Annotated in this window: 53 protein-coding genes and 1 other annotated feature (1 of these 54 cut by a window edge); of the genes, 37 read left to right on the top strand and 16 right to left on the bottom strand. The window is 53.6% G+C overall.

Translation table 11 applies throughout. From position 1 onward, the window contains the following. A partial coding sequence (locus ACMV5H_RS15580) for a helix-turn-helix domain-containing protein (protein ID WP_414822067.1) occupies window positions 1–124 on the bottom strand: 124 nt, incomplete at its 3' end. Between the two features lie 252 nt (window positions 125–376). On the opposite strand from ACMV5H_RS15580, the gene ACMV5H_RS15575 reads away from it, so the two are divergent. From ACMV5H_RS15575 to ACMV5H_RS15550, 6 genes are all read left to right on the top strand, one after another. Further along, window positions 377–1039, top strand: a complete 663-nt coding sequence (locus ACMV5H_RS15575) for a transglycosylase SLT domain-containing protein (RefSeq protein WP_094981807.1) — start codon at window positions 377–379, stop codon at window positions 1037–1039. 307 nt (window positions 1040–1346) lie between these two features. Beyond that, entirely contained in the window at window positions 1347–2072 is a 726-nt protein-coding gene (locus ACMV5H_RS15570) for a gluconate 2-dehydrogenase subunit 3 family protein (protein WP_021804604.1), read from the top strand. A 2-nt stretch (window positions 2073–2074) separates the two neighbouring features. Further along, window positions 2075–3859: a GMC family oxidoreductase gene (locus tag ACMV5H_RS15565; RefSeq protein ID WP_115158416.1), complete on the top strand. Its 1785-nt coding sequence runs from the start codon at window positions 2075–2077 to the stop codon at window positions 3857–3859. An 11-nt stretch (window positions 3860–3870) separates the two neighbouring features. Then, entirely contained in the window at window positions 3871–5211 is a 1341-nt protein-coding gene (locus ACMV5H_RS15560) for a c-type cytochrome (RefSeq protein WP_181817496.1), read from the top strand. Between the two features lie 753 nt (window positions 5212–5964). Then, a complete protein-coding gene (locus ACMV5H_RS15555; protein ID WP_115158418.1) occupies window positions 5965–6849 on the top strand; it encodes a PHP domain-containing protein in 885 nt (294 codons plus the stop codon). A 230-nt stretch (window positions 6850–7079) separates the two neighbouring features. Beyond that, window positions 7080–8363, top strand: a complete 1284-nt coding sequence (locus tag ACMV5H_RS15550) for a serine transporter (RefSeq protein WP_021804601.1) — start codon at window positions 7080–7082, stop codon at window positions 8361–8363. A 37-nt stretch (window positions 8364–8400) separates the two neighbouring features. Here the strand turns inward: ACMV5H_RS15550 and ACMV5H_RS15545 are convergent, their stop codons facing one another. The 3 genes from ACMV5H_RS15545 to ACMV5H_RS15535 form a co-directional block, all read right to left on the bottom strand. Next, entirely contained in the window at window positions 8401–9087 is a 687-nt protein-coding gene (locus tag ACMV5H_RS15545; RefSeq protein WP_414822066.1) for a MarC family NAAT transporter, read from the bottom strand. Between the two features lie 73 nt (window positions 9088–9160). Then, on the bottom strand, window positions 9161–10525 hold the full coding sequence (locus ACMV5H_RS15540) for an MATE family efflux transporter (protein WP_414822065.1): 1365 nt from the start codon (window positions 10523–10525) through the stop codon (window positions 9161–9163). Window positions 10526–10622: 97 nt separating this feature from the next. Then, window positions 10623–11201, bottom strand: coding sequence for a DUF2239 family protein (locus tag ACMV5H_RS15535; RefSeq protein ID WP_414822064.1), 579 nt, complete (start codon window positions 11199–11201; stop codon window positions 10623–10625). Between the two features lie 303 nt (window positions 11202–11504). Here ACMV5H_RS15535 and thrS point away from each other — a divergent pair, with 303 nt between their 5' ends. From thrS to ACMV5H_RS15425, 22 genes are all read left to right on the top strand, one after another. Further along, the gene (gene thrS / locus ACMV5H_RS15530) at window positions 11505–13433 is read left to right on the top strand and encodes a threonine--tRNA ligase (protein WP_218519414.1); all 1929 of its coding nucleotides are present in this window, start codon (window positions 11505–11507) and stop codon (window positions 13431–13433) included. Window positions 13434–13436: 3 nt separating this feature from the next. Further along, window positions 13437–13988 (top strand): translation initiation factor IF-3, encoded by a 552-nt coding sequence (gene infC / locus ACMV5H_RS15525; RefSeq protein ID WP_071683678.1) that lies wholly within the window; start codon window positions 13437–13439, stop codon window positions 13986–13988. Between the two features lie 97 nt (window positions 13989–14085). Further along, a complete protein-coding gene (rpmI, locus tag ACMV5H_RS15520) occupies window positions 14086–14283 on the top strand; it encodes a 50S ribosomal protein L35 (RefSeq protein ID WP_004931418.1) in 198 nt (65 codons plus the stop codon). 43 nt (window positions 14284–14326) lie between these two features. Beyond that, complete coding sequence (rplT, locus tag ACMV5H_RS15515) at window positions 14327–14683, top strand: 50S ribosomal protein L20 (protein WP_004963673.1); 357 nt, start codon at window positions 14327–14329, stop codon at window positions 14681–14683. Window positions 14684–14796: 113 nt separating this feature from the next. Then, window positions 14797–14921, top strand: a sequence feature (Phe leader region). Beyond that, window positions 14803–14847, top strand: coding sequence for a pheST operon leader peptide PheM (gene pheM, locus ACMV5H_RS15510; RefSeq protein ID WP_121608962.1), 45 nt, complete (start codon window positions 14803–14805; stop codon window positions 14845–14847). (Overlaps the previous feature by 45 nt.) A gap of 139 nt (window positions 14922–15060) precedes the next feature. Next, the gene (gene pheS, locus ACMV5H_RS15505) at window positions 15061–16044 is read left to right on the top strand and encodes a phenylalanine--tRNA ligase subunit alpha (protein ID WP_021804595.1); all 984 of its coding nucleotides are present in this window, start codon (window positions 15061–15063) and stop codon (window positions 16042–16044) included. A gap of 14 nt (window positions 16045–16058) precedes the next feature. Continuing rightward, complete coding sequence (gene pheT / locus ACMV5H_RS15500; protein ID WP_179251478.1) at window positions 16059–18446, top strand: phenylalanine--tRNA ligase subunit beta; 2388 nt, start codon at window positions 16059–16061, stop codon at window positions 18444–18446. Between the two features lie 4 nt (window positions 18447–18450). Next, the gene (gene ihfA, locus ACMV5H_RS15495; protein ID WP_004943604.1) at window positions 18451–18747 is read left to right on the top strand and encodes an integration host factor subunit alpha; all 297 of its coding nucleotides are present in this window, start codon (window positions 18451–18453) and stop codon (window positions 18745–18747) included. Window positions 18748–18992: 245 nt separating this feature from the next. Further along, on the top strand, window positions 18993–20000 hold the full coding sequence (btuC, locus tag ACMV5H_RS15490) for a vitamin B12 ABC transporter permease BtuC (RefSeq protein WP_021804592.1): 1008 nt from the start codon (window positions 18993–18995) through the stop codon (window positions 19998–20000). A gap of 70 nt (window positions 20001–20070) precedes the next feature. Beyond that, window positions 20071–20622 carry a glutathione peroxidase gene (locus tag ACMV5H_RS15485; RefSeq protein ID WP_021804591.1) on the top strand — a complete coding sequence of 184 codons (552 nt, stop codon included), beginning with the start codon at window positions 20071–20073 and terminating at the stop codon, window positions 20620–20622. Window positions 20623–20638: 16 nt separating this feature from the next. After that, window positions 20639–21394: a vitamin B12 ABC transporter ATP-binding protein BtuD gene (gene btuD / locus ACMV5H_RS15480; protein WP_059200702.1), complete on the top strand. Its 756-nt coding sequence runs from the start codon at window positions 20639–20641 to the stop codon at window positions 21392–21394. A 397-nt stretch (window positions 21395–21791) separates the two neighbouring features. Further along, the gene (gene arnB, locus ACMV5H_RS15475; RefSeq protein WP_021804589.1) at window positions 21792–22946 is read left to right on the top strand and encodes a UDP-4-amino-4-deoxy-L-arabinose aminotransferase; all 1155 of its coding nucleotides are present in this window, start codon (window positions 21792–21794) and stop codon (window positions 22944–22946) included. Further along, window positions 22933–23913, top strand: coding sequence for an undecaprenyl-phosphate 4-deoxy-4-formamido-L-arabinose transferase (gene arnC / locus ACMV5H_RS15470; RefSeq protein WP_021804588.1), 981 nt, complete (start codon window positions 22933–22935; stop codon window positions 23911–23913). The genes arnB and arnC overlap by 14 nt, the downstream gene beginning before the upstream one ends. Next, the gene (gene arnA, locus ACMV5H_RS15465) at window positions 23913–25895 is read left to right on the top strand and encodes a bifunctional UDP-4-amino-4-deoxy-L-arabinose formyltransferase/UDP-glucuronic acid oxidase ArnA (protein WP_059202021.1); all 1983 of its coding nucleotides are present in this window, start codon (window positions 23913–23915) and stop codon (window positions 25893–25895) included. The genes arnC and arnA overlap by 1 nt, the downstream gene beginning before the upstream one ends. Then, the gene (gene arnD, locus ACMV5H_RS15460; RefSeq protein WP_414822063.1) at window positions 25892–26803 is read left to right on the top strand and encodes a 4-deoxy-4-formamido-L-arabinose-phosphoundecaprenol deformylase; all 912 of its coding nucleotides are present in this window, start codon (window positions 25892–25894) and stop codon (window positions 26801–26803) included. The genes arnA and arnD overlap by 4 nt, the downstream gene beginning before the upstream one ends. Continuing rightward, window positions 26800–28464: a lipid IV(A) 4-amino-4-deoxy-L-arabinosyltransferase gene (arnT, locus tag ACMV5H_RS15455; RefSeq protein ID WP_021804585.1), complete on the top strand. Its 1665-nt coding sequence runs from the start codon at window positions 26800–26802 to the stop codon at window positions 28462–28464. The genes arnD and arnT overlap by 4 nt, the downstream gene beginning before the upstream one ends. Further along, window positions 28461–28805 carry a 4-amino-4-deoxy-L-arabinose-phosphoundecaprenol flippase subunit ArnE gene (arnE, locus tag ACMV5H_RS15450; RefSeq protein WP_414822062.1) on the top strand — a complete coding sequence of 115 codons (345 nt, stop codon included), beginning with the start codon at window positions 28461–28463 and terminating at the stop codon, window positions 28803–28805. Before arnT ends, arnE begins: the two co-directional genes overlap by 4 nt. Continuing rightward, entirely contained in the window at window positions 28802–29191 is a 390-nt protein-coding gene (gene arnF / locus ACMV5H_RS15445) for a 4-amino-4-deoxy-L-arabinose-phosphoundecaprenol flippase subunit ArnF (RefSeq protein WP_059200705.1), read from the top strand. The genes arnE and arnF overlap by 4 nt, the downstream gene beginning before the upstream one ends. 167 nt (window positions 29192–29358) lie before the next feature. After that, window positions 29359–29817: an NlpC/P60 family protein gene (locus ACMV5H_RS15440; protein WP_021178133.1), complete on the top strand. Its 459-nt coding sequence runs from the start codon at window positions 29359–29361 to the stop codon at window positions 29815–29817. A gap of 57 nt (window positions 29818–29874) precedes the next feature. Further along, the gene (locus ACMV5H_RS15435) at window positions 29875–30888 is read left to right on the top strand and encodes a lipoate--protein ligase A (RefSeq protein WP_059202022.1); all 1014 of its coding nucleotides are present in this window, start codon (window positions 29875–29877) and stop codon (window positions 30886–30888) included. Between the two features lie 301 nt (window positions 30889–31189). Continuing rightward, entirely contained in the window at window positions 31190–31927 is a 738-nt protein-coding gene (locus ACMV5H_RS15430) for an EAL domain-containing protein (RefSeq protein WP_021804581.1), read from the top strand. Between the two features lie 284 nt (window positions 31928–32211). After that, window positions 32212–33654 carry a protein adenylyltransferase SelO gene (locus ACMV5H_RS15425; protein WP_021804580.1) on the top strand — a complete coding sequence of 481 codons (1443 nt, stop codon included), beginning with the start codon at window positions 32212–32214 and terminating at the stop codon, window positions 33652–33654. A gap of 27 nt (window positions 33655–33681) precedes the next feature. Here ACMV5H_RS15425 and ACMV5H_RS15420 read toward each other — a convergent pair whose 3' ends face one another. The 7 genes from ACMV5H_RS15420 to ACMV5H_RS15390 all read right to left on the bottom strand — a co-directional run bounded on the left by ACMV5H_RS15420 (window position 33682) and on the right by ACMV5H_RS15390 (window position 40395). Further along, entirely contained in the window at window positions 33682–34467 is a 786-nt protein-coding gene (locus ACMV5H_RS15420) for a heme ABC transporter ATP-binding protein (protein WP_021804579.1), read from the bottom strand. Beyond that, on the bottom strand, window positions 34460–35464 hold the full coding sequence (locus ACMV5H_RS15415) for a FecCD family ABC transporter permease (protein ID WP_021804578.1): 1005 nt from the start codon (window positions 35462–35464) through the stop codon (window positions 34460–34462). The genes ACMV5H_RS15420 and ACMV5H_RS15415 overlap by 8 nt, the downstream gene beginning before the upstream one ends. Beyond that, window positions 35464–36294, bottom strand: coding sequence for a heme/hemin ABC transporter substrate-binding protein (locus ACMV5H_RS15410; RefSeq protein WP_209523576.1), 831 nt, complete (start codon window positions 36292–36294; stop codon window positions 35464–35466). Before ACMV5H_RS15410 ends, ACMV5H_RS15415 begins: the two co-directional genes overlap by 1 nt. Further along, window positions 36291–37325 carry a hemin-degrading factor gene (locus ACMV5H_RS15405; RefSeq protein WP_414822061.1) on the bottom strand — a complete coding sequence of 345 codons (1035 nt, stop codon included), beginning with the start codon at window positions 37323–37325 and terminating at the stop codon, window positions 36291–36293. The genes ACMV5H_RS15410 and ACMV5H_RS15405 overlap by 4 nt, the downstream gene beginning before the upstream one ends. A gap of 67 nt (window positions 37326–37392) precedes the next feature. Continuing rightward, window positions 37393–39465 (bottom strand): TonB-dependent hemoglobin/transferrin/lactoferrin family receptor, encoded by a 2073-nt coding sequence (locus ACMV5H_RS15400; RefSeq protein ID WP_414822060.1) that lies wholly within the window; start codon window positions 39463–39465, stop codon window positions 37393–37395. 94 nt (window positions 39466–39559) lie between these two features. After that, complete coding sequence (hemP, locus tag ACMV5H_RS15395) at window positions 39560–39754, bottom strand: hemin uptake protein HemP (protein ID WP_115158427.1); 195 nt, start codon at window positions 39752–39754, stop codon at window positions 39560–39562. Window positions 39755–39909: 155 nt separating this feature from the next. Next, window positions 39910–40395, bottom strand: a complete 486-nt coding sequence (locus tag ACMV5H_RS15390; RefSeq protein ID WP_021804573.1) for a glutathione peroxidase — start codon at window positions 40393–40395, stop codon at window positions 39910–39912. Window positions 40396–40715: 320 nt separating this feature from the next. Here ACMV5H_RS15390 and ACMV5H_RS15385 point away from each other — a divergent pair, with 320 nt between their 5' ends. From ACMV5H_RS15385 to ACMV5H_RS15370, 4 genes are all read left to right on the top strand, one after another. Beyond that, the gene (locus tag ACMV5H_RS15385; protein ID WP_414822059.1) at window positions 40716–41636 is read left to right on the top strand and encodes a hypothetical protein; all 921 of its coding nucleotides are present in this window, start codon (window positions 40716–40718) and stop codon (window positions 41634–41636) included. A gap of 90 nt (window positions 41637–41726) precedes the next feature. Then, window positions 41727–42197, top strand: a complete 471-nt coding sequence (locus ACMV5H_RS15380; RefSeq protein WP_223499435.1) for a hypothetical protein — start codon at window positions 41727–41729, stop codon at window positions 42195–42197. Window position 42198: 1 nt separating this feature from the next. Further along, entirely contained in the window at window positions 42199–42510 is a 312-nt protein-coding gene (locus ACMV5H_RS15375) for a hypothetical protein (RefSeq protein WP_166734850.1), read from the top strand. 173 nt (window positions 42511–42683) lie between these two features. Further along, a complete protein-coding gene (locus ACMV5H_RS15370) occupies window positions 42684–43130 on the top strand; it encodes a C39 family peptidase (protein WP_261454680.1) in 447 nt (148 codons plus the stop codon). A gap of 98 nt (window positions 43131–43228) precedes the next feature. Here ACMV5H_RS15370 and ACMV5H_RS15365 read toward each other — a convergent pair whose 3' ends face one another. Next, window positions 43229–44275 (bottom strand): 3-deoxy-7-phosphoheptulonate synthase, encoded by a 1047-nt coding sequence (locus tag ACMV5H_RS15365; protein ID WP_021178121.1) that lies wholly within the window; start codon window positions 44273–44275, stop codon window positions 43229–43231. Window positions 44276–44445: 170 nt separating this feature from the next. Further along, window positions 44446–45267, bottom strand: coding sequence for a pyruvate, water dikinase regulatory protein (locus ACMV5H_RS15360; protein WP_021804571.1), 822 nt, complete (start codon window positions 45265–45267; stop codon window positions 44446–44448). 472 nt (window positions 45268–45739) lie between these two features. Here ACMV5H_RS15360 and ppsA point away from each other — a divergent pair, with 472 nt between their 5' ends. Continuing rightward, on the top strand, window positions 45740–48118 hold the full coding sequence (gene ppsA, locus ACMV5H_RS15355) for a phosphoenolpyruvate synthase (protein ID WP_414822058.1): 2379 nt from the start codon (window positions 45740–45742) through the stop codon (window positions 48116–48118). A 418-nt stretch (window positions 48119–48536) separates the two neighbouring features. Here the strand turns inward: ppsA and ydiK are convergent, their stop codons facing one another. After that, complete coding sequence (gene ydiK / locus ACMV5H_RS15350) at window positions 48537–49637, bottom strand: AI-2E family transporter YdiK (protein ID WP_021804569.1); 1101 nt, start codon at window positions 49635–49637, stop codon at window positions 48537–48539. A 45-nt stretch (window positions 49638–49682) separates the two neighbouring features. Beyond that, window positions 49683–49829 carry a hypothetical protein gene (locus ACMV5H_RS15345; protein WP_155621742.1) on the bottom strand — a complete coding sequence of 49 codons (147 nt, stop codon included), beginning with the start codon at window positions 49827–49829 and terminating at the stop codon, window positions 49683–49685. Window positions 49830–50013: 184 nt separating this feature from the next. On the opposite strand from ACMV5H_RS15345, the gene ACMV5H_RS15340 reads away from it, so the two are divergent. Both ACMV5H_RS15340 and menI read left to right on the top strand, forming a co-directional pair. Further along, complete coding sequence (locus ACMV5H_RS15340) at window positions 50014–53070, top strand: FAD-binding and (Fe-S)-binding domain-containing protein (protein ID WP_179251488.1); 3057 nt, start codon at window positions 50014–50016, stop codon at window positions 53068–53070. Then, the gene (gene menI / locus ACMV5H_RS15335; protein WP_414822057.1) at window positions 53067–53483 is read left to right on the top strand and encodes a 1,4-dihydroxy-2-naphthoyl-CoA hydrolase; all 417 of its coding nucleotides are present in this window, start codon (window positions 53067–53069) and stop codon (window positions 53481–53483) included. The genes ACMV5H_RS15340 and menI overlap by 4 nt, the downstream gene beginning before the upstream one ends. Before the next feature lie 36 nt (window positions 53484–53519). Here menI and ACMV5H_RS15330 read toward each other — a convergent pair whose 3' ends face one another. Further along, on the bottom strand, window positions 53520–53924 hold the full coding sequence (locus ACMV5H_RS15330) for a hypothetical protein (RefSeq protein ID WP_179251489.1): 405 nt from the start codon (window positions 53922–53924) through the stop codon (window positions 53520–53522). Between the two features lie 474 nt (window positions 53925–54398). Here ACMV5H_RS15330 and sufA point away from each other — a divergent pair, with 474 nt between their 5' ends. Both sufA and sufB read left to right on the top strand, forming a co-directional pair. Then, window positions 54399–54770, top strand: a complete 372-nt coding sequence (sufA, locus tag ACMV5H_RS15325) for a Fe-S cluster assembly scaffold SufA (RefSeq protein WP_021178114.1) — start codon at window positions 54399–54401, stop codon at window positions 54768–54770. Between the two features lie 14 nt (window positions 54771–54784). Next, a protein-coding gene (gene sufB, locus ACMV5H_RS15320; RefSeq protein WP_414822056.1) for a Fe-S cluster assembly protein SufB crosses the window boundary here: on the top strand, window positions 54785–55804 show its 5' portion. The gene runs 480 nt beyond the window's last position; the window shows 1020 of its 1500 coding nt (coding positions 1–1020); it begins with the start codon at window positions 54785–54787; the stop codon falls past the right edge of the window.

Genomic DNA, 55804 nt, shown 5'->3' with positions numbered 1-55804 from the left:
CCCCCATGCGTATATAGCGCCGGATAGTCTGGCGGGAACACCCCAAATGACGGGCAATAGCACGGATGGACATGCCTTGCCGACGAAGAACAGCAATCTCCACTCTTAACTCCAATGTTAGCATCGGCAGCTCGCTTAAAACTGCCAGTTTTACCCATGGTGGGTCCATTTTACATTGGCATGTGGGTCATTTTTACATCGGCGCTAACAGCTCTGTTCCGGATAGGTGAAAGTCACCACAAATCCTATGGACGAAGATTGACTCATAAATCACCTCTTGGTATATGGATAGCCTGAGAATAGACCAAAAAAGTTATGCAGGTATCCTTACCAGTTGTATATGCTACGCAACTCATTGAAAGGAGTGAGGGATTCTGTGAAAACAAAAATAGGTTGCCTGATGGCAATCGTACTATTAGCCGGTTGTGCGAAAGATCCGCAAACAACCGGCAACCAGGCAGGCAGTGGCACTTCGGGCGGTTGGCTCAAAACCCCACCGCAAACACCAAGCAACCGTACCGGGACACCGGTCGCTTATAACGATTATATCCGTCAGGCTGCCAGCAACTATGGCGTCGACGAAACGCTGATTAAGGCGATCATTCAGGTGGAGTCCGGGTTTAACCCGAACGTGGTCAGCACCTCGAATGCCGTGGGGCTCATGCAGCTGAAAGCCTCAACCGCTGGACGCGATGCTTACCGTATGAAGGGAAAGAACGGGCAGCCAAGTTCACGTGAGTTGAAGGATCCGGCGGTCAATATTGATCTGGGAACAGCCTATATCAATATTCTTCAAAGCCAGCAGCTAGCCGGGATCACCAATCCACAAACGTTACGCTATGCCACCATCGTTTCCTATGTGAACGGGGCAGGCGCGATGTTACGGACCTTCTCATCGGATAAACGTGTGGCGGTAAACCGCATCAATCAGATGAGCCCGGACGAGTTTTATCAGCATATCCAGAAGAAACACCCGGCACCGCAAGCGCCGCGTTACTTGTGGAAGGTTACCAATGCTTATCAAGCGATGGCTGACTAGCCTCAGATTGCCTACAGCCGGCCCCAATAAAGGGCCGGTTTTGCTATTTCTTGCCGGTAAAAATGTGCTCTGCATCCCATTTCCGTTGTTCTCCCGCCTTTTGAACTAAAAAACCGCACAAATTGTTAATTTTACATTAACAAAGAAAACTTTACGCTCAATCAAATAGTTACCGGTAACATTGCTGCCAAAGCTCACATTCTGACCTTCAAAAAATAAACAATTACGTAACAATATATGTTTAAACTCCGTATGGAACGCGAGGTTGAGGTTAAATAGTTGTGATTTTTTTTGGAAGGAATGTGCTATGTCGAACGATAAAACCAACAACTCCCGGCGTGATTTCTTGCTGAAGTCGATGACGCTGATCCCTGCAGCCGTTATCGGTGGCAGCGGTGTGAGTGCCCTGACGGCGCCCACACCCGTGCTTGCCGCTAGCGACACCCCCAAGCAGGCTGACTATCAACCAACCTTCTTTACCCCCGAAGAGTGGGCCTTTGTCCAGGCGGCGGTCGCGCGTTTGATCCCTGCGGACGAGCGCGGCCCGGGCGCTTTGGAAGCAGGCGTGCCGGAGTTTATCGATCGACAGATGAATACGCCTTATGCCACGGGTTCAATCTGGTACATGCAAGGGCCGTTCAATCCCGATGTTGCACCGGAAATGGGTTATCAACTGCCGTTGGTGCCGAAACAGATTTATAACCTGGGTATCAGCGACGCGGATGCCTACAGCAAGAAAACGGCAGGTAAAGTATTCGCCGAGCTGGATGGCGCACAACAGGATGCGCTGTTGCAGAAGTTTGAATCCGGTGAGGCCGAGTTTGCGCAACTGCCTGCCAAGCTGTTCTTCTCTTACCTATTGCAAAACACCCGTGAAGGGTTTTTCAGCGATCCAATCCATGGCGGTAACAAAGAAATGGTGGGATGGAAGCTGATTAATTTTCCGGGTGCGCGCGCCGACTTTATGGACTGGGTTGAGCGAGGGGAACGTTATCCCTTCCCACCGGTATCGATTCGTGGGGAGAGAGGGTAATTATGGCAACGGTAATGAAGAAGCAGGATGTGGTGATCGTCGGTTTTGGTTGGGTTGGTGCCATTATGGCCAAGGAGTTGACTGAGGCCGGGCTGAACGTGGTGGCGCTTGAGCGTGGTCCGATGCGCGATACCTACCCAGACGGTTCCTACCCGCAGGTGATCGATGAACTAACCTATAATATCCGCCGCAAGTTGTTCCAGGACCTTTCTAAAAGTACGGTGACCATCCGTCACAACACCAGCCAAACCGCAGTGCCTTATCGCCAGTTGGCGGCTTTCCTGCCGGGCACTGGCGTTGGCGGAGCTGGGCTACACTGGTCTGGCGTGCATTTCCGTATCGATCCTATCGAGCTGCGTATGCGCAGCCATTATGAAGAGCGCTACGGTAAAAGCTTTATTCCAAAAGACATGACGATCCAGGATTTTGGGGTGAGCTACGACGAGCTGGAGCCGTTCTTTGATAAGGCCGAGAAGGTATTCGGTACCTCCGGTACTGCCTGGTCGGTGAAGGGGCAGTTGGTGGGTAAAGACAAAGGCGGAAACCCCTTTGCACCAGACCGTTCTGACCATTTCCCACTGCCAGCGCAGAAGAACACCTTCTCCGCGCAGCTGTTTGAAAAGGCGGCGCGTGAGGTGGGTTATCACCCTTACAATCTGCCCTCTGCCAATACCTCAGATTCCTATACCAACCCCTATGGCGCGCAGATGGGTCCTTGCAACTTCTGCGGTTACTGCAGCGGTTATGCCTGCTACATGTATTCCAAGGCCTCGCCAAACGTCAATATCTTGCCAGCACTGCGCATGGAGAAGCGCTTTGAGCTGCGCACTAACGCCAACGTGCTGAAGGTTAACCTGACCGCCGACAAAAGCCGGGCGACCGGGGTGAACTATATCGATGCCCAGGGGCGCGAGATTGAACAACCTGCCGATCTGGTGATCCTCGGGGCCTTCCAGTTCCACAATGTGCACCTGATGCTGCTCTCCGGCATTGGCAAACCTTACGATCCACAGACCGGTGAAGGGGTGGTTGGGCGTAATTTTGCCTACCAGAACATGACTACTATCAAGGCGTTCTTTGATAAGGACGTCCATACCAACCCGTTTATTGGCGCGGGCGGTAACGGCGTCGGCGTGGATGATTTCAACGCGGATAACTTTGACCACGGCAAAGAGGGCTTTGTCGGTGGCTCACCGTTCTGGGTCAACCAGGCGGGTACCAAACCGATCTCCGGCCTGCCAACGCCTCCTGGTACTCCAGCCTGGGGCAGCAAGTGGAAAGCCGCGGTGGCGGATGCCTATACGCACCATGTCTCTATGGATGCGCATGGCGCGCACCAGTCCTATCGTAGCAACTACCTCGATCTCGATCCGACCTACAAGAACGTCTTTGGCCAACCGCTGCTACGCATGACCTTCGACTGGCAGGAAAACGACATCAAGATGGCGCAGTTTATGTTCAACAAGATGGCCCCGATCGCCAAGGCGATGAACCCGAAACTGATTTCCGGCAGCCCGAAAAACGCCAACAGCCATTTCGATACCACCAGCTACCAAACTACGCACATGAACGGCGGAGCGGTGATGGGAGAAGATCCCGAGACCAGCGCGGTAAACCGTTATCTGCAAAGCTGGGACGTGCATAACGTGTTCTCGATAGGCGCATCGGCCTTCCCGCAGGGGCTGGGCTACAACCCGACCGGCACCGTTGCCGCGTTGGCCTATTGGTCTGCCCGCGCCATTCGCGAGCAGTATCTGAAAAACCCAGGCCCATTGGTGCAGGCATGAGGATGCAAGTGATGAAAGCTTTGGTTCCCGCACTGGTACTCAGTGCACTGAGTTTTTCCGTTTTGGCGCAGGACGCGGCGGTCAGCAGCGAATTGCTCAAACGTGGTGAATATCTAGCACGTGCCGGTGACTGTGTGGCCTGCCACACCAATGGTAAAAACGGTGTGCCCTTTGCTGGTGGTTTGGCGATGGAAACGCCGATTGGCACTATCTATTCCACCAACATCACCCCGGACAAAACCACCGGCATTGGCGATTACAGTTTTGCAGATTTCGACAATGCGGTACGCAAAGGCGTCGCCAAGAGCGGCAGCACCCTGTACCCGGCGATGCCTTATCCTTCGTTTGCGCTGGTGAAAGAGGAGGATATGCGTGCCATGTATGCCTATTTCATGCACGGCGTGCAACCAGTCGAACAAGCGAACCAAGACTCCGATATTCCCTGGCCGCTGTCCATGCGTTGGCCACTGCACATCTGGCGTTCGATGTTTGCACCAACACCGGCTGATTTTGCGGCCAACGCCAACGCCGATCCGGTTATCGAACGTGGCCGCTATCTGGTCGAAGGGCTTGGGCACTGCGGGGCATGCCATACGCCGCGCAGCCTGACCATGCAAGAGAAGGCGTTGAGCAACACGGAAGGGGATGACTACCTGTCTGGCAGTAACGCGCCGATCGACGGTTGGGTAGCATCCAGCCTGCGTGGCGATAATAAAGATGGCTTAGGCACCTGGAGCGAGAGCGAACTGACCGAGTTCCTGAAAACCGGCCGCAACGATAAGTCGGTGGTATTTGGGGGCATGAGCGACGTGGTCGAACATAGCCTGCAATATCTCAGCGATGAGGATTTGACCGCGATCGCCCGCTATCTGAAAACCTTGCCGCCGAAAGACGGTAAACAGCAGGCCGCTCCGGTTGAAGACAGCGTCGCCAAAGATTTGTGGCGTGGTAACGACAGCAAGCCCGGAGCCGCGCTGTACGTCGATAACTGTGCCGCTTGCCACCGTACCGATGGTGTTGGTTACAAGCGTGCCTTCCCGGCGCTGAAGGGCAACCCGGTGGTGCAGACCGAAGACGGGACCTCGCTGATCCACATTGTGCTGGTCGGCAATACCACGCCAGCAGTGAAGGGGGCGGTTTCCAACCTCACCATGCCACCGTTTGGCTGGCGGTTGAACGACCAGCAGGTAGCGGACGTGGTGAACTTTATCCGCTCCAGCTGGGGTAATAACGCCAAAGCCATCAGTGCTTCCGATGTAGCTGACGTGCGTAAGGATCGTTCAATTATCCGCGATGAGAAGGCGATGGGCAGTTCTACTGTCCCAGAGCCAGCGCCTGTGGGTGTCAAGTAATCCTCACAAGGGCCTCGTTCGAGGCCCTTTATTTATCTCAACTATCCTTAAATAAGTTAGAGTTGCTAATCATTTCATGGTGTGTGATTTTTAATCACTTTTAACAGCCCATTCCTGGGTCTTTAGACTATTTGACCTGAGATTTTTACCTTTCTGCGAGATATTGCACTTCATATTTGTTCTATGTCACTGTTATTGGTTGAGTTGTTCTAATTTTATTTATTGGTGAATAAAAATTTCATTAATGTTATTAATGTTAATCGCAAGGGAGCGTTGAAACCAAAGGGAGGCTATGGGCGTGATGGTAATAGTTTTATTAATTGTGGTGTACGTTTCCATCGCTTTTGAGGTTGATAGACGTAAGCGTATCTGTATTAGTCTTGGTCGAAAATATACCTACAGAAAGCGCATCAAGTTCAAAAGGAAATGTGCGAGGTTAATCGATACGCTGCTTTTCCGAACATGATGCGTTGCGGTTTGCCATCTTTGGCAAAAAAGCAGATTTCATCAGGTGAGATGCCCTGGAAAAGTGGGGCATTTTAGATAGATGACCAAGTAGCCACAGCTATTTGGCACCGTCAATGCCTGTTAACAGTCTGCACCGTTATCCATCTCGTCAACATGTCGATCTACATCCCGTGAGCAGACCCACGCTTTTGTGATCCTGACGATACAAAGTGTCAAATCCACTGTATGCATTCAAGGGCGGCTTTAGTATGGTCTTGGTTTGAGCATTAGCCAAAGGACATTGCCATGGAAAAAATCGACCTGCATATGCATTCCAACTACAGCGATGATGCAGACTTCCCGGTTGAGACGCTGATTGCACGCTGCCTGGCCAACGGCATCAGTACGTTGGCGGTGACCGACCATAATAATGCCAATTCGGTGCCGGAAGCCAAGGCGCTGGCATCGTCCAGCCTCAATGTCCTGTCTGGTATCGAGATCGACTGCACCTTCGCTGGGCGCAACTTCCACCTGTTGGGCTACGGGTTTACCCCCAGCAATGACTTTGTTGAAATCTATAACAATTTCAGCAGCATTCAACGGGAACTGACGCCGCAGAAGTTTGCCAAGCTGCGTGGGTTGAAATTCCATCTGGATGAGCAACGCCTAGAGCAGGTATGCGGTGGCGCTATCCCGCAGGAAGAGCAGATGGGCGAGGTGATACTCGACGATCCACGTAATGATGGGCATCCATTGCTGATGCCTTATCGACCCGGGGGGGAAAGGGCCGATATGCCACTAATCAACTTCTACTGGGACTTCTTTGGACCAGGGAAGGTGTGCTATATGCCAGTCACCTATCCCGCCATGAACCGCATGGTGGAGGTGATCCGCCATAATGGGGGAATACCGATCCTGGCGCATATCGGTGCCAACGTTAAGCAGGACCATACTCAAGTCATCGATGACATGCTGAAGATTGGTGTGATGGGGGTCGAGGTGTTCTCAAGCTATCATTCACCGGAGTTGGCCAGCCAGCTGTATGAGTTTGCCCTGAGCCGCTCGGCGTTTGTTACCTGTGGGAGCGACTTCCATGGGCGTAACAAGCCAAAAATAGAAGTAGGGCAATGTAGTTACGGCCCGCAGCATATTGGCGAAATACGCCGGTTTGTCGCCGCCGCCAGCGCCTAAGCTTTGTTTCATTCCCTATGGCTCGTGGGCGGCATAGGCTGCTCACGAAGCGCGCAGTTAACCGCCGAAATATAGACCATTCCAGAGATTTTCTTTATCCTTTGCCGTCCTTTTATCAGGTAGGTGAATTTCTCTCGCCATTAATATCCTGTTTTATATAAACATTCTACGGAGAAGGGAGTTTCCGTCGGGCGCAATCGTTGGCGCTGTAGATTAAGGTAAGCTGTCTCATGAGTACGATTTCTCCAGATCATGGCAGGTTGGCCATTGCTCAACCTGCCAAATGGAACAAGACCGACACCGTCTGGATGTTCGGGCTTTATGCCACGGCTGTGGGTGCCGGCACCCTGTTTCTGCCGATCAATGCCGGTCTGAATGGCCCATTGGTGCTGCTATTGATGGCACTGTTCGCTTTCCCTCTGACTTATTTACCCCATTTGGCACTAACCCGTTTTGTCCTTTCCGGCTCGAGCCGCGATGGCAACATTCAGGACGTGGTGGTCGAACATTTCGGCGTGTTAGCCGGCAAGATCATTATGGTGCTGTACCTGATGGCGTTTTTCCCCATCGTGCTGGTCTACAGTATTTCCATCACCAACGCGTTGGACAGCTTTCTGACCCATCAATTTCACTTTGCCCCGGTACCCCGCATCTGGCTGAGTTTGGCGGTGGTGGTGGTGCTCAATTTGGTACTGCTGCGTGGAAAGGATACGATCGTGGCCGCGATGGGCGTTCTGGTATTCCCATTGCTGGTGTTTCTGATGGGGATTTCGCTGTATCTGGTACCCACCTGGCAGACCGAGAACTTTGTCAGTGGTTTGGCCAACACCCAATTTGACAGCCCCGACCTCTGGCATTCGTTGTGGTTGGCGGTCCCGGTGATGGTATTTTCCTTTAGCCATGCGCCTATCATTTCGTCGTTCGCTTCCACCCAGAAAAGCTTATATGGTGACAACGCTGAGCGCCGTTGTGCGCGGATTATGCGTTACAGCTACCTGCTGATTTGCGTCACCGTGCTGTTCTTCGTGTTCAGCTGCGTGCTGAGTCTTTCGCACCAGGAGATGGAGCAGGCGAAAGCACAGAACATCACGGTGTTGACCACCCTGGCCAACAAATTTTCCAACCCGCTGATTGCCTATCTTGGGCCGGTGATGGCGATGTTGGCGATGGCAAAATCCTATCTTGGCACTTCATTAGGCGTTACCGAAGGGGCAACCAGTCTGATCGATGGGCTAACACGCGCCGTTGGCAAGCCACTCACTGCAGTCACAACCCATCGTATTTCCGGTGTGGTGCTGTTCTTGCTGACCTGGGCGGCCACTGTTTGGAATCCGAGCGCCTTGCATATCATTGAAACCATCAGCGGTCCGCTGATTGCGGTGATCCTGTTTATTCTGCCGATGTATGCGGTGCGCGCGGTTCCGGCTATGCGCCGTTATCGAGCATTGAGCAATGTCTTTGTGCTGGTGATGGGGCTGATTGCGCTTTCCGCTTTGGTTTACGGTTTGGCATAGGGAGCAAGTTGGCCCCGCAACAGCGGGGCCGGTAGGGTTAGGTCATTGGTACGTAGGTAGAAATCAGCTCCAACACGCCGTTGATAATAAACTGCACGCCCATACACACCAGCAGGAAGCCCATCAGGCGGGAAATGGCCTCAATACCGCTTTCACCAACCAGTTTCATGATCGCCGTGGAACTGCGTAAACAGACCCACAAAATGATTGCTATCGACAGGAAAATGGCCACCGGTGCGGCCAGCAGCACCCAGTGGGCAAAGCCCAGGGTATTTTCGTGGACGCTGGATGAGGTACTGATGATCATGGCGATAGTACCCGGCCCGGCGGTGCTTGGCATGGCCAGCGGGACAAATGCGATATTGGCCGAGGTTTTCTTGTGCAGCTCTCTGCTTTTGGTTTCTACCTCCGGTGCTTCATCGGCACTTTGCTGTGGGAACAGCATGCGAAAACCGATAAAGGCGACAATCAACCCTCCGGCGATCCGCAACCCGGGGATGGAAATTCCAAAAGTGCTCATCACTAGCTGACCGGCATAGAACGCCACCGTCATGATGCAGAACACGTAGACCGAAGCCATCAGCGACTGATGGTTGCGTTCTTCGTTGGTCATATTTCCCGACAGACCGAGCAGCAACGCCACGGTGGTTAGCGGGTTGGCCAGTGGCAACAGTAGGGCCAGCCCAACCCCGATGGCCTGAAACAACTGCAGAATACTCGACATATAACAAACCCCAGCAAAAGAATGAAATGGGGGCGCAGTCACTACGCCCAAATAAGTACTGTGGCTATCCGTGTCAGACTAGACGCTCAATTTTTCTGTTCCTCCATACCAACCTATAAAACGTTGTTTGCAATGCCAGCATTGTCAAATAGGCGATAGGGAATGCCATCCATACCCCCTCCAAGCCAAAGTGATTGCTGAGCAGGTAGGCCGCTGGCAACTGTACGGCCACGATGCAGAGAATGGATATTGTCACCGGTACCAACACCACGCCACTGGCGCGCATGATGCCGCCGACAATCGCCTGGAAACCAAATACCAGCATGCTCCACAGCATGATATGCAATAAATGCTCCGCTTCTGCCAATACTACCTGGCTGGTCAGGAACAGACCCAACAGCCAATGTGACAGCAGGTAGACCAGAATAATCAACGAACCGGTCAACCAGAGGTTGATATACAACCCGGTACGCAAGATGGGGGCAATGCGTTCGGTTTTGCCAGCGCCGATGGCCTGAGCACCCAAAATAGAGGCGGTGATGGCAATCGACAGGGCCGGGAATTGCACATAGTTAACGATCTGTGTCACGGCGCCGTAGGCTGCCGTGGCATCCGAACCGTGGCGGTTGACCAGCGTCAGGATGATCAATTCAGAGATAGAAATTACCACCATTTGTAAACCGGTGGGCAGGCCAATACGTAACACTTTGCGTAGCACCACCGTATCCAGCTTGAGCGCGGCCAGCATGGCCCGATCGGGGGCCAGCACGTGTTTTTTGCGGCGCAGGCGCAATGTCAGATACACCATCGCCACTGCGTTACCGACCATACCCGCCAGAGCCGCGCTCTGTATGCCCATGGGGGCAAAACCCAGCCAGCCACGGATCATGGCCGGGGTGAGCAGCAAGCCGACGATGGTAGATAGCAGTAGGGCCAAGAGTGGGGAGATCGTGTCACTGACGCCGCGCAGCAACTGGGTGAACAACACAAATACCAGCAGCAAGGGCATAATCAGCATCATGATGCGGGCGTAAGAAACCGCCTCTTCCAGCACGTCCGCTGGCGTGCCTAGGGCTTGTAGCGCCTGCCGGGCGAACAGACTGCCAAATACTGCCGCCAGTAAGCCAAGCGTCACGCCCAGCATCAAGGCCGTACCGGCAATGGTTTTGACTTTTTCTGGTTCATTCGCGCCCCATGCCTGCCCAATCAGCACCGAGGCACCGGCACCAACGCCAATCACCAGTGAGATAAAGAAGAACACCACCGGGAACATGCCAGAGATGGCGGCCAGCGCAGGGGTGCCGAGCATCTGGCCGATATAGATGCCGTTCAGCGTGCCTGAAAATCCTTGCAGGAAGTTGGACAGCACCATGGGCACCAAAAAGATCAGATAGATGCGCCAAAGCGGTGGCTGCTTGTGCTGCGGACGGGTTTGCATTTAATCGTTTTTCCTGCGCCTAAAGGGCGTGTCGAGAGCTCTAGTGATACTGAAACTCATATGTAGTGGCGCTGCATGCTGCGCCCGCCGGGTTATCTCACCGGGGGAACGCATCGCGAGTCATCCAGGCCAGATGTGCCTGGATATCGGCAGGCCAGTGCGTAATTCGCTCGGCAAACAGCTTGCCGTCGTGGCCAAACAGTGCGCGCGTGGCTTCTTCATAGCCTGGTAAAGAACCGGCGATGGCGCTCATAAATCGATAGCTGTTCTCTTTGATACGGCGTTCATTATCCTGTTCGACCGAGGTGCGCCGGGCTTCATCAACCAGACGACGTAGTGCCGCAGAGGCTCCACCACGCTGTTGTGCCAGCCATTCCCAGTGACGGGGAAGAAGCGTCACTTCGCGGGCTACCACGCCGAGCTTGGGCCTCCCAACCGAGGGCTGAGCTGCCGGTTCGCCATCAAGCTCAGTGACATCGCCATCAGGCTGGGGCCAAACGTAGCCTGCTGGCCAAGGGTAATCCACTTGGGAGCCGGTAGCATCATCAAACACTAACAGCCCCCCGGCAGTGAGATCCAGCGCAGCCAGTGCTTGTGCAACTTCGGCATAAGACCCGGTGGCTACCCGTTGATGCTGCAAAAATGCGGTGCAGCTTGGCGTATTGATGGTTTTCATGTTTTATATCCGGGTTAAATTATTTTACCCGGGTAATTTGACCGAGTCATCGTGGTAAGTCAAGCCCAGATCGATTCTGCTGCAGAGTAAACTGCGCTTTATTTATCCTCTACAGTTTTAATGTTACTATTCGCAAGGCTGTGAACAGCCACTGGAGGTTCGCGTGTGACTAACGGACCAAGTTGTGCGTCAATCTGGCAATTGTGGGCGAGATATGACGCATAACTGACTCAACACTAACCAAAATATCTGTACTGCATGTGATCTGTCGTGTGGGTCACCACTGTAGATAAGGAATTATGAATGCCTGTTATTACTCTTCCTGACGGAAGTCAGCGTCAATACGACCATGCCGTTTCCCCGATGGATGTTGCCCGTGATATTGGCCCTGGCCTTGCCAAAGCCTGTATTGCTGGCCGCGTTAACGGTGAACTGGTCGATGCCAACGATGTCATCGAAGCCGATGCACAACTGGCTATCATCACTATCAAAGATGCCGAAGGCCTGGAAATCATGCGCCACTCCTGTGCGCACCTGCTGGGTCATGCGATCAAACAGCTCTGGCCCGATACCAAAATGGCCATTGGCCCGGTGATCGACAACGGTTTCTACTATGACGTTGACCTCGACCATACCCTGACGCAGGAAGATCTGGATCTGCTGGAGAAGCGGATGCATGAATTGGCCGACAAAGATTATGACGTCATCAAGAAAACAGTGAGCTGGCAGGAGGCCCGCGACACCTTCGCAGCCCGTGGCGAAAGCTACAAGGTGGCGATTCTGGATGAAAATATCAGCCATGACGATCGCCCAGGCCTGTATCATCACGAAGAATACGTGGATATGTGCCGTGGCCCGCACGTGCCGAATATGCGTTTCTGCCACCATTTCAAACTGCAGAAAACCTCCGGTGCCTACTGGCGTGGCGACAGCAAAAACAAAATGCTGCAACGTATCTACGGCACTGCCTGGGCAGACAAGAAGCAGCTGAATGCCTACCTGCAACGCCTGGAAGAAGCGGCCAAGCGTGACCACCGCAAGATCGGCAAGCAGCTCGACCTGTATCATATGCAGGAAGAAGCCCCTGGCATGGTGTTCTGGCATAACGACGGCTGGACCATCTTCCGCGAACTGGAAGCCTTTGTGCGCATGAAGCTCAAAGAGCACCAGTATCAGGAAGTGAAAGGGCCGTTCATGATGGACCGCGTGCTGTGGGAAAAAACTGGCCACTGGGAAAACTACAAAGACGCCATGTTCACCACGTCTTCAGAGAACCGTGAATATTGCATCAAGCCGATGAACTGCCCGGGCCACGTGCAGATCTTCAACCAGGGCCTGAAGTCTTACCGTGACCTGCCGCTGCGTATGGGCGAGTTCGGTAGCTGCCACCGTAACGAGCCATCAGGTTCGCTGCATGGCCTGATGCGTGTGCGTGGCTTCACCCAGGACGATGCCCATATCTTCTGTACCGAAGATCAGGTGCGTTCCGAAGTGAACGACTGCATCAAAATGGTCTACGATATGTACGGTGTCTTTGGCTTCGAAAAGATTGTGGTGAAACTGTCCACCCGTCCAGAGAAGCGCATTGGGACTGACGAAATGTGGACTCGAGCCGAAAACGATCTGGCCGCTGCGCTGACTGAAAACGGGATTCCGTTTGAATATCAGCCGGGTGAGGGCGCTTTCTACGGACCAAAAATTGAATTTACCTTGCATGATTGTTTGGATCGCGCATGGCAATGTGGTACCGTGCAACTCGATTTCTTCTTACCGGGCCGTTTAGGCGCGTCGTATGTTGGCGAAAACAACGAACGCGTGGTCCCGGTAATGATACACCGTGCTATTCTTGGCTCCATGGAGCGCTTCATCGGTATCCTTACCGAAGAATATGCCGGTTTCTACCCGACCTGGATTGCTCCAGTGCAGGTAGTGGTGATGAATATCACCGACAGCCAGTCTGATTACGTCCAGCAATTGACCAAAAAACTGCAAGATGCAGGCATTCGGGCAAAAGCGGACTTGAGAAACGAGAAGATTGGCTTTAAAATTCGCGAACATACTTTACGACGGGTTCCATACATGTTGGTGTGCGGTGATAAAGAGGTCGAATCAGGCAAAGTTGCCGTTCGTACCCGCCGTGGCAAAGACCTGGGGAGCCTGGACGTACAAGAAGTCGTAGACAAGCTGCTACATGAGATACGCAGCCGAAGTCTTCATCAACTGGAGGAATAAAGTATTAAAGGCGGAAAACGAGTTCAACCGGCGCGTCCAAATCGCATTAACAAAGAAATTCGCGCGCAAGAAGTTCGCCTAACCGGCGTCGATGGCGAGCAGATTGGTATTGTCAGTCTGAATGAAGCTCTTGAAAAAGCTGAGGAAGCGGGTGTTGATTTAGTAGAGATCAGCCCAAATGCCGAACCGCCAGTTTGCCGGATCATGGATTACGGCAAATTCCTCTACGAGAAGAGCAAGTCGACCAAAGAACAGAAGAAGAAGCAAAAAGTTATCCAGGTTAAGGAAATCAAATTCCGTCCTGGCACCGATGATGGCGACTATCAGGTCAAACTACGCAACCTGATTCGCTTTCTGGAAGACGGCGATAAAGCCAAGATCACCCTGCGTTTCCGTGGGCGTGAAATGGCGCACCAGCAGATCGGTATGGAAGTGCTTAACCGCGTCCGTAAAGACCTGTGTGAAGATATTGATCTGGCAGTGGTCGAATCCTTCCCAACAAGGATCGAAGGCCGTCAGATGATTATGGTGCTCGCACCCAAGAAGAAACAGTAAGGCTTCCAAGTAATCGAACCCACGCCGTGCAAGCGTGCGTGGGTTTTATTCGCCTCACTGATTCGTTGTTTAACAATGCGAAGTGGATTTAATTAACATGCCAAAGATTAAAACTGTACGTGGTGCAGCCAAGCGCTTCAAAAAGACCGGCAGCGGTGGTTTTAAGCGCAAACATGCTAACCTGCGTCATATTCTGACCAAAAAAGCAACCAAGCGTAAACGTCATCTGCGTCCGAAAGGCATGGTGTCTAAAAACGATCTGGTCCTGGTTACTGCGTGCCTGCCGTACGCATAAGCCATATTTTTTGAATCTAGAATAAGACTTTAGGAGAGAGCATATGGCTCGCGTAAAACGTGGTGTAATTGCACGCGCACGTCACAAGAAAATACTGAAACAAGCGAAAGGTTACTACGGTGCCCGTTCGCGCGTTTATCGTGTTGCCTTCCAGGCAGTAATCAAAGCAGGTCAGTATGCTTACCGTGACCGTCGTCAACGTAAGCGTCAGTTCCGTCAGCTGTGGATTGCACGTATCAACGCAGCTGCTCGTCAGAACGGCTTGTCTTACAGCAAATTCATTAACGGCTTGAAAAAAGCTTCTATTGAAATTGACCGTAAGATCCTGGCTGACATCGCAGTATTCGACAAAGTGGCCTTTGGCGCACTGGTTGAAAAAGCGAAAGCAGCACTGGCGTAAGCTGGTTGAAAAGAGGGAGCTTGCTCCCTCTTTTACTGTTTGTTCCCAATACGGATATTGACTTTTATCGGCTGGCGCTATCACACTGGTTGCCAATCCATCGACAAGGTACTACCAACATGCACGCTGTTATTTTTCGCTTCTTTTTTTACTTTAGCGCCTGACTTCAGGAGGCTTTGCGCGTAAGAAAAGAAACGGAAAGTAGCGCCCAAGCCTCCCAAGTGGAGGCTTTTTTGTTTTTGGCCACCTTCAGCGCCTTTCAGGCCCACGGCACTTGCCTGGCTACGGCTTGAAATTCTTTGAAGATCAACCAAAGGCGTGTTGGAATAATAGATAACAATTACTTAGGGCCACAAGGCCAGAGGAAGAGGAAAGCAATGTCACATCTCGCAGAGCTGGTTGCCAACGCCAAGGCAGCCGTAGAAGATGCCCAAGATGTTGCCGCGTTGGATTTGGTACGCGTCGAATATTTTGGCAAGAAAGGTCATTTTACCTTACAGATGCAGTCCCTGCGTGAAGTGCCAGCGGAAGATCGCCCGGCAGCCGGGGCGGTGATCAACCAGGCAAAACAGGAAGTTCAGGATGCGCTGAACGCGCGTAAGAACGCATTGGAGTCTGCGGTGCTGAACGCTCGCCTGGCGGCGGAGACCATCGACGTCTCGCTGCCGGGGCGTCGCCTGGAGAACGGTGGCCTGCACCCGGTTACTCGCACCATCGATCGTATCGAAACCTTCTTTGGCGAACTGGGCTTCTCGGTAGAGACCGGCCCGGAAATCGAAGACGATTATCATAACTTCGACGCGCTGAATATCCCAGGGCATCACCCAGCCCGTGCCGATCACGATACCTTCTGGTTTGACGCGACGCGCCTGCTGCGTACCCAAACCTCTGGCGTGCAGATCCGCACCATGAAGAACCAGCAGCCACCGATCCGTATCATCGCGCCGGGCCGTGTGTATCGTAACGACTACGATCAGACGCATACCCCGATGTTCCACCAGATGGAAGGGCTGATCGTCGACAAGGACATCAGCTTCACCAACCTGAAAGGGACGCTGCACGATTTCCTGAACAACTTCTTTGAAGAAGACCTGCAGGTTCGTTTCCGTCCTTCCTATTTCCCGTTCACCGAACCTTCTGCCGAAGTGGATGTCATGGGCAAAAACGGCAAGTGGCTGGAAGTGTTGGGTTGCGGCATGGTGCACCCGAACGTACTGCGCAACGTGGGCATCGATCCGGAAATCTATTCCGGTTTTGCCTTCGGTATGGGTATGGAGCGTCTGACGATGCTGCGTTACGGCGTCACCGACCTGCGTGCGTTCTTCGAAAACGATCTGCGTTTCCTCAAACAGTTTAAGTAAGGCGGGAATATCACATGAAATTCAGTGAACTCTGGTTGCGCGAGTGGGTAAACCCGGCCATCAGCAGCGAAGCATTATCCGATCAAATCACCATGGCCGGCCTGGAAGTAGACGGCGTTGAGCCGGTGGCTGGCGTGTTCAACGGCGTGGTCGTGGGCCATGTGGTGGAGTGCGGTCAACACCCGAACGCCGACAAACTGCGCGTAACCAAAGTCGACGTGGGCGGTGAGCGCCTGTTAGACATCGTTTGTGGTGCGCCAAACTGCCGTGCTGGCCTGAAAGTAGCCGTTGCTACCGTCGGTGCCGTGTTGCCTGGTGACTTTAAAATCAAGGCTGCCAAGCTGCGTGGCGAGCCTTCTGAAGGCATGCTGTGTTCGTTCTCCGAACTGGCGATTTCAGACGATCATGACGGCATCATTGAGCTGCCGGCAGATGCGCCGATCGGCACCGATATCCGTGACTATCTGCAACTGAACGATAGCGCGATCGAAATCAGCGTCACGCCGAACCGTGCCGATTGCCTGGGCATCATTGGCGTCGCGCGCGACGTTGCCGTGCTGAACCAACTGCCGCTGAGCGAGCCGGATATGAGCCCGGTAGCTGCCACTATCACCGATACTCTGCCAATCCGTGTAGAAGCCCCTCAGGCGTGCCCACGTTACCTTGGCCGCGTAGTGAAAGGCATCAACGTGAAGGCACCTTCACCGCTGTGGATGCGCGAGAAGCTGCGCCGCGCCGGTATTCGCTCGATTGATGCCGTGGTTGATGTGACCAACTACGTGCTGATGGAGCTGGGCCAGCCAATGCACGCCTTTGACCTCAATCGCATTGAGGGCGGTATCGTGGTGCGTATGGCTCGCGAAGGTGAAACCCTGCGTCTGCTGGATGGCAACGAAGCCAAACTGCAGGCAGACACCCTGGTGATTGCCGATCAGCAAAAAGCGCTGGCCATGGGCGGCATCTTTGGCGGTGAACACTCTGGCGTGAATGATGAAACCCAGGATGTGCTGCTGGAGTGTGCTTTCTTCAGCCCACTGTCGATTACTGGCCGTGCTCGCCGTCATGGCCTGCATACCGATGCTTCACATCGTTACGAGCGTGGCGTAGACCCGGCACTGCAACATAAAGCGATGGAGCGTGCCACACGCCTGCTGATCGACATCTGTGGTGGGCAGGCTGGCCCAATCATTGACGTTAGCGATGAGAGCACCTTACCGAAGCGTGCCACCATTGCGCTGCGCCGTGAAAAGCTGGACCGTCTGATTGGCCACGTGGTGCCAAGCGAGCAGGTGAGCGATATTCTGCGTCGCCTGGGGTGCCAGGTTACCGAGCAGGGCGACAACTGGCTCGCGGTGGCACCAAGCTGGCGTTTCGATATGGAGATCGAAGAAGATTTGGTGGAAGAGGTGGCCCGTGTCTATGGCTACAACAACATCCCGGATGTGCCAGTGCGCGCCGATCTGGTGATGACCAAACACCGCGAATCCGATCTGCCCCTCAAGCGCGTGAAGACCATGTTGGTCGATCATGGCTATCAGGAAGCAATTACTTACAGTTTTGTCGACCCGAAAGTGCAAGCGTTGCTGCACCCAGGTGAAGAAGCCCTGATCCTGCCAAGCCCTATCTCGGTAGAGATGTCTGCAATGCGTCTGTCACTGTGGACTGGCCTGCTTTCGGCGGTGGTATACAACCAGAATCGCCAGCAAACTCGGGTGCGCCTGTTTGAGAGCGGGCTACGCTTTGTGCCTGATACTGCGGCAAATCTGGGTATCCGTCAGGATGTCATGCTGGCTGGCGTGATTGCCGGGCATACCCATGATGAGCATTGGGATCTGGCAAGAAAGCCGGTGGACTTCTATGATTTGAAAGGGGATCTGGAATCGGTATTGGAGCTGACCGGTAAATTATCCGAAATTCAGTTCAAGGCAGAGTCCAATCCCGCCCTGCATCCTGGGCAAAGTGCGGCCATTTATTTACACGGCGAACGTGTCGGTTTCATCGGTGTGGTTCACCCAGAACTTGAACGTAAACTGGATCTTAACGGCCGTACTGTGGTATTTGAATTGGAGTGGAACAAGCTCGCAAGCCGCGCCGTGCCTCAGGCCCGAGAGGTTTCTCGCTTCCCTGCAAACCGCCGCGATATCGCCGTTGTAGTGGCTGAAAACGTCGCCGCAGAAGATATTTTGGCAGAGTGTAAGAAAGTTGGCGCAAATCAGGTAGTTGGCGTAAACTTGTTTGATGTGTACCGTGGCAAGGGCGTAGCTGAGGGTTATAAGAGCCTGGCTATCAGTCTGGTGTTGCAGGATACCGCCCGTACACTGGAAGAAGAGGAGATTGCCGCTACCGTTGCAAAATGTGTAGAGGCTCTAAAACAGCGATTCCAAGCATCCTTGAGGGATTGAACCTATGGCGCTTACTAAAGCTGAAATGTCAGAACACCTGTTTGAGAAGCTAGGGCTTAGCAAACGGGATGCCAAAGATCTGGTTGAACTGTTCTTTGAAGAGGTCCGTCGAGCTCTGGAGAACGGAGAACAGGTCAAGCTGTCTGGTTTTGGCAATTTTGATTTGCGAGACAAGAACCAACGTCCGGGACGCAACCCGAAAACCGGTGAGGACATTCCGATTACGGCGCGCCGCGTGGTCACTTTCCGTCCGGGACAGAAACTGAAAAGCCGGGTGGAGAACGCCAGCCCGAAAGAGTAGGTTACACAACGCCAAAAAGGCCGCGCAAGCGGCCTTTTTCTTTGGGCGGTTACCAACCTCAACTGGTCAGCGCTGCATGCTGTTGCCATCTATTCCCATCATCACCTCAATGATCGGCATTGCCAGCCGCTGCTTTCCCCACCATTCGTTCACTCAGTTCTTCCCCTAAACGCCCGAACCTCCTACTATTTGCTGCAAGACGTTATTTTCAGGCCGCTATCGGCCAGTAGGGAAGTTGTGTAGTTATGCCGAGCAGTCAGACCTTCACTTTGTTACAACAGCATCAACACCGCCGTGATAAACGCTATTTGGCCTGGCTGACGCTGGGCGTCGTACTGGCATTTTCCTTCAGCCTGAGCGCCGGGGATCTGTGGATCTGGCCTGCGCAGTGGTTGGGGGAGCCTGCACAGCTGTTTGTCTGGCAATTGCGCCTGCCACGAGCGCTGGCGGTGATGCTGGTGGGGGCAAGCCTGGCGGTGGCCGGGGCGGCGATGCAGGCTCTGTTTGAGAACCCGTTGGCGGAGCCTGGACTGCTTGGCGTATCCAACGGTGCCGGAGTGGCGCTGGTGCTGACGGTGCTGTTTGGCAACGGCCTGCTGCCGGTGGCGCTGATGAGCATGAACGCCATCGCAGGTGCCCTGGTGATGACCTTCCTGTTGCTGATTTTTGCCCGCCGTCGCCGCTTGAGCAACGCACGTTTGCTGCTGGTGGGGGTAGCGCTGGGGATTGTGTGCAGCGCGATTATGACCTGGGCCGTGTATTTCAGTTCGAGCCTCGACCTGCGGCAACTGATGTACTGGATGATGGGCGGTTTCGGCGGGGTGGATTGGCGGCAGAAATGGCTGTTGTTAGCCCTGTTGCCGGCGCTGCTGTGGCTATGTGCGCAAGGCAAGGTGCTGAACTTGATGGCGCTTGGCGAAATGCAGGCGCGGCAGTTGGGTCTTTCCCTGCACGTATGGCGTAATCTGCTGGTGCTGGCCATCGGCTGGCTGGTGGGCACCAGTGTGGCCCTGGCGGGTGTGATTGGCTTTATCGGCCTGGTGATCCCGCATATTTTGCGCCTCAGCGGTTTGACCAACCAACGTTATCTGTTACCTGGCTGCGCGCTGGCGGGCGCGGGCGTGCTGTTAGTGGCTGACGTGGTGGCGCGGATTGCGCTGTTTTCGGCAGAATTACCCATCGGCGTGGTTACTGCAACGCTGGGAGCGCCTCTTTTTATCTGGTTACTGGCCCGGACAAAAAGCGTAAGGTAAACCGGCTGCCGGTAATGACCGGCGGCGTTTTTCTGTCTCACCTGCAAATAAAACCAAAGGAAAACATCTGATGAGCAACCCCATTTATGCCATTCCCCTGCAAACCATTGAGAACCAATCTACCACGCTGAACGCCTATGCCGGCAAAGTACTGCTGGTGGTCAACGTAGCGTCGGAATGCGGCCTGACCAAGCAATACGAAGGTCTGGAAAAGCTTTATGAAACCTGGCGTGAGCAGGGTTTTGCGGTGTTGGGCTTCCCTTCCAATGAGTTTCTTGGCCAGGAACCGGGCAGTAATGAGGAGATCCTGGCGTTCTGCCGTGGCACCTTTGGCGTCCAGTTCCCGATGTTTGCCAAAATTGAAGTTAATGGTGAGGGCCGTCATCCGCTGTATCGGGAACTGATTGCCGCACAGCCACAGGCCGTCGCACCAGAAGGCAGTGGTTTCCTGGAGCGGATGAGCAGCAAAGGCCGTGCGCCGAAGCAGACCGGCGATATCCTGTGGAACTTTGAGAAATTCTTGATTGGCCGCGACGGTCAGGTGATCCAACGCTTCTCGCCGGATATGACGCCAGAAGATCCACAGGTGTCCGAGGCCATCAAACAGGCTTTGGCCAAGTAAAGGAGCGTTCAGAACCATGCTGCAACTCAGTGAGGTAGGGGTAGAAGGGCGATTGATGCCGTTTTCTGGGCAGATCGCCGCTGGGTTGCAGGTGCACCTGATCGGCCCAAACGGCGCGGGTAAGAGTACTCTATTGGCCAGATTGGCGGGTATGCTGCCAGGGCTTGGCGAAGTTCGGCTGTCTGGGCGTTTGCTGGAAGCGTATACGGGGAATGAACTGGCAAAACACCGGGCTTATCTGTGCCAGCAGCAGCCTCCGGTTGCGCTGATGCCGGTATTTCAATATCTCGCCTTACATCAGCCCGCCGGGGCGGACGAAGGTGACCTGGAAAAAGCCATCCTGTATTTGGCACGTAGCCTAAAGCTGGCGGATAAATTATCCCGCATGTTGACTCAACTCTCTGGGGGGGAATGGCAACGGGTGCGGCTGGCCGCAGTATTGTTACAGGTTTGGCCAACGGTTAACCCGCTAAGCCAATTACTGCTGCTGGATGAACCGACCAACAGCCTGGATGTGGCGCAAAAGGTGGCGCTCGATCGCCTGTTGCGCGAATTTTGCCAAAGTGGCCGCAGCGCCTTGGTTTGCGCTCACGATCTCAATCATACCTTGCAACAGGCCGATCGGGTCTGGTTGCTGCAAGCCGGAAGGTTGGTCGCCGAGGGGGGAACCCACGAGGTCATGGAGCCGGAGTTATTATCCAAGGTTTATGACGTGGATTTTCATCTGCAGGCGGTAGGGGAACAGCGCTGGATTATGACCAAAACGGCCTAGCGATGTTTAGCTGCTATTTTAATCGATTAATTAGAAGTTAAACGGAAAGTAAACGTGCTCGATATAATTCCCCTGCATGGGGACAAATTCTCTGGTTAAGCTCACAAAATAAGATGGATAATCCACGATTACCTGCTACGCTGATCGGGTTGAAAAAAAGTAAGTAAAAAAATATAACTGCATAACTCAATGATTAATCAACTAATTATAAGTTCCTTGATGAAGAAGTTTTACAGAAGGTTTCCTGATAATAATTTCTCCCTTAAGGTTTAGTTAAGCTTGCCCAAGTACATTGGCAGTTAATCCACCAGTGATCATTCTTTGCGACGTTTACTATTCGTTAAATGTAAAAGTCTTACAGTAGTTTAAAGAAAATCGAGACGTTTGGGGTTTAATTATGGATCAATTCCTGCCTTTTTCACGCCCGGCCATTGGGGATGAAGAAATTGCGGCGGTAGAAAAGGTGTTGCGTTCTGGCTGGATCACCACCGGGCCGCAAAATCAGCAGTTGGAAAGCGAGTTTTGCCGAACTTTCGGATGCAAGCATGCGGTTGCCGTCTGCTCTGCAACTGCGGGGATGCACATCACTCTGATGGCTCTGGATATCGGGCCAGGGGATGAAGTCATTACCCCTTCACAAACCTGGGTTTCCACCCTCAACATGATCGAATTGCTTGGCGCTACGCCGGTGATGATCGATGTTGACCGGGACACTTTGATGGTCAGTGCAGCCGATGTTGAGGCGGCCATCACCCCACGTACCAAAGCGATTATTCCCGTTCACTATGCGGGCGCACCATTACCGATGGATGAACTGCGCGCAGTGGCTGAACGCCACAACCTCCCCCTGATTGAAGATGCGGCTCACGCCGTAGGCACCCGTTTCGATGGTGAATGGGTGGGCGCGCGGGGTACTGCCATTTTCTCTTTCCACGCCATCAAAAACCTGACCTGTGCTGAAGGCGGCCTGATCGCGACCGATGACGATGAATTGGCCGATCGCGTCCGCTGCCTGAAGTTCCACGGCCTGGGCGTTGACGCTTTTGACCGCCAACTGCAGGGGCGTAAGCCGCAGGCAGAAGTGGTTGAACCTGGCTACAAATACAACCTGTCAGATATTCATGCGGCGATTGCTGTGGTGCAGCTGGCGCGTTTGCCAGAGTTGAACGCCCGGCGCAAGGTGCTGGCGGAACGTTACCTGGCCGCGCTGCAAGATTCGCCTTTCCAGCCGTTGGGGTTACCAGATTATCCGCACGATCACGCCTGGCACCTGTTTATGGTGCGTGTTGATGAACAACGTTGCGGCATTGGGCGCGATCAACTGATGGAACGGCTGAAAGAAGTTGGGGTCGGCACCGGTCTGCATTTCCGCGCCGCCCATACGCAAAAATTCTACCGCGAACGTTACCCACAGCTGTCACTGCCCAATACCGAATGGAACTCGGCACGCCTGTGCACTTTACCGCTGTTCCCAGATATGACCGAAGCCGATGTCGATCGCGTGGTCAATGCATTGTCTTCCGTATTGGAGTCTTCCCGTGTCTCGCGCTGAACCTATTAGCAAAGTTTCGGTGGTGATCCCGGTGTACAACGAGCAGGAGAGTTTACCTGCCTTGTTGGAGCGCACCACCGCCGCCTGTAAACAACTATTGCAACCTTATGAAATTATTCTGATTGATGATGGCAGCAGCGACAACTCTGCCGCCATGCTGACCGCTGCGGCGGAACAGCCTGATAGTTGCATTATTGCCGTGCTGCTGAACCGTAACTACGGCCAGCATTCCGCCATCATGGCGGGCTTCAATCAGGTCAGTGGCGATCTGGTGATCACCCTGGATGCCGATTTGCAAAACCCGCCGGAGGAAATTCCCCGTCTGGTCAGCGTCGCGGAAGAGGGTTATGACGTGGTGGGGACCGTGCGTGCCAACCGTCAGGACTCCTGGTTCCGCAAGACGGCTTCCCGCATGATCAATATGATGATCCAGCGCGCGACCGGTAAATCCATGGGCGACTATGGATGCATGCTGCGTGCCTATCGCCGCCATATCATTGAGGCGATGCTGCACTGCCATGAGCGCAGTACTTTTATTCCGATCCTGGCCAACACCTTTGCTCGCCGTACCACGGAGATCGAGGTGCGTCACGCTGAGCGCGAGTTCGGTGACTCCAAATATAGCCTGATGAAGCTGATCAACCTGATGTATGACCTGATCACTTGCCTGACTACCACGCCGTTGCGTCTGCTCAGCGTGGTAGGTAGCGTGATTGCGCTGTCAGGCTTCGTGCTGGCGGTGTTGCTGATCGTGCTGCGCTTGGTCCTGGGGCCGGAATGGGCGGCAGGCGGAGTGTTCACGCTGTTTGCGGTGTTATTCACCTTTATCGGTGCACAGTTTGTCGGTATGGGATTGTTAGGGGAGTACATCGGCCGGATTTATAACGACGTCCGCGCTCGTCCCCGCTATTTTGTCCAGAAAGTGGTCGGTGCCAAACCAACCCAAAATAATCAGGAAGAAGAATGATGAAAGCTATTGTATTTGCTTACCATGATATCGGCTGCGCAGGTTTGAAAGCGCTGACAGAAGCGGGCTATGACGTACAGGCCGTATTTACCCATACCGATGATCCAGGTGAAAACAACTTCTTCTCTTCCGTTGCTCGCCAGGGTGCTGAACTGGAGCTGCCGGTGTATGCGCCGGAAGATGTCAATCATCCGCTGTGGGTTGAGCGTATCCGTGAACTACAGCCGGATATCATTTTCTCTTTCTACTACCGCAATATGTTGAGCGATGAGATCCTTTCTCTGGCTCCTAAAGGCGGTTTTAACCTACATGGTTCACTGTTGCCACGCTACCGTGGCCGCGCGCCGATCAACTGGGCGCTGGTGAACGGCGAAACCGAGACCGGTGCCACGCTGCACAAGATGGTCAAACGTCCGGATGCCGGTGATATCGTAGGTCAGCATAAAGTGGCGATTTCCGAGCAGGACACTGCGCTGACACTGCACAAAAAAGTGTTGGAAGCGGCGCAGATTGTCTTGAAAGAGCAGTTGCCGAAACTGAAAAACGGTACGGCCAGCCTGACGGTGCAAAACGAAGCGGAGGCCAGCTATTTTGGCCGCCGTACCGCTGCCGACGGTGAGATCCAATGGCACAAGTCTGCTCATGAAATCAACAACCTGGTACGTGCTGTCACCGAACCTTATCCGGGCGCATTCAGCTATCTGGGCCAGCGCAAAGTGATCGTTTGGCGCGCACGCGTGCTGGACACCGCGCATGATAAGCAGCCTGGCACGGTGCTGAGCACCACCCCATTGGTGATTGCCTGTGGTGAAGGCGCGCTGGAAATCGTAGCTGGCCAGAGCGAATCTGGTTTGTATGTACAAGGCAGCCGCCTGGCAGCGGAAATGGGCATGGTGAGCGACGTACGTCTGGCTGCCAAGCCAAGCTCTGTGATGAAGCGCCGTACCCGCGTGCTGATCCTGGGCGTGAACGGTTTTATCGGCAACCATCTCACTGAACGCCTGTTGCGTGAAGATCGTTACGATATCTATGGCCTGGATATCGGTTCTGATGCCATCAGCCGTTTCCTGGATAACCCACGCTTCCACTTTGTGGAAGGGGATATCAGCATTCATTCCGAGTGGATCGAATATCACATCAAGAAGTGCGACGTGGTACTGCCGCTGGTGGCGATCGCCACACCGATCGAATACACCCGTAATCCGCTGCGCGTGTTCGAGTTGGATTTCGAAGAAAACCTGAAAATCGTTCGCGACTGTGTGAAATACAACAAACGCATCATCTTCCCGTCCACTTCAGAAGTTTATGGCATGTGCGACGATAAAGAGTTTGATGAGGACACCTCGCGTCTGATCGTCGGGCCAATCAATAAACAGCGCTGGATCTATTCGGTTTCCAAACAGCTGTTGGATCGGGTGATCTGGGCTTATGGGGCCAAAGAAGGCCTGAAGTTCACGCTGTTCCGTCCGTTTAACTGGATGGGGCCACGCCTGGATAACCTGGATGCGGCGCGTATCGGCTCATCGCGCGCGATCACCCAGTTGATCCTGAACCTGGTTGAAGGCTCACCGATCAAGCTGGTGGACGGTGGGGCGCAGAAACGTTGTTTTACCGATATCAACGACGGTATTGAAGCGCTGTACCGCATTATTGAAAACCGCGACGGCCAGTGCGATGGCCAGATCGTCAACATCGGCAACCCAACCAACGAAGCCAGTATTCGTGAGCTGGCGGAAATGCTGTTGGCCAGCTTCAATGAGCATCCGCTGCGCGGCAATTTCCCGCCGTTTGCCGGTTTCAAGGACGTGGAAAGCAGCAGCTACTACGGCAAAGGGTATCAGGACGTTGAGCATCGTACGCCAAGCATCAAGAACGCGCGCCGCCTGCTGGGCTGGCAGCCGACGATCGCCATGCAGCAAACCGTTGCCGAAACTCTGGACTACTTCCTGCGTACCACGGTAAAGGAAGGTGATGGTGCATGAGGAAGGTCGGCCTGCGAGTTGATGTAGACACCTTTAGCGGTACCCGTGAAGGGGTGCCGCGCCTGCTGGAACTGTTTGCCAAATACGATATTCAGGCCAGCTTTTTCTTCAGCGTCGGGCCGGACAACATGGGGCGCCACTTGTGGCGCCTGCTTCGTCCCCAATTCCTGTTGAAAATGCTGCGTTCCAAGGCCGCTTCCCTGTATGGCTGGGATATCCTGCTGGCGGGGACCGCGTGGCCTGGGCGGAATATTTCCCGATCTTTGGCGCCGTTGATGAAGCGCACGTCGGAAGTGGGCCACGAAGTGGGGTTGCATGCCTGGGATCATCAAGGGTGGCAGGCCAAGGTGGGAAAGTGGTCCAAACCCGAGTTGACACGTCAGGTTCAGTTGGGCGTTGATGCGCTGTCAAACGCGATCGGTCAACCGGTCCGATTTTCGGCGGTGGCGGGGTGGCGTGCCGATCAGCGCGTCGTGGAGGTTAAGCAAGGTTTTGGTTTCGAGTACAACAGTGATTGCCGTGGCACCCACCCGTTCCGTCCGCTATTAGAGAATGGCCAACCGGGCACGGTGCAAATCCCCGTGACTCTTCCAACCTTTGATGAGGTGATTGGTCGTGAGACCAGCATGGCGGATTTCAATGATTATATTCTGCGAGCGATAGCAAACGATCGTGGGGTGCCTGTGTACACCATACATACCGAGGTGGAAGGCATGTCGCAGTCGGCCATGTTCGAACAACTGTTACAGCGTGCAAAACAGCAAGGCATCGAGTTCTGCCCGCTGAGCGCATTGCTGCCCCAAGACGTGTCATCACTGCCGCTAGGCCGCATTATACGCGCACCATTTCCTGGCCGAGAAGGCTGGTTGGGTTATCAAACCGAAGTTGGGGGAGAAAAGGTTTCATGAAAGCGTTGAAAGGATCCTGGGCCATCGTATTGGCCATTTTTTTTGCCCTGGTGTATCTGCTGCCGGTGAATGGGCGGCTGCTGTGGCAGCCGGATGAAACCCGCTACGCCGAAATCAGCCGTGAAATGCTGGCACGCGGAGATTGGATAGTGCCTAATCTGCTCGGCCTGCGCTATTTTGAAAAGCCGGTCGCCGGTTACTGGTTTAACAACATTAGCCAGTGGTTATTCGGCGATAGCAACTTTGCCGTGCGCTTTGGCTCGATATTCAGCACTGGCCTGACCGCCTTGCTGGTCTTTGCTCTGGCCTGGCTGATGTGGAAAAATGCGCGTCGTGCCTACCTGGCGGTGCTGATTTTCCTGTCAATGGTGCTGGTTTTCAGTATCGGTACTTATAGCGTGCTCGATCCGATGATCTCGCTGTGGCTGACGGCAGCCATGGTCAGCTATTACCTGACGCTGAAAGCCACCACAGCCAAAGGTAAGCTGGGTGGCTATGTGTTGCTCGGGCTGGCCTGTGGCATGGGTTTTATGACCAAAGGCTTTCTGGCGCTGGCAGTGCCGGTGATTGCCGTTATCCCCATTGTTATTCAGCAGCGTAAGGTCAAAGATCTGTTCTGCTATGGGCCAGTGGCGATCGTGGTGGCGGTACTGCTCAGCCTGCCGTGGGCGCTGGCAGTGGCCCAACGAGAGCCGGATTATTGGAACTACTTCTTCTGGGTGGAGCATATTCAGCGCTTTGCCGAAGAGAATGCCCAGCATAAGGCACCTTTCTGGTATTACATCCCGATCCTGATCGCTGCGGTACTGCCGTGGTTGGGGTTGTTGCCAGGTTCCCTGCTTAAGGGATGGCGTGAGCGTGTGCAGCGCCCGGAGCTGTTTTTCCTGTTGAGCTGGGTGGTGATGCCGCTGATCTTCTTCAGCATCGCCAAAGGCAAGCTGCCGACCTATATTCTGCCTTGCATGGCGCCGTTGGCACTGCTGATGGCGGCTTACGCCGAGGATTGCGCGGGGCAGTTACGTACTCGCGTCTTTAAGGTGAATGCCTTACTGAATGGCCTGTTTGGTCTGATTGGCATTATCGCGTTGTTGCTCATCGGCTCCGGTGTGTTACATAAAGTGCATCTGTTTACCGCCGATGAGTGGCCAAAAATCGTGCTCGGCCTGATTGCCTTTGGTGGTTGGCTGTTGTTTGCCGTGATTTCCGCTCGTGATAACGCAAAACGCTGGACCTGGGCGGCCGCCTGTCCGCTGCTGCTTTGTCTGTTGATCGGCTACGCTATTCCGCAGCAGGTGATCGACTCCAAGCAGCCGCAAAACTTCATTCGTGACAATATCGCCACGCTCAGCCAGAGCCAGTTTGTGTTGGCCGATCGTGTGGGTATCGCCGCTGGCCTGGCTTGGGAACTGAAACGCAGCGATGTGCTGATGTACGGTGAAAAAGGCGAGCTGAGTTATGGCTTGGCGTATCCCGATGCACGTGGCCACTATATCGGCGAAGAAGATTTTGCTGGCTGGTTGGCTCAGGCTCGCAAACAGGGGGATGTATCACTGGTAATGCAACTCTCACGTGGTGAGCACGTGCCGACAGATTTGCCACCGCCAGACAGCGTGGTCGAGATGCACCGCATGGCATTGGTATGGTATAAGCAGCAACCATGATCGGGTATTTGTTGGTGATCCTGGTTAGCCTGTTCACCTGTGCGGGGCAGCTGTGTCAGAAACAGGCTGCCCTTACCTGGCAACAGGCTGGCGATCGGCGGCGGGCTTTAACGCTGCGCTGGTTGGCGCTGGCGGTGCTGCTATTGGGGCTGGGCATGCTGGTGTGGCTAAATGTGTTGCAGCGCCTGCCGCTCAGCCTGGCCTATCCGATGCTGAGCCTCAATTTTGTCCTGGTGACGCTGGCGGCACGCTGGTTGTTTAACGAGCCGACTACGGTGCGTCATTGGTGCGGCGTGGCGTCGATCATGCTGGGGATCCTGCTGATGAGTCTGCAATCATGAAAGGTTATCTTTGGGGGGCGGGCAGCGTTCTGTTAGTGACGTTGGCCCAGTTGCTGATGAAGTGGGGAATGGGGCAAATCCCGCTGTTGTCGTTTGCCGATGTTACCTGGCCGTTACTCAGCCAGTACGGAATGGCCTTGATAGCGGTGGCCGTTGGCATCTTCGGCTATGCATTATCAATGCTGTGCTGGTTCTTCGCGCTACATTATCTGCCACTGAACCGGGCTTATCCGCTATTGAGCGTCAGCTACGCGCTGGTTTACCTGGCGGCGGTGATCCTGCCCTGGTTTAATGAATCGGCCACTTTGCTCAAAACGCTGGGGACGCTGTTTATTCTGTTCGGCGTCTGGTTGATTAACAGCCATCGGGCGGCAAAAAATCGTTAATAGCGGAAAAAACGCTGTTGATTCGAATATCTCATGGACAAACCTTGCCTTTTTATTATCTTGAGCGATAAATTAATGCCAAACAGCATTCTCCTTACCTGGGGTGGCGTGGTGAAATATCGCAGGCGGTTGATCCGCTTCGGTGTTCAAGTGAAAGGTAAAATGCGATGCGTGTGTGGTTTCTATTAGCCAGTTTAATTCTCGCCGGTTGCAGCAGCCATGCGCCGCCGCCGAGTGGCCGTTTGTCCGATTCCATCGTGGTGGTAGCGCAATTGAACGAGCAACTGCGTCAATGGTATGGCACCCCGTATCGCTACGGTGGGCTAGATCGCGGCGGTGTTGACTGTTCCGGCTTTGTCTATCGCACCTTCAGCGATCGTTTTGATATGCAATTACCGCGATCCACGGCACAGCAAACCGGGCTGGGGACCAAAGTCTCGCGCGACGAGCTGATGCCGGGCGATTTGGTGTTCTTTAAAACCGGCAGCGGAGAGAATGGCCTGCATGTGGGGATCTACGATACCAACGACGAGTTTATTCATGCTTCTACCAGCAAAGGCGTGACGCGTTCCTCACTCAACAACGTTTACTGGCGCAAGGTGTACTGGCAGGCGCGCCGGATTTAACGCCCCAAACCCGCTATCTGGTGTATTATGGCAGCACTGCATGATGAGGTGACTGCCATGAATTCCTTACGTTTATTGATTTCCGATTCCTACGATCCCTGGTTTAATCTGGCGGTAGAAGAGTGCATCTTCCGCGAAATGACCACGCAAAAAATCCTCTTCCTGTGGCGTAATGCCGAAACCGTGGTGATCGGCCAGTCGCAGAACCCGTGGAAAGAGTGCAATACCCGGCGAATGGAGCAGGATGGCATTCGTCTGGCACGGCGCAGCAGCGGCGGCGGGGCAGTGTTTCACGATTTGGGCAATACCTGCTTTACCTTTATGGCCGGTAAGCCCGGTTATGATAAAACCGTCTCTACCGGCATTATTCTGGCGGCGCTGAAACAGCTGGGTGTTGATGCTTCGGCTTCCGGACGTAACGATTTGGTGGTCGAAACGGCCGACGGAGTGCGCAAGATCTCCGGCTCAGCCTACCGCGAAACTCAGGATCGCGGTTTTCATCACGGTACGCTGCTGTTGAATGCCGATCTCAATCGCCTGGCAGACTATCTCAATCCCGATCCGAAAAAATTGCAGGCGAAAGGCATCACTTCCGTGCGTTCCAGGGTCGCCAACCTGGCCGAGTTTGTGCCAGAAATCGACCATCAGCAGGTTTGTGACGCCGTCATTCAGGCTTTCTTCGCCCATTATGGTGAAACGGCACAGCCGGAAGTGATCTCCCCGGATGTCTTCCCAGACCTGCCTGATTTTGCCCAGCAATTTGCCAAGCAGAGCAGTTGGGAATGGAATTTTGGCAAAGCGCCAGCGTTTAGCCACTTGCTGAATGAGCGCTTTACCTGGGGTGGGGTGGATATCTTCTTTGACGTGGAGAAGGGCGCGATTGTACGCGCGCAGATCTTCACCGACAGCCTTAACCCTGCGCCATTACAGACTTTGGCCGAAAAACTGGTGGGCTGTGCCTATCGCAGCGAGGCGTTGGCAGACTGTTGTGCACAGCTGGTAGCGCAATATCCGCAGCAGGAGAACGAGCTTAGTGAGTTGCGGCGTTGGCTGTTGGAAACCATCAAGTAGTGCTGTGTGGCAAATAAATTAGGAATTTTATTAATAAAATCAGGTGGTCGCCGCATCACCTGATCGTTGAACATCAAAAATGAATTCACACCTTGCATAAGGCTATTAATTTGTAACGATAGCTGCCGCAAAGTAAATTAACGCATCTGACTGCCTGCACAAAAAAACATCGCTAAAACTATCAATTACTTGGCAATGCCTGGCTAATCGCATTACTATTTCTGAACTATCTCCCAGGGATTGATCGGTATAACTTATTGTTATAGGATGTTTTGCACGCCATTAAGCCTCTGGCATTAAAATGAATATTCAATCTGACGTTGATTTTATTAGTCAGTATGTCTTCCTGCCGATTTACGCCATGACGGGAAGATTACTGGCGGTGGAACTTCTCACCCGTTTTACTGGCTCGGGCGATAACCTGGCGATGCCTACGGAGATCGGCCTGCGGTTATTAACCCCGGAACAAAGGATTGAGTTATTCAACGACCAGTTAATGCTGGCCGAAAAGCAGGCCTCGTGGTTTGTTGCCAACAAGGTGCTGTTGACCATTAATATCGAAGAAACGGTTGTCGATTGGCTGCTTGGCAGCGAAGAGCGTCGTCAACGCGTTCAGCAGTTGCCGTTTATTGCCTTTGAAATCAACGAGAGTTTCCCCAACCTTTCCGCGGGGAAAGACAACGGGAAAATCCGCTTGTTAAGTGCTTACTTTTCGCTGTGGCTCGATGGCTTCGGTTCGGGCAAAGCGACGTTGACCGCCTTGTACGATGGTTTATTTGATGTTGTGAAGATCGACAAACGTTTTTATTGGCAATTGGTTACCCAACAGGGATATGACCTGGTTATCGATTCACTGCTTAAGAATATCAATCAACTTTGTAAGGGAGTTATTGTTTGCGGCATTGAGAAACATGAGTATTTCAATAAACTGACCAACACCGGTGTTTTAGGGCTACAGGGATTTTTATGGCCTGCCATCAGTGTGGATAATCTGCGGTCTCTACGCAGGATTGCTGAAGAGTTCGATAATAATAACTGATTTTTGCTTACACACCGGGGTAAATAGTGGACTGGATGATTTTTACCGTGATCCCAGTACTGATAATTATTGTCGCTTTATCATTGATAAAGCACTTTAGCCATGCGCGTAGTAGGTCATTAAAAGACTCACGTCGCCGGCGCTAAATAACCAAGCTAACAGGGCTCACCACCGCTTTTTAGTCTACCACGCCCCTGCTGCTTTCCGGCCAGGGGCGATTCCCTTGTAAATCCTCCGTGTTAATCCGCTCCTCCAGGCTCTACACTAAGCGTTACGGAGGGCCTATGCCGCAATTTGAAAACGCTTATTACCAACAGCTGCCTGGTTTTTATACCGCACTGCAGCCGACGCCGCTCAAAGCGGCCCGTTTGCTGTATTACAGCCAGCCGCTGGCTGAGGAACTGGGGTTGGACGCTAGCTGGTTTACTCCAGAGAAAACGCCAATCTGGGCAGGTGAAACCCTGTTACCCGGCATGCAGCCTTTGGCGCAGGTTTACAGCGGCCATCAGTTTGGTTCCTGGGCGGGGCAGTTGGGAGATGGCCGGGGGATCCTGCTGGGCGAACAGCGGCTCGCGGACGGCCGCAGTATGGACTGGCATCTGAAAGGCGCTGGGTTAACGCCGTATTCCCGCATGGGCGATGGGCGGGCGGTGCTGCGCTCGGTGATCCGTGAATTCCTGGCCTCCGAGGCGCTATACCATTTGGGGATCCCGACGACGCGGGCCCTGACAATTGTCACCAGCGAGCATCCGGTGTTCCGTGAACAACCGGAGCGCGGGGCAATGCTGCTGCGAGTGGCGGAAAGCCATGTCCGCTTTGGTCATTTCGAACATTTCTATTACCGCAAACAGTCGGAACAGGTCAGGCAACTGGCGGACTTCGTTATTGCGCGCCATTGGTCGCAATGGGTTGATGAACAAGATCGCTATCTGCTGTGGTTTACCGATGTGGTGGAACGTACCGCACGTATGATTGCTCACTGGCAGTGCGTGGGGTTTGCCCACGGGGTGATGAATACCGACAATATGTCGATCCTCGGCCTGACGATGGATTATGGGCCTTATGGGTTCCTTGATGACTACCAGCCAGACTATATCTGCAATCACTCCGATCATCAGGGCCGTTATGCGTTCGATAACCAGCCAGCCGTGGGGCTATGGAATCTGCATCGATTGGCGCAAACGCTGTCCGGTTTGCTGAGTGCCGAGCAGTTACAGCAGGCGCTGGCCGCCTATGAACCGGCGCTGATGCAGGCTTATGGCGAGCAAATGCGTGCCAAACTGGGCTTCTTCACCCAGTCAAAACAGGATAACGATCTGCTGACCGGCTTATTGAGTCTGATGGCACAAGAAGGGCGTGACTACACTCGAACCTTCCGTCTATTGAGCGATGTTGAGCAGCAACAGTCGCAAACGCCAATGCGCGATGAATTTATCGATCGAGAGGCGTTTGACGGCTGGTATCAACAATATCGCCAGCGCTTACAGCTTGAACAGGTGAGTGATGCCGAGCGCCAGCAAGCGATGAAGCTGGCGAATCCTAAACTGATTTTGCGTAATTATCTGGCGCAGCAGGCCATCGAAGCGGCAGAGCAGGACGATGTCACTAAGCTGGCACGTTTGCACCAGGCGTTGCTGCAACCTTTTGCCGATGATGCCCAGTATGACGATCTGGCGGCCTTGCCACCGGATTGGGGTAAGCATCTGGAAATTTCCTGTTCGAGCTGAATGCAGCAAGCCCTCCATGGCTTACCGTTACTGACGTAAAAACACCTGCGGCAGTGCGGTTTCCGGGTGGGCGGCGACACCGAGATCTGCCTGATACCAACGCGTCAGGATATCCGTCTGTAATACCTGCTGCGGGGTACCGGAAGCGACCAGGCGGCCCTGATGCAACAGCAGAATGCGATCGGCGTACAGCGCGGCCAGATTAAGATCGTGCAATACGCAACAGACCGCCAACGGCTGCTGACGCGTCAGGGAGCGGAGCAGGCGTAAGGTATGTTGTTGATGATACAGATCGAGCGCCGAGGTGGGTTCGTCAAGGAATAACCAGGATGGTGCGGGTTGTGGCTGCCACAACTGCACCAATACTCTGGCCAGTTGCACCCGCTGCTGTTCCCCGCCGGAAAGCTGGCGGTAATCACGGTGGGCCAGGCTGGTGCAATCGGTCTGCTCCATCACCTGTTGGATCGCCCGTTTGGCATCGCGCCCGCTATGCGGGGAGCGTCCCATGGCCACCACTTCTTCCACGGTAAACGGAAAGGCCAGCTCGCTGTGTTGACGCATTACCGCCCGGACCTTGGCCAACTGCTGCGGTTGCCACTGCTCAAGCGGTTTACCTTGCAGGCGGCACTCGCCACAGTCTGCGGCCAGATAACCGGTAAGTAAGCGAAGCAGGGTCGACTTCCCCGCGCCGTTGGGGCCGATAATCGCCACCATCTCACCGCTGGCGATGCTGAGGGAAACATCGGTGATCAACCGGCGCTCCCCCAGGTTGTAACGCAATTGCCGTGCCGTCAGCGTTGATGAATCATCCACCCGTGCGCTCCCGCTGGCGCATCACCAGCCACAGAAAATAGGGACCACCGATCAGGCTGGTCATCAGGCCTACCGGCATTTCTGCCGGGGCGACCAGCGTACGTGCCAGCGTATCGCTCACCAGCAGCAGGCAGGCACCGCCGAGTGCAGAGGCTGGTAACAACCAACGGTGATCGCCCCCAAGCCGCATGCGCACCAGGTGGGGGACCACCAGGCCAATAAAGCCGATCACGCCACTCATCGCTACGGCGGCCCCAATCAGCAGGGCGCTGAGCAATAGCAACTGCAGCTTGGCGCGTTGCACATTGACCCCAAGGTAATGTGCCTCTTCATCGCCCAGTTGTAGCAGATTCAAACGACGAGCCTGTAACAGCGTCAGCAATGCGGCAGGCAGGATCAGCGAAGCGGATACCACCAGGGTGGGCCACTGTGACTGGCTAAGGCTGCCCATCATCCACAGCGAAAACTGACGTAATTGCTGGTCGCTACTGAGGTACGACAGCACGCCAATCGCTGCCATGCACAGCGCATTGATGGCGATACCGGCCAGCAACAGCCGCGACAGGCTGCCGTGTCCGCTGCGGCTGATGCCGTAAATCAGTATTGAAACCAGCAGGCTGCCAAGAAACGCCGCCAGCATATGGCTATACAGAGCGATGAGCGGGGGCAGGGCCAGCGGCATGACGATCACCAGGGCGACGAACAGTGCGCCGCCGCTGCTGATCCCCAACAGGCTGGGATCGGCCAAGGGGTTGCGGAACAATCCCTGCATCACCGCCCCGGAAACCGCCAACGCGCAGCCGATCACTACGGCCAATAGCACGCGTGGCAGGCGAATATTCAGCCAGATATGCCAGGAGGCATCGCTGAAAGGAGCCTGCCACAGGGTTCGAAATGACAGTGTCAACGCCCCAAGGTTAGCGGCCCCAAGCGCCAGGATCGTCAGCAGGATCAGCAGGCTGACGATCGCCAGGCGGGGTGAGGTTCGGCAACGCATTACTTTTGCTCCGCCGCTTTACGCAACAGGCCCAGCGCCTGCGGCGTTTCCAGACCAAAACCGAGCAGCGCCATATCATCAACGATCAGCACGCGGCGATTTTTCCCCGCCGGTGTCAGAGCCATGCCGGGCAACAGCCACAGGTTTTCCTGGCCACCGATGGAGCGAACGCCATCGGTAGTTACCAACAGCAAGTCTGGTGCGCTGGCAATCACGCCCTCTTGCGAGAGCGGGCGGTATCGGCTGAAACCTTGCATCGCGTTTTTCAACCCAGCGGCTCTGATAATGGCATCTGCCGCGGTTTGCTGGCCCGCGGCCATGGGGGTGATACCTCCGTGACTCATCACGAACAGCACTTTCACCGGTAGCGGCGTATTGGCTATCGCTGCCAACTGTTGCTGATAGCCTTCGGCCAACTGCTTGCCTTGGCTACTGCGATTGATGGCATCGGCTATCACGCTGATTTTTTCGGGCACCGCCTGCACGGTGGTATCCCCAGGGATACGCACCACCTTCACGCCACTGTCTTCCAATTGCTTGAGCACCAACGCTGGCTCTGCCAACTCGGTAGTCAGGATCAGGGTGGGTTTCAGCGCCAGAATACCTTCGGCATTCAGCTGGCGCATATAGCCTACGTCGGGCAATTTCTGCACCGCAGCAGGGTGCAAACTGGTACTGTCTCGTGCCACAACTTCATCGCCCGCGCCCAGCGCGAAGGCAATTTCGGTCACGTCACCGCCTATCGAAACAATCCTCTCGGCCGCCACGGCGGCTAATGGAAACGCCAGGGCGATGCACAGCGCCAGGCGACGGGGCAATGAAGCTATCATGCGGCGACTTCCTTCGGTTCAAGTGCAGCAACCTGCTCACGCCACTGGAGCTGCTCCGGTTGGCCTTCGGTACGCTGCCCGTAAAGTTGAGCGATCTGGGTGCCATCGGCAGCAAACAGCTCCAGGCTGGTGACCATGCCATCTTTAGTTGGTTTGCGGGTGATCCAGCTTTCGGCGATCGCCCCTTCAATCAGGTGCAGGGTAAAGTGGCGATTGAAGATGTTGACCCAGCCGTCCTGCGGCATCAGGCGCTCAATCTGGCCGGTAAAGATTTGCACACAGCCCCGGTTGCCGACGAAGATCATGATTTCGTTCTGCGCAGACTTGGCGGCTTCCAGGAGCGCCGTCAGCGCGCTGTTGTCCACACGATAGGCCAGATCGTTACCCACGGCGCGGAAGGCCTGTTGGCGGGTCAGATTATTGCGGCTCAGCAGTTGGAAGAACTGGTGGACGTCGGTCATGGCTCGCCAGTCGGCATCGATTTTGGCGGCATCTGGCGCGCTGTTGCTCTCTTTAATTTCGGCCGGTTGCAGCTCCAGTGTCGGGTTTTCCGCACTTTGATGGCGCTCGACCAGGGCGAACCAGGCGGCGAGATCGGTTTCGTCTGTGGTGTAGACCTTATGCAGCGCGTCGCCTTGATGATCAAAGAACTGAATGCTGTGGCGCACGCCACGCTTGTTGGTTTCACTCAGGGCAAAAACGCTGGCCCAGTGGTTGAGGAACAGGCGCAGATCCAGCTCGCGCGGATTGAGGATCAGCCCGGCATGGCCATTGAGGTGCTGATTCTGATAACGCCCAACCTGCTCGTGTACCGCATAGCTGTTACGCGTGATGGATTTGGTGACGCCAACCTGTTCCAGTTCGGTCAGCAGCGTACGGGCATCGGCCTGCAGGCGACGAGCATCGTGGCCGACGCGGGCGTGGGTCAGTTCGCCTTCGCTGATACGCAACAGCTCGGCCAGATCGCGGGCATATTTACCTGGGTGATCAATTTTCGCCTGCTCATAACGTTGGTATAGGGTCTCGCTCATTAATTTGTTTCCTGTGCTGGTGGGTGAGGAGCGGGCAAAAACGGTCTGCCCGCTGTGGTTCAAAGGGTTACCACTGATAGCTGACCAGCAGTTTGGCGTTACGACCATCCTGCGGAATGCCCTGTGGTGAGTAATATTCTTTATCGAAAGCGTTCCCCAGTACCACGGTAGTGGTGACGCCCTGCAGGTCTTCACGGCCTTTATAGCTGAGGTAGAAATCGTTCACGCCATACCCGGCTTGCTTGCTGTAGCCGGTAGCCACGTGGTGCGCACTCTGGGCAAAGGTTCCCACCCAGCCGGTGGATAAACCGGTCTCGGCAATAGGAATATCCAGCACGCTGGTGACCGTATCCGGGTTGATACTGGAGAGCCAGTCACCCGTCGTTTCATCTTTACCACGTGTGCGGTTGTAGGCCAGATCCAAACCGAACCACTGGGTTTTATAGTTCAGCGAGGCATCCCATCCCCAAATTTTGGCGCGATCGATATTGGTTGAGAAGGTAGTACAGCTGATGCAGTACATACCGCGTGGGCCACGGCCTAACTCCATGGTGACACCGGTAGTAATATAATCTCTGGCTTTGGTATCGAAGTAGCTGGCCTTGAATTGCAGGCTGTCATCGGCCATTAACAGATCGTCAAAGCGCAAGCCGAAGCTGTATTCCTGCGTAGCGTTGGTTTCCGGCTTCAGATTCGGGTTAGGCACCCAATAGTTGGTGATGGTGGTCGGTCCCATCGGGATCGAGAAGTGCTTGGAGTCGTTGTACATCTCGCCCATGGTTGGTGCGCGGAACGCCTGAGCATAGGAGGCGAACATCATCAGCCAATCGGTAGGGGTAACGCTCATCACACCACGGGATGACCACTTGTTGGCATTGACGTCGTCATAACCGTCGCTAGAGCCTTTGTAGTTGTCATAACGCGTCCCGGCCAGGAAAGAGACGGGCAGGTCACGCAGAGTGATCTCATCCTGCAACCAGCCGGAAGCGAAGTTGATTTTGGCCTGCGGGAAGCTCTCTGTTGCCCCCCCTGGCGTCTGTTCCTGTCGGTAGGCTTCGCTACCATAGGTAAACAGGTGCGAAGCGAAGCTGTCAGCAAACAGGCGGGTACGGTTTTCCAGCTTGCCACCTTTGGTAGTTTGTTTGCGAGCTTCATCCGTGCTGCCGTCGATATGCGCATTGATCTCTACTTCGGAGTAATAGAGCTTGGCATCGGCATCCAGCCAATCCTGGCCTGTGGGCTTGAGCTTATAGCCGAGCTGTGCGTCACGCTGAATTGTAGAACGGTCAGTTAACACATTGCTGCTGGAAACATCAGGCGTTTGCGGATTCTTAGGTTCTTGCGCCCGGTTGTTGTAATAACGCAGATTACCGCTCAGGGACTGGTTGTCATCGATGGCCCAGGTGCCTTTGGCCAGAACGTTGCTGATGGTCTCGTCGTTCGGTGCATTAAAGCCATCGCCCTGGCGAATATCACCGATATCGCGGGTGCCGAAAGAGATCAGACCATCGAGATCGTCAGTTTTACCGTAAGCGCTGGCGCCCATGCCCAGGCTATGATCGCCGGTAGCCGCTGTGCCGAACACGCGGTAGCCGGTGTTATGGCCTGGCAACAGCAGATCGGCGGCATCCACCGTTTCATAGGAGATAACCCCACCTAATGCGCCACTGCCGTACAACAGTGCCGATGGGCCACGCACTACTTCAATCCGTTTTACCAAGCCAGGATCCAGGAAGGTGCCATTGATATGGCCGGTATCGGTTCCCTGACGAATACCATCAACCAGGATCAACACGCCACGGCGATCGTAACCCCGCATCATAATGTCTTGCCCATTGCTCCGGCCAGTACCGGTTACGGTAACCCCAGGCACATGACGCAGCATATCGCCGGCGGTGGTGGCGGTTTGGCTCTGAGGGCTGTTGCCGTCGATCACCGTCACCATCATCGGCGCTTCAAAACTGCTGCGCTGATTACCGGTGGCGACCACGGTCATGGTCTCATCTTTGTTTTTTTCTTGTGCCTTGGTGGCAGCGGAAACACTGGTGTCGGTCTGGGCAAAAACCACCGTAGGCAAAGCGCAGGCAATGGCCAGGCTTAATGCGGATAAACGCAGCCGGGAGGCAAAAATGGCAGGCATGTGGCAACTCTCCGTATGACTCAACATATCAATAGATTTGCTGGCTGCCTGGATCGCAAGATCGGGGTGGCTGGCGTTAAAAGGAACTAAGACGTTATTTGGTTAAGATCAATTTTCCCGCTTTGGTTTGGCGAAGTTGATAGCGTTGCCCTTGATGGATGATCACCGCCAGCCCATCAGCACCCAGCAGCTCGGCACTGTCGAAGCAGGGCGGTAAAACGGCAGGAGCACTGCCGTCAGGAGTCACCAAAGCGTTGTTGGACTGTTGGCAATTATTGAGATTGTCCATAAATTCAACCGGTAAATGGTAATTAATATCAAATTGATAATCATTATCATGTGAACGAAAGGTTACATCAAGGGAAATTTTCTTACCGATGGAACCTTTTTGTCGTCATGCTTACCGGGGCTAGATTGATTGCGACCAATTTGCTGATAAAACGGCTATTTCAACAAGGTTTCGATACGGCTGAACAGGCGCTCAGGTTTGGTGATGGGGGCAAAGCGTGTGATCCGCTCGCCATCGGCGGTGAGCAGGAATTTGGTGAAGTTCCACTTGATACGTTGGCTGCCTAACAGACCGGGAGCACGGCGTTTTAACTCGCTGAACAGGGGATGCGCCTGCGCGCCATTGACGTCGATCTTGCTGAACAGCGGAAAGCTGACGCCATAGTTGAGGGTGCAGAAGTTGGCAATCTCCAGCGGATTGCCCGGCTCTTGTCCGCCAAACTGATTGCAGGGGAAGCCCAGCACCATCAACCCGCGTGAGCGGTAATACTGCCACAGCTTTTCCAAGCCCGCATACTGCGGGGTAAAGCCACATTTGCTGGCGGTATTGACCACCAGATAGGCCCGCGCCGGGAAGTCGGCCAGCGTTTTATGTTCTCCTTGCAGGGTGATACAGGGAATGGACAGCAGTGAATGGTTCACGGAAGAGGGCTCCAGATCGGTTTAGCGGCGGATGTTTGGCAAGTATAGCTGAATGATGTAACACTATCTCGTACCATAGGGGCTAAATAATTGGCTGTCGGTGTTGTGCTGACAATAATGCGCTATTGCAAAAAACACTTTTAACCTGATAAAAAAGAACTGTTGTTATAGCCAGAAAAAAGCCTTGATGGCAAATGTTATTTAATATAAACAGTGCGTTGCATAATTACCTTTTTTATTTAAATTGACATTTAAATAAAAAAGCCAATATTTAAAAATTCCATTTTTTCCACTAAAGTTATTGACTCTTGAGTTTTTCAATGTTTATTATCGCATTTATAGACGATGTAATTGCAAACCGAGGGGGGTATGAAAAAAATGCTATTTTGTTGATGTCAATTGGTTTGATGGCTTTTATCTCTCACGCAGAGGAAATGCGGGGAAATATGGGGGCGGAACCGGTGAAGTCAATTTTAAAAATTGATGATTTTCTTCCGAAAAAGCAAAGGTGGTCATTTGGAACGGGAGTGAATATCATCAATGAAAGTGCTGAAGGAGGGTATTCCGGTGTTTATATAAATCAAATCAGCCCTGGCCAGTATGTTATCGATCGCACCTCATTATCCTATCGGCGGGAAAAGAATGGGATGTCAGGATATCTTTCGGGGATGTATGGGTTGACGCGCCAACTATCTTTATCAGCCACTGCAAATGGGCAATGGGTCAATACAAGATATTTGTTGGAAAATAATACTGGTGTGACTAAAAATGAGTACAGATTTAATGGGGTAGGGGTTGGGATAAGCTATCAATTTTATCGACTGTCGGATTATACGGTTTTGTTTTCTGGCGGAAATTTCAAACATGGTGTGCTACAGAGTTACGTTCTTGGCTCATCTCTCAGTTGGATATATGACCCTCTCGTTCTGAATCTGTCATTCGGTTATCTCGATGGTATTTCGAAGGAGAGATTTACTAACGACTATCAAGCCTACACGCTATCGGGAAAAGTTGTCTTTGCTATTAACCCTGAGGTTAATTTAAATTGGGGAGTTTCTAAGGATGTCATAAATGCATATAGTGATATTTCAAGCCAGAAAGAGTGGAGCAGTAAAACCTCGCTTTCAGTTGGCACGGCAGTGAACTTGGCAGAGAATACTATTGGCAGCGTTAGTGTTAAAGGAGGGGTAGGCAACAACAAAGGTTCTGTCATATCTATTGGTTTTAACTATAAAATGTGAATAGCTATCAATCTTCATGCCGTCAGAACGTTAGGGATATCTTTCTTATGGTATTCCAACGCCATATTTTAATGTCTAAAGGTAGCCAATATGATGAAGATAAAACAGGTTTTGTTTATTTGCGTTTTAGGCTATTACTCTGTTTTTAGTGTGAATGTGTGCGCTGAAAACAAACTGGAATCCTTGGATAAGGAGAAGCATCGTAAGTTAGAGGCATTGGGATATCGTTCATTTTTGCCATTAAATATGGAGGAGTTAGATAATACCAAAGGTAAGGTTGGCCCTCTGGTTCTTGGTGCCATTGGGGCGGCAGGAGGCGCTGCTGGGTCAATTGGTATTGACTTATCAAATGGAGCGCAAATAAATTGGGGGAATGCAGCCACTGCGGCCGTCGGTGGTTTTGTAACCGGTGCTACGGGGGGATTAATGGGCGCTACGGTGTCAGGGGCAGCTGCCAGTGCGGCTTTAGGTGTAAGTGCTATGGGGGCGACTAATGCGGCTATTGGCGGTCTTGGTGGCGGTGGAAGAGGGTCATGTGATACTTGTCATAAGAAGAAATAATATGTCTATATTTAATGTCGGCTTGCTTATAGTGGCAACCTGTTGTCATTTCATTACAGGCGTAAAAATATTTATGGATGTTAAAATGAGTGCCATTGCTTTTTCATCATTAATGCTGGTTTTGGCGGGGTTAATAAGTGGTCATGTTGTTTTTACTTCGGCTTACTCCCTGTTGATGATTTTTATGGCTGCTATTATCCACTGGCTGTCTAAAAAGAAACGCATAAAAAAAGTTAACGGTATGGGTATTATGTATGTGAATTTATCTTCGCTACCCACTATCGTTTACCTGGCTCAATGGATAGGTTCATGATTTTGAGTAGCATCGAAAGGGGGCACTAGTAATAATTTTCGCATGATATTTATGGAGGGCTATTGAAGAGATGGATGGTGAGCGTTATATGTTTTTTTATGCTTTTTAGTGGTTGTCAAACGAGTGTGAAAGCAACCTATCTGCACACTAAGTTTCTGGGGGGGAATAGGCAGTTGTATGATAACACCTGCGGGGTGGCTTCTCTTGAATTTATTTCAAGGCAATATTACAACATTGATACATCAGAACTAAAGTTGATAAGTAACATCGGTGTAAAACCTGAGTATTCACTCTTGGATATTAGCATGCTATCAAAAAAAATGGGGTTGGATACCATAGGCATTAAAATTACATCAAAACAATTAAAGCAGCTTCACTCACCCGCCATTCTATACATAAACAGATTTGGAAAAGAACACTTTGTGGTTTTCCATGGGGTGATTGATGGCGTTATTCAAATATACGATCCTGCCTGGGGGTATATTAACTACCCATTCTCCCAGTTTGAACGATATTGGCGTAGAGAGGGGGGTTTTGGTCGCGCGCTGCTTTTTCTGGATGATATTAAAATCGATTTCAACGAAAGGTTGATTTACAAAAAGATGGTCTCGATAGAGTGAGTTGCCCAAATGTTTGTGAAATCGTATGTGCTATTGTGAGATGGTGGTTCTACCCGCGAATAAGAGCCAGCATGCCAAAAGCATGCTGGCTAAAATAATCAGAAACGGGTATCCACCGCATCGGCCAGCATAGCCAGCAACTGCTCGCTGTCCGACCAGCTCAGGCAAGGGTCGGTAATGGATTGGCCGTAGGTTAGCGATTGGCCAGCCACGATTTTTTGCGTGCCTTCCACCAGGAAGCTTTCAGCCATCACGCCAGCGACGGCCACGGAGCCTGCGCGGATCTGTTGGCAGACGTTTTCCGCCACTTCCAACTGGCGGCGATGCAATTTCTGGCAGTTGCCGTGGCTGAAGTCGATCACCAGCTGTTCAGGTAAATCGAACTCGCGCAGGCTATCACAGGCGGCTACGACATCGGTCGCGTGATAGTTTGGCGTCTTGCCGCCGCGCATGATGATATGGCCATAAGGGTTGCCGCTGGTTTGGTAAATGGTCATCTGGCCGGTTTTGTCTGGCGACAGGAACATATGACCGGCGCGTGCAGCACGGATGGCATCAATGGCGATGCGGGTATTGCCGTCGGTACCGTTTTTGAAACCAACCGGGCAAGAGAGCGCCGAGGCCATTTCACGGTGGATCTGGCTTTCGGTGGTGCGAGCGCCAATTGCGCCCCAGCTGATCAGGTCGGCAATATACTGGCCGATCACCATATCCAGGAACTCGGTCGCCGTTGGCAGGCCAAGCTGATTCACTGACAATAGCAGCTTGCGCGCCATCTCAATGCCACGGTTGACCTGATAGCTGCCGTCCAGGTCGGGATCGGAAATCAAGCCTTTCCAGCCCACCACGGTGCGCGGTTTTTCAAAATAGGTGCGCATCACGATTTCCAGGCGATCCTGATAGCGCTCGCGCAGTACGTTAAGACGGGTGGCATAGTCCATCGCCGCATCCAGATCGTGAATGGAGCAGGGGCCAATCACTACCAACAGGCGCTTATCTTCGCCGGTGAGGATTTTTTCAATACGTTTACGTGACGCTGTCACGTTATCGGCTACCGATGCTGAGATCGGCAACTTTTCTGCCAACGCCTGAGGCGTGACCAAGCTGTCGATGCGCGCGGTCCGCAGTTCATCTGTTTTGTGCATGATTGTCTCTAAAACTGTTCTTCGCGACGGCAGGAATACCGGGAAGTGATGGCGATCACAATAACGCAAAAACGGCTGATTTCAACCGTAGAGATTGTGATCGGCTGATTAAAACCGGTAAAAAAGCACAAAAGAGGGGGAATGGACGACTATCCGGCCAGCCCCTACTATCAGAACATTCGCCGGCTCATACCGAGGATATCGAGGATCTTGGTGGAGATCTCCTCCACCGAATAGTTGGTGGTATTGAGGTAGCGGATCTGGTTTTTGCGAAACAGTGCTTCCACTTCGGCAACTTCCATCCTGCATTGGCGCGGGGAAGAGTAACGGCTGTTTTCGCGGCGTTCTTCGCGGATCGCCGTTAACCGCTCTGGGTTAATGGTCAACCCAAATAATTTATGTTGAAACGGCTTTAGCGCGGCGGGTAGCTGCAAATTGTCCATATCATCGGCCGTAAACGGATAGTTGGCCGCGCGGATACCAAATTGCATCGCCAGATACAGGCTGGTAGGGGTTTTACCGCAGCGGGATACGCCGAGCAGGATCACCTGAGCCTGATCGAGATTGCGCAGCGATATGCCGTCATCATGGGCCAGGGTGTATTCAATGGCCGCGATCCGGGCGTCATACTTGCCCAGATTGTTTTCCGTCAGCCCGTGGGTGCGATTAGGGACCGGCGTTGGATCCACCGCTAATTCCCCCTGTAGCGGGCCAACCAGGGCTTGCACGATATCCTGGCAGAATCCTTCACTTTGGGTGATCACCTGGCGAACCTCCGGCGAGATAATCGAATAGAACACCAGTGGGCGCACACCGGTTTGTTGGTAAATATCATTGATCTGCTGGCATACGCCCCGCGCACGCGCTTCGGTTTCCACAAAGGGCAGAGTGAAAGTGGTGGCCTTGACGGGAAACTGTGACAGCACCGCATGCCCCAATACTTCGGCGGTAATGGCCGTGCCATCCGAGATATAAAAAACGCTTCTTTCCACCCATAACTCCTTAATGCCTGAAACGACGGATAGCAACATCATGGTCTGCATACCCACATACGGTAAAGAGGAGGACAGAAATTTTGTGACGCTGGGGATCATTCGCGGCAATTGAATATATTTAATAAAACTAGATTTCATTTTTAATAAAATGAATGGTGCTATTTTAACTACCTGCTCCGACGCAAATTGGCGCTATTTTCGTCAAATCAATCACTAAAATTACGGGTATTTAAGCAAAAGTTTAAATAATACATAATTTGTTGAATTGTAAGCTTTTAGCCAGTTAGGGAACGATCCCTAATAAAATTGTGCTCGCTGGAATTCTCTTAATTGCTATTTTCTTCATTGGCTTGATCGATTCACCTGTCTATTGTCTATGGATCATTGTGCTAGTGTGGGTGGGTGCCGTTTTTGCGGTACCCGTCAAAAATCCGTCAATACCCTACTGATAGCAATAAGGATTGTCTCGATGTCTAACAATGGCCCAGACTTGCGTAATGTGCTTTGGTACAACCAGCTTGGCATGCACGACGTTGACCGTGTCGGTGGCAAAAATGCCTCCCTCGGTGAAATGATCACCAATCTCTCCGATTTGGGCGTGGCCGTACCCAACGGTTTCGCCACCACCGCCCAGGCATTTAACGATTTTCTTGAGCAAAGTGGGGTTAACCAGCGCATTTATCAGCTGCTGGATCAGACTGACGTGGACGATATTGCTCAACTGTCCAAGGCCGGTGCGCAAATTCGCCAATGGGTGATCGATACGCCTTTCCACGCGGAATTTGAACGTGAAATTACCCTGGCGTACCAACAACTGTCCGAGGGCGAAAGCGAAGCCTCCTTTGCCGTGCGTTCTTCCGCAACGGCCGAAGATATGCCAGACGCCTCGTTTGCTGGCCAGCAGGAAACCTTCCTCAACGTGCAGGGCATTGATGCGGTGATGGTGGCGATCAAACACGTCTTCGCCTCTCTGTTTAACGACCGGGCCATCTCTTACCGTGTGCATCAGGGTTACGATCACCGTGGCGTGGCGCTTTCCGCCGGTGTGCAGCGCATGGTGCGCTCCGACCTGGCTTCATCTGGGGTCATGTTTACCATTGATACCGAGTCCGGCTTTGATCAGGTGGTATTTATTACCTCGGCGTTCGGCCTGGGGGAAATGGTGGTGCAAGGGGCGGTCAACCCGGATGAGTTTTATGTCCATAAACCGACGCTGCTGAAGGGCAAACCGGCCATTGTGCGCCGCAACCTTGGCTCGAAAAAAATCCGCATGGTGTACGCACCTTCACAGGATCACGGCAAACAGGTCCGTATCGAAGATGTGCCAGAAGAGCAACGCAATCGTTTCTCTTTGACCGATGATGAAGTCCAGGCACTGGCACATCAGGCGTTGTTGATCGAAAAACACTATGGCCGCCCGATGGATATCGAGTGGGCCAAAGACGGCCACACCGGCAAGCTGCTGATAGTCCAGGCGCGGCCAGAAACCGTGCGCTCCAATGAGCAGGTGATGGAACGCTACCAACTGAACGCTAACAGCACCGTGCTGGTGGAAGGGCGAGCCATTGGCCATCGCATTGGGGCAGGCCCGGTGAAGGTCATCCACAATATCAGCGAAATGGATCGTATCGAGCCGGGCGACGTATTGGTCACCGACATGACCGACCCGGATTGGGAACCGATCATGAAGAAGGCGGCAGCGATCGTAACCAACCGTGGTGGACGTACCTGCCATGCAGCGATCATTGCACGCGAACTGGGGATCCCTGCCGTTGTAGGTTGTGGCCATGCAACGGACCTGCTGAAAGAAGGGCAGAAAGTCACCGTCTCCTGCGCCGAAGGCGACACCGGCTTTGTCTACAGCGACATGCTGGAGTTCAGCGTACAAAGCTCGGAAGTCACTGAACTGCCGGAACTTCCGTTGAAGATTATGATGAACGTCGGAAACCCTGACCGTGCGTTCGACTTCGCTCGCTTGCCAAATGAAGGCGTAGGGCTGGCCCGGTTGGAGTTTATTATCAACCGCATGATCGGCGTACACCCGCGTGCCCTGTTGGAGTTCGACCAGCAAACTCCAGAGCTGCAGGCAGAAATCAAGACGCTGATGTTGGGCTATGACGATCCGGTCGAGTTCTATGTCGGTCGTTTGACCGAAGGGATCGCCACGTTGGGCGCGGCATTCTGGCCGAAGCGCGTGATCGTGCGCCTTTCCGATTTTAAATCTAACGAATACGCCAACCTGGTCGGCGGCGAGAAATATGAGCCGCACGAAGAAAACCCGATGTTAGGTTTCCGTGGTGCGGGTCGTTACGTGGCTGACAGCTTCCGAGACTGCTTCGCCATGGAATGTGCCGCAATGAAGCGGGTACGTAATGAGATGGGGCTGACCAACGTTGAGGTAATGGTGCCGTTTGTGCGTACCGTGGCTCAGGCGGAGGCCGTGGTGGCAGAGCTGGGGCGTCAAGGGTTGAAGCGCGGCGAGAACGGGCTGAAAGTGATCATGATGTGTGAGATCCCTTCCAACGCCTTGCTGGCCGATCAGTTCCTTGAGCACTTTGATGGCTTCTCTATCGGTTCCAACGATATGACGCAGCTTACGCTGGGGCTGGATCGCGATTCCGGAGTGGTCTCAGAGCTGTTTGACGAGCGCAATGAGGCGGTCAAGGCGCTGCTTTCCATGGCGATCCAGGCGGCCAAACGTCACGGCAAATATGTCGGCATCTGTGGACAAGGCCCGTCAGACCATGCGGACTTTGCCGAGTGGCTGATGGATCAGGGGATTGATAGCCTGTCGCTTAACCCGGATACCGTGGTGCAGACCTGGGTTAATTTGTCACAAAGAAAGTAAACCTGAATAACAACGTCTATTGAAAACATAAAACCGCCGGTTAAACCTGGCGGTTTTTTTATATTGGCGGGTTATTTTGCACAAAAAAAAGCCCATCAAAAGACGGGCAAAGACTACACACAGCAATTCAGTGATTCGGAGTAACTTTGTTAGATGACTTGACTGGCAAACAATGCATGGAAAGCAATGCTTTTCAGCAAGATAGAGTTTCATACTAGGCAGTTATCTGGCGCGCGTCATTAAGAATCGTCCCAATCAAACAGCTTGGATTGTACGGTTTCATTGCAAGAACAGGTATTTGATTGGTATCTATTTTGCACCAGGTGAGTCAGCAGAATAATTATCGGGAACGATGCGGTGGCGAATGGGAATATGCGGGTTAATCGCCTGCCCAATGAATGAGCAGGCGATGTAGGGATCACAACTGTTCTAAATCTTTGGCGACTTCTTCCAGATCGGCGGTGGGCTCTGGAGCTTCGTTCACCCAGGCGCTAACCAACCGATAAGAGACCGCCAACACGACAGGGCCGATAAACAGGCCAATCATCCCGAAGGCCAGCAGGCCACCGATAACGCCTGACAGGATCAGAATCAACGGCAGGTCGGCACCCATGCGGATTAGCGCCGGGCGCAGGAAGTTATCCAGAGTTCCGACCACACAGCTCCACACCAATAGTACGGTGCCCCAGGTGGTATCACCGGTCCAGTAAAGCCAGATAATGGCCGGGACCAAGACCAGCAATGGCCCCAGTTGAGCGAGGCAAAAGACGAACATCACTACGGTCAGCAAGGTGGCCGCCGGAATGCCGGAAACGGCCAGCCCAATACCGCCCAGGATCGACTGCACCAATGCGGTCACCACCACGCCTAATGCGACTGCACGGATCGCTTGCCCGGCCAGTAACACGGCCGCGTCGCCCCTAGTGGAAGCAAGGCGTACGGCAAAATGGCGGATCGCCATGCCAACCTGCTCACCGCGGGCGTACAGCAAGGCGCTGAACAGTAACATTAGCGAACAGTGGATCAGGAAACGGCCAATATGTGCTGCCTGGGTGACAAACCAGGTGGCGGTCTGGCCGAAGTAAGGTTGAATTTTGGCCACCAGAGCGTTACCACCGGTGTTCACCAACAGATGATAGCTGTTATAGACTTTGTGCCCGATCACTGGAATGGAACGCAGCCACTCCAGCTGTGGAACGTGGAGCTGGCCCGGCGAGTTCACCCAGGCTACGATTGGCGCGCTGTTGTCCACCACGCTGCTGATCAATAGGGCAATAGGCAGCACAAACAGTAAGAGCAGCAGGATGGTCATCACCAGCACGGCTAGCGACCGGCGGCCCCAAAGTAGGCTCTGTAGTTTAATCAATACCGGCCAGGTGGCGATCACCACCATCGATGCCCAGGCAAATCCCAGAATAAAGGGTTGAATGACCCAAAAACTGGCGACGATCATAATGGCGATAAACAGCACACCAAAAATTATCGTCGGTAAATCGTAGCGGCGTTGCGGTTGTGTCATGAATGCGTTTTCATCCTAGTGAGTTAATTCCTTGGTACCCTTTTATCATGGAGCATTTTTGGCAACTTTCACAGTCAGCAGCACATTTTGCCGTGGAACGTCATCAGCGGTACCGCCTTTCACTATTAAGCGCAGTGGAATAACCGCCAGATTTTCTTCTGCCGAAAGCGCAGCCATCGGTTGCGCTATCATTTTCCCCGCCAAATAATGCCAAATTCAGGATGTACAAGCGGCAAAACACCCGCCATTATGAGGTAGATAGCGATGATGCAGGGGCGGGTAACGGCCCTTGCCGTTATCGTGATAATAAAAGACAGGGGAGGGTCAGTTCCGGGCCCGGTTAAGCAATGAAGAGCAGACAGAGTCAAACAAGCGAATGATCCCACAAATTTCTCAGGCATCCGGCCTCGTTCAACGGGTGCTGGACTTTTTGGCCGCGTTAAAACAGAGCGGATTCAACGGCGATACCGCCACTAGCTATGCCGATCGGTTGACGATGGCGACGGATAACAGCATTTACCAGCTGTTGCCCGATGCGGTGGTGTTTCCTCGCTCAACCGCCGATGTGGCGCTTATCGCCCGGCTGGCCGACGAGGAGCGCTTCAAGGCGCTCACCTTCAGCCCGCGCGGTGGTGGCACCGGCACCAATGGGCAGGCACTTAACACCGGCATTGTGGTTGATATGTCGCGCTACATGAACCGCATTCTGGACATCAACGTCGAGCAAGGTTGGGTGCGGGTAGAGGCCGGAGTGATTAAAGACCAGCTTAACCAGTATCTGCGGCCGTTCGGCTATTTCTTCTCGCCGGAGCTTTCTACCAGCAACCGCGCCACCCTAGGTGGCATGATCAATACCGACGCGTCTGGCCAGGGCTCGCTGGTGTACGGCAAAACCTCAGACCACGTGCTGGGGCTGCGGGCGGTGTTGCTGGGGGGCGAAATGATCGACACTCGCGCCATGCCAACGCCGCTGGCGGAAACGATTGCCCAGGAAGATACGCCAGAGGGGCGGATCTACCACACCGTGCTGAACCGTTGTCGCGAGCAACGCGCACTGATCCTGGAAAAATTCCCCAAGCTTAACCGCTTCCTCACCGGCTACGATCTGCGCCACGTGCTTAGCGACGATCTGCAAACCTTCGATCTGACCCGCATTCTTACCGGTGCCGAAGGGACCTTGGCCTTTATCACCGAAGCGCGGCTGGATATCACACCGCTGCCGAAGGTGCGGCGGCTGGTAAACGTCAAATATGACTCTTTCGATTCGGCCCTGCGCAATGCGCCCTTTATGGTGGAAGCCAAGGCGCTGTCGGTGGAAACCATCGACTCTAAAGTGCTGAATCTGGCCCGCGAAGATATCGTCTGGCACTCGGTCAGCGAACTGATCACCAACGTGCCCGATAAAGAGATGCTCGGGTTGAACATCGTTGAGTTTGCCGGTGACGATAAGGAACTGATCGACGGCCAGATGGAAGCGTTGTGCGAGCGTCTGGACGATCTGATCTCCGAGCAACAGGCTGGGGTGATCGGCTATCAGATTTGCGGCGATTTGACCGGCATTGAGCGTATCTACAATATGCGCAAAAAGGCGGTTGGGTTGCTGGGTAACGCCAAAGGGCAGGCCAAACCCATCCCGTTTGCCGAAGATACCTGCGTGCCGCCGCAGCATCTGGCCGACTATATCACCGAGTTCCGCCAACTGTTGGATAGCCATAACCTGAGCTACGGTATGTTCGGCCACGTTGATGCTGGTGTGCTGCATGTGCGCCCGGCCTTAGATATGTGCGATCCCCAGCAAGAAGTGCTGATGAAGCAAATATCTGACCAGGTGGTGGCGTTAACCGCCAAGTATGGCGGCCTGTTGTGGGGAGAACACGGGAAGGGCTTCCGGGCGGAGTATAGCCCGGCGTTCTTCGGCGAGGAGCTCTATGAAGAACTGCGCCGCATCAAGGCCGCGTTTGACCCGCTCAATCGCCTCAATCCGGGGAAAATCTGCCCGCCGCTGGGCGTAGATGCCGTGATGATGAAAGTCGATGCGGTGAAACGTGGCACGTTGGATCGCCGCATCCCCATCGATGTCCGCACTTCGTTCCGTGGCGCGATGGAGTGTAACGGCAACGGACTGTGCTTTAACTTTGATGTCCACAGCCCGATGTGCCCATCGATGAAGATCACCGCGAATCGGATCCACTCGCCGAAAGGCCGAGCGGCCCTGGTTCGCGAATGGTTACGCTTATTGGCAGAGCAGGGCGTGGACCCCGTCGCACTGGAAAAGCAGTTGCCGCAGCAGCGCCTCAGCTTCCGCACGCTGGTTGAGAAAACCCGTAATAGCTGGCATGCAGGCAAGGGCGAATATGACTTCTCCCATGAAGTCAAAGAAGCGATGTCTGGCTGCCTGGCCTGTAAAGCCTGTTCGACCCAGTGCCCGATCAAGATCGACGTGCCGGGCTTCCGTTCGCGCTTCCTGCAGCTTTATCACACCCGTTATCTGCGCCCAATGCGTGACTACGTGGTCGCTGGCGTTGAGAGCTATACCCCGTTGATGGCCAAAGCGCCAAAGGTGTTTAACTTCTTCTTCAAGCAGCCATGGGTGCGCGAACTGAGCCGCAGCAGCATCGGTATGGTGGATTTACCGCTGCTATCGAGCCCAACGTTACGCCAACAACTGTCGGGCCATAGCGCGTTCAGCATGACGCTTGAACAGTTGGAGGCATTGAGCGAAAGCCAGCGCGAACAGCATGTGCTGGTGGTGCAGGATCCGTTTACCAGCTATTACGATGCCCAGGTTGTGGCAGACTTTGTACGGCTGGTGGAAAAGCTGGGCTACAAGCCGGTGCTGTTGCCATTCTCACCGAACGGCAAGGCACAGCATATCAAAGGGTTCCTGACACGCTTTGCCAAAACGGCGCGCAAGACAGCGGACTTTCTTAACCGGGTAGCCAAACTGGGGATGCCGATGGTGGGTGTCGATCCGGCGTTGGTGCTGTGTTATCGCGACGAGTATCAAGAAATTCTCGGGGCCGAGCGGGGTAATTTCCAGGTGCAACTGGTTCATGAGTGGTTGCAACAGTTGCTGGCAGAACGAGCAGAACAGCCTGCCACCGGTGAAGCCTGGTATCTGTTTGGCCACTGTACCGAAACTACCGCATTACCGGCGAGTACCCAGCAGTGGGCAACCATCTTTGCGCGTTTTGGCGCCAAGTTGGAAAACGTCAGCGTGGGTTGCTGTGGCATGGCGGGCACTTACGGTCACGAAGCCAAGAATCTGCAAAATTCCCTGGGGATTTATGAGCTATCATGGCATCAGGCGCTACAGCGTTTGCCAAGGCAACGCTGTCTGGCGACCGGTTATTCTTGCCGCAGCCAGGTAAAACGCATTGAAGGCAATGGCGTGCGGCATCCATTACAGGCACTTCTGGAGATGATTGCGTGAAGCTGTGGAAACGTGAAACAACGCTGGAACAACTCAACCAAAGCGGTGAAGGATGCATGGTGGCCCATGTGGGCATTCAGTTTACCCGCTTGGAAGATGACTATTTAGAGGCGGTGATGCCCGTCGATCACCGCACTACCCAGCCGTTTGGCCTGTTACACGGTGGGGCTTCGGTGGTGCTGGCCGAGTCGATGGGCTCAATGGCGGGGTATCTGTGCACCGAAGGGGAACAAAAGGTGGTGGGGTTAGAGATTAACGCCAACCACCTGCGCGCGGTATTTAAAGGGCAGGTGCGCGGGGTTTGTCGTGCGTTGCACGCCGGCCGCCGCAATCAGGTCTGGCAGATCGAGATCTTCGACGATCGCGCTCGCCTCTGCTGTACCTCACGGCTGACCACGGCAGTATTGGAGTAACACCAACCCCGCAGGTTTTCGCCTGCGGGGTAAACGTTACAGCTGGAACGGCACCCGTTTCACAAAATCCTTCTGAAAAGCGGTAGCCTTGTCCCAGCCGCCTTCCATCGAATATTTCTGGCAAATCAGCGTTAGCGTATGCCGGGCAAAATGATAGCACTGCACGCGGAACAGCTGACAACGCTGTGGGCTGTTGATCTCGACAATCAGCCGGTTATGCAGTTTGCTCAGCGCATGCAGGTAGCTCTCGTCATCGCCATTTTCCAGGCATAAATTCGCCATGCCAAGGCTGACACCGTTGTAACGCTTCAGATGATTGATGTTGCATTCAGGCCGCTGTAGCGCCGCTTCCGCCATATAGAAATCCACCGTGGCATCACGGATGTTGAACTTGTATTCATCAATTTTGCTCAGCAGCCACGCATTCATCGAGATAGCCATAGGTCCACGCCCAATTAAAGCTTAATGATAATCATTATCATATTTGTAGCTGTGGCGATGATCAATGCTCCCCGCAGATTTTTTTCTGTAGTCGGTCTTTTGACCGCCACGGGCTAAAAACACGCGAGCGACTAGACTTAAAGCAGGGAAAGGCATTTTTCAGACAGACAAAATGCAGAAATAGGTATTTTCTATGAATGTTTAAAACAGACGACTTATCCGGCGCTATAACCTTGTCGGAACAGCGGGATAAGCCGTACGAGATATGATGAATTGCTATCAATTCAGAGGGATAAAAATTATCCCCATATCTATTTTGCTTGGATACGCCATCGATTTATCGTGTTGCCGAGCGTAAATCCGGGCGTTTGGTAAATACCCCCGCAAAACAAAAGGTTGAAGTGATAATCATTATCACTAACATGGGCGGTAAGCCAGATCGGCTGTAGTAAACACGAATGTGAGGTAGGCCATATGCATACGGAAGATGTTGGTACTTTTTCTTTGGCAGACAACGTCTGGCAAGGCATTTCGCTGAGCGACAGCGCGGTGAAGCAGATAATCAGACTCATGCAGCAGGATGCTCAGGTGAAAGGGCTGCAACTCGGCGTCAAACAATCCGGCTGTGCGGGCTTTGCCTACGTGCTGGATTTGACCCGCGAACCGGCCAGCGACGATCTGTTGTTCGAACGTGACGGGGCCAAGCTGTTCGTGCCGCTCAAAGCGATGCCGTTTATCGATGGCACCACGGTAGATTTTGTTCGGGAAGGGCTGAATCAGATGTTCAAATTTAATAACCCTAAAGCTCAGAACGCCTGCGGGTGCGGTGAGAGCTTTGGCGTTTAAGCGATGCAATCAACATGACACGAAGCAACGTAGAAACAGCGAAAGATGTACCGGCTTGGGTCAGCGAAGGTCGCTATAAGGAAGGATTCTTTACCCAACTGGCCACCGAGGAGTTGGCCAAAGGTATCAACGAAGAGGTGGTACGCGCCATCTCTGCCAAGCGTAACGAACCCGAGTGGATGCTGGAATTCCGCCTGGAGGCTTACCGTGCCTGGCTGCAAATGGAAGAGCCACACTGGCTGAAAGCCAACTATGACAAGCTTAACTATCAGGATTACAGCTACTATTCAGCGCCGTCCTGCGGTAGCTGTGATGACTCCTGCGGTTCTCAGCCTGGGGCGGAGCAGCAGCCTGGTGCCAGTTCGGAGAACGGCTACCTGACCAGCGAGGTTGAACTGGCGTTTAATCAGTTGGGTGTACCGGTGCGTGAAGGTAGCGAAGTGGCGGTAGATGCCATTTTCGACTCGGTTTCTGTCGCGACCACCTACCGTGAAAAGCTGGCAGAGAGTGGGGTGATCTTCTGCTCGTTCGGTGAGGCCATTCACGACCATCCAGACTTGGTACGTAAATATCTGGGCCGAGTGGTGCCACATAACGACAACTTTTTTGCCGCACTTAACGCAGCAGTGGCTTCTGACGGCACCTTTGTCTACGTGCCGAAGGGTGTGCGCTGCCCAATGGAGCTTTCCACCTATTTCCGTATTAACGCCGCGAAAACCGGCCAGTTTGAACGCACCATTCTGATTGCCGATGAAGGCAGCTATGTCAGCTACATCGAAGGCTGCTCAGCGCCGGTACGCGACAGCTATCAGCTGCACGCGGCGGTGGTTGAAGTGATCCTGCATAAAGACGCCGAAGTGAAGTATTCCACGGTGCAAAACTGGTTCTCCGGCGGCGGCGAAAGCAAGGGCGGTATTCTCAACTTCGTCACCAAGCGGGCGCTGTGTGAAGGCGCAGGATCCAAGATGTCCTGGACACAGTCGGAAACCGGCTCGGCCATCACCTGGAAATACCCAAGCGTGATCTTGCAGGGC

This window comes from Serratia sp. N21D137 (assembly GCF_047530005.1).
Classification (GTDB): Bacteria; Pseudomonadota; Gammaproteobacteria; order Enterobacterales; family Enterobacteriaceae; genus Chania; species Chania fonticola_B.
Note: the sequence above shows the minus strand (reverse complement) of the source record. Positions and strands in the feature narration are given on the sequence as shown.

Excerpts from the sequence above, each read along its gene's own strand:
- btuD (WP_059200702.1), top strand. The coding sequence starts at position 20,639 with ATGCTGCAACTCAGTGAGGTAGGGGTAGAAGGGCGATTGATGCCGTTT.
- rplT (WP_004963673.1), top strand. The coding sequence starts at position 14,327 with ATGGCTCGCGTAAAACGTGGTGTAATTGCACGCGCACGTCACAAGAAA.
- ACMV5H_RS15415 (WP_021804578.1), bottom strand. The coding sequence starts at position 35,464 with ATGCGTTGCCGAACCTCACCCCGCCTGGCGATCGTCAGCCTGCTGATC.
- thrS (WP_218519414.1), top strand. The coding sequence starts at position 11,505 with ATGCCTGTTATTACTCTTCCTGACGGAAGTCAGCGTCAATACGACCAT.
- ACMV5H_RS15545 (WP_414822066.1), bottom strand. The coding sequence starts at position 9,087 with ATGTCGAGTATTCTGCAGTTGTTTCAGGCCATCGGGGTTGGGCTGGCC.
- ACMV5H_RS15400 (WP_414822060.1), bottom strand. The coding sequence starts at position 39,465 with ATGCCTGCCATTTTTGCCTCCCGGCTGCGTTTATCCGCATTAAGCCTG.
- ACMV5H_RS15540 (WP_414822065.1), bottom strand. The coding sequence starts at position 10,525 with ATGCAAACCCGTCCGCAGCACAAGCAGCCACCGCTTTGGCGCATCTAT.
- ACMV5H_RS15565 (WP_115158416.1), top strand. The coding sequence starts at position 2,075 with ATGGCAACGGTAATGAAGAAGCAGGATGTGGTGATCGTCGGTTTTGGT.
- ACMV5H_RS15380 (WP_223499435.1), top strand. The coding sequence starts at position 41,727 with ATGATGAAGATAAAACAGGTTTTGTTTATTTGCGTTTTAGGCTATTAC.
- ACMV5H_RS15485 (WP_021804591.1), top strand. The coding sequence starts at position 20,071 with ATGAGCAACCCCATTTATGCCATTCCCCTGCAAACCATTGAGAACCAA.
- ACMV5H_RS15405 (WP_414822061.1), bottom strand. The coding sequence starts at position 37,325 with ATGAGCGAGACCCTATACCAACGTTATGAGCAGGCGAAAATTGATCAC.
- ACMV5H_RS15555 (WP_115158418.1), top strand. The coding sequence starts at position 5,965 with ATGGAAAAAATCGACCTGCATATGCATTCCAACTACAGCGATGATGCA.
- ACMV5H_RS15425 (WP_021804580.1), top strand. The coding sequence starts at position 32,212 with ATGCCGCAATTTGAAAACGCTTATTACCAACAGCTGCCTGGTTTTTAT.
- arnA (WP_059202021.1), top strand. The coding sequence starts at position 23,913 with ATGAAAGCTATTGTATTTGCTTACCATGATATCGGCTGCGCAGGTTTG.
- ACMV5H_RS15385 (WP_414822059.1), top strand. The coding sequence starts at position 40,716 with ATGTTTATTATCGCATTTATAGACGATGTAATTGCAAACCGAGGGGGG.
- arnE (WP_414822062.1), top strand. The coding sequence starts at position 28,461 with ATGATCGGGTATTTGTTGGTGATCCTGGTTAGCCTGTTCACCTGTGCG.
- ACMV5H_RS15345 (WP_155621742.1), bottom strand. The coding sequence starts at position 49,829 with ATGATAGCGCAACCGATGGCTGCGCTTTCGGCAGAAGAAAATCTGGCG.
- arnF (WP_059200705.1), top strand. The coding sequence starts at position 28,802 with ATGAAAGGTTATCTTTGGGGGGCGGGCAGCGTTCTGTTAGTGACGTTG.
- ihfA (WP_004943604.1), top strand. The coding sequence starts at position 18,451 with ATGGCGCTTACTAAAGCTGAAATGTCAGAACACCTGTTTGAGAAGCTA.
- ACMV5H_RS15535 (WP_414822064.1), bottom strand. The coding sequence starts at position 11,201 with ATGAAAACCATCAATACGCCAAGCTGCACCGCATTTTTGCAGCATCAA.
- ACMV5H_RS15550 (WP_021804601.1), top strand. The coding sequence starts at position 7,080 with ATGAGTACGATTTCTCCAGATCATGGCAGGTTGGCCATTGCTCAACCT.
- ppsA (WP_414822058.1), top strand. The coding sequence starts at position 45,740 with ATGTCTAACAATGGCCCAGACTTGCGTAATGTGCTTTGGTACAACCAG.
- ACMV5H_RS15440 (WP_021178133.1), top strand. The coding sequence starts at position 29,359 with ATGCGTGTGTGGTTTCTATTAGCCAGTTTAATTCTCGCCGGTTGCAGC.
- ACMV5H_RS15340 (WP_179251488.1), top strand. The coding sequence starts at position 50,014 with ATGATCCCACAAATTTCTCAGGCATCCGGCCTCGTTCAACGGGTGCTG.
- arnB (WP_021804589.1), top strand. The coding sequence starts at position 21,792 with ATGGATCAATTCCTGCCTTTTTCACGCCCGGCCATTGGGGATGAAGAA.
- ACMV5H_RS15330 (WP_179251489.1), bottom strand. The coding sequence starts at position 53,924 with ATGGCTATCTCGATGAATGCGTGGCTGCTGAGCAAAATTGATGAATAC.
- arnT (WP_021804585.1), top strand. The coding sequence starts at position 26,800 with ATGAAAGCGTTGAAAGGATCCTGGGCCATCGTATTGGCCATTTTTTTT.
- pheT (WP_179251478.1), top strand. The coding sequence starts at position 16,059 with ATGAAATTCAGTGAACTCTGGTTGCGCGAGTGGGTAAACCCGGCCATC.
- ydiK (WP_021804569.1), bottom strand. The coding sequence starts at position 49,637 with ATGACACAACCGCAACGCCGCTACGATTTACCGACGATAATTTTTGGT.
- arnD (WP_414822063.1), top strand. The coding sequence starts at position 25,892 with ATGAGGAAGGTCGGCCTGCGAGTTGATGTAGACACCTTTAGCGGTACC.
- ACMV5H_RS15365 (WP_021178121.1), bottom strand. The coding sequence starts at position 44,275 with ATGCACAAAACAGATGAACTGCGGACCGCGCGCATCGACAGCTTGGTC.
- pheS (WP_021804595.1), top strand. The coding sequence starts at position 15,061 with ATGTCACATCTCGCAGAGCTGGTTGCCAACGCCAAGGCAGCCGTAGAA.
- rpmI (WP_004931418.1), top strand. The coding sequence starts at position 14,086 with ATGCCAAAGATTAAAACTGTACGTGGTGCAGCCAAGCGCTTCAAAAAG.
- ACMV5H_RS15435 (WP_059202022.1), top strand. The coding sequence starts at position 29,875 with ATGAATTCCTTACGTTTATTGATTTCCGATTCCTACGATCCCTGGTTT.
- ACMV5H_RS15410 (WP_209523576.1), bottom strand. The coding sequence starts at position 36,294 with ATGATAGCTTCATTGCCCCGTCGCCTGGCGCTGTGCATCGCCCTGGCG.
- btuC (WP_021804592.1), top strand. The coding sequence starts at position 18,993 with ATGCCGAGCAGTCAGACCTTCACTTTGTTACAACAGCATCAACACCGC.
- ACMV5H_RS15430 (WP_021804581.1), top strand. The coding sequence starts at position 31,190 with ATGAATATTCAATCTGACGTTGATTTTATTAGTCAGTATGTCTTCCTG.
- sufA (WP_021178114.1), top strand. The coding sequence starts at position 54,399 with ATGCATACGGAAGATGTTGGTACTTTTTCTTTGGCAGACAACGTCTGG.
- ACMV5H_RS15375 (WP_166734850.1), top strand. The coding sequence starts at position 42,199 with ATGTCTATATTTAATGTCGGCTTGCTTATAGTGGCAACCTGTTGTCAT.
- ACMV5H_RS15570 (WP_021804604.1), top strand. The coding sequence starts at position 1,347 with ATGTCGAACGATAAAACCAACAACTCCCGGCGTGATTTCTTGCTGAAG.
- ACMV5H_RS15560 (WP_181817496.1), top strand. The coding sequence starts at position 3,871 with ATGAAAGCTTTGGTTCCCGCACTGGTACTCAGTGCACTGAGTTTTTCC.
- hemP (WP_115158427.1), bottom strand. The coding sequence starts at position 39,754 with ATGGACAATCTCAATAATTGCCAACAGTCCAACAACGCTTTGGTGACT.